Annotated in this window: 53 protein-coding genes (1 of these 53 only partly in view); 23 read left to right on the plus strand and 30 right to left on the minus strand. The window is 44.9% G+C overall.

Annotated features, from left to right (window positions below):
- Positions 1–589 precede the first annotated feature (589 nt).
- A complete protein-coding gene (locus K5Q73_RS04440) occupies positions 590–934 on the minus strand; it encodes a hypothetical protein (protein ID WP_220761880.1) in 345 nt (114 codons plus the stop codon).
- Positions 935–943: 9 nt separating this feature from the next.
- On the minus strand, positions 944–2,716 hold the full coding sequence (locus K5Q73_RS04445; RefSeq protein WP_220761882.1) for an alkyl sulfatase dimerization domain-containing protein: 1,773 nt from the start codon (positions 2,714–2,716) through the stop codon (positions 944–946).
- Positions 2,717–2,883: 167 nt separating this feature from the next.
- On the opposite strand from K5Q73_RS04445, the gene K5Q73_RS04450 reads away from it, so the two are divergent.
- Together K5Q73_RS04450 and K5Q73_RS04455 are read left to right on the plus strand one after the other, a co-directional pair.
- Complete coding sequence (locus K5Q73_RS04450) at positions 2,884–3,816, plus strand: LysR family transcriptional regulator (RefSeq protein WP_220761884.1); 933 nt, start codon at positions 2,884–2,886, stop codon at positions 3,814–3,816.
- Positions 3,817–3,980: 164 nt separating this feature from the next.
- The gene (locus K5Q73_RS04455; protein ID WP_220761886.1) at positions 3,981–5,105 is read left to right on the plus strand and encodes an alpha/beta hydrolase fold domain-containing protein; all 1,125 of its coding nucleotides are present in this window, start codon (positions 3,981–3,983) and stop codon (positions 5,103–5,105) included.
- A 305-nt stretch (positions 5,106–5,410) separates the two neighbouring features.
- Here K5Q73_RS04455 and K5Q73_RS04460 read toward each other — a convergent pair whose 3' ends face one another.
- The 8 genes from K5Q73_RS04460 to K5Q73_RS04495 all read right to left on the minus strand — a co-directional run bounded on the left by K5Q73_RS04460 (position 5,411) and on the right by K5Q73_RS04495 (position 12,401).
- Positions 5,411–5,977 carry a recombinase family protein gene (locus K5Q73_RS04460; RefSeq protein WP_220761888.1) on the minus strand — a complete coding sequence of 189 codons (567 nt, stop codon included), beginning with the start codon at positions 5,975–5,977 and terminating at the stop codon, positions 5,411–5,413.
- A 156-nt stretch (positions 5,978–6,133) separates the two neighbouring features.
- Positions 6,134–7,225, minus strand: coding sequence for a site-specific integrase (locus K5Q73_RS04465; RefSeq protein ID WP_259650763.1), 1,092 nt, complete (start codon positions 7,223–7,225; stop codon positions 6,134–6,136).
- Positions 7,212–7,703 carry a helix-turn-helix domain-containing protein gene (locus tag K5Q73_RS04470; RefSeq protein WP_220761892.1) on the minus strand — a complete coding sequence of 164 codons (492 nt, stop codon included), beginning with the start codon at positions 7,701–7,703 and terminating at the stop codon, positions 7,212–7,214. The genes K5Q73_RS04465 and K5Q73_RS04470 overlap by 14 nt, the downstream gene beginning before the upstream one ends.
- On the minus strand, positions 7,696–7,896 hold the full coding sequence (locus tag K5Q73_RS04475; protein WP_220761894.1) for an AlpA family transcriptional regulator: 201 nt from the start codon (positions 7,894–7,896) through the stop codon (positions 7,696–7,698). Before K5Q73_RS04475 ends, K5Q73_RS04470 begins: the two co-directional genes overlap by 8 nt.
- Positions 7,897–7,991: 95 nt before the next feature.
- Complete coding sequence (locus tag K5Q73_RS04480; protein WP_220761896.1) at positions 7,992–8,939, minus strand: hypothetical protein; 948 nt, start codon at positions 8,937–8,939, stop codon at positions 7,992–7,994.
- 12 nt (positions 8,940–8,951) lie between these two features.
- Positions 8,952–10,160, minus strand: a complete 1,209-nt coding sequence (locus K5Q73_RS04485; protein WP_220761898.1) for a tyrosine-type recombinase/integrase — start codon at positions 10,158–10,160, stop codon at positions 8,952–8,954.
- Between the two features lie 217 nt (positions 10,161–10,377).
- Positions 10,378–12,021: a chaperonin GroEL gene (groL, locus tag K5Q73_RS04490; RefSeq protein WP_220761900.1), complete on the minus strand. Its 1,644-nt coding sequence runs from the start codon at positions 12,019–12,021 to the stop codon at positions 10,378–10,380.
- A gap of 89 nt (positions 12,022–12,110) precedes the next feature.
- On the minus strand, positions 12,111–12,401 hold the full coding sequence (locus K5Q73_RS04495; protein WP_220761902.1) for a co-chaperone GroES: 291 nt from the start codon (positions 12,399–12,401) through the stop codon (positions 12,111–12,113).
- A gap of 249 nt (positions 12,402–12,650) precedes the next feature.
- On the opposite strand from K5Q73_RS04495, the gene K5Q73_RS04500 reads away from it, so the two are divergent.
- The 3 genes from K5Q73_RS04500 (at position 12,651) to K5Q73_RS04510 (ending at position 15,354) form a co-directional block, all read left to right on the plus strand.
- Positions 12,651–14,012, plus strand: coding sequence for an MATE family efflux transporter (locus tag K5Q73_RS04500; protein ID WP_220761904.1), 1,362 nt, complete (start codon positions 12,651–12,653; stop codon positions 14,010–14,012).
- Positions 14,013–14,072: 60 nt separating this feature from the next.
- Entirely contained in the window at positions 14,073–14,729 is a 657-nt protein-coding gene (locus K5Q73_RS04505; protein ID WP_220761906.1) for a Qnr family pentapeptide repeat protein, read from the plus strand.
- A gap of 226 nt (positions 14,730–14,955) precedes the next feature.
- Positions 14,956–15,354 (plus strand): c-type cytochrome domain-containing protein, encoded by a 399-nt coding sequence (locus K5Q73_RS04510; RefSeq protein ID WP_220761907.1) that lies wholly within the window; start codon positions 14,956–14,958, stop codon positions 15,352–15,354.
- A 165-nt stretch (positions 15,355–15,519) separates the two neighbouring features.
- On the opposite strand, the gene K5Q73_RS04515 is transcribed toward K5Q73_RS04510, so the two are convergent.
- Positions 15,520–16,464 (minus strand): LysR family transcriptional regulator, encoded by a 945-nt coding sequence (locus K5Q73_RS04515; protein ID WP_220761909.1) that lies wholly within the window; start codon positions 16,462–16,464, stop codon positions 15,520–15,522.
- 195 nt (positions 16,465–16,659) lie between these two features.
- Here K5Q73_RS04515 and K5Q73_RS04520 point away from each other — a divergent pair, with 195 nt between their 5' ends.
- From K5Q73_RS04520 to K5Q73_RS04535, 4 genes are all read left to right on the plus strand, one after another.
- A complete protein-coding gene (locus tag K5Q73_RS04520; RefSeq protein WP_220761911.1) occupies positions 16,660–17,742 on the plus strand; it encodes an efflux RND transporter periplasmic adaptor subunit in 1,083 nt (360 codons plus the stop codon).
- A gap of 109 nt (positions 17,743–17,851) precedes the next feature.
- Positions 17,852–20,932: an efflux RND transporter permease subunit gene (locus tag K5Q73_RS04525; RefSeq protein WP_220761913.1), complete on the plus strand. Its 3,081-nt coding sequence runs from the start codon at positions 17,852–17,854 to the stop codon at positions 20,930–20,932.
- Between the two features lie 238 nt (positions 20,933–21,170).
- Entirely contained in the window at positions 21,171–21,554 is a 384-nt protein-coding gene (locus K5Q73_RS04530) for a hypothetical protein (RefSeq protein WP_259650764.1), read from the plus strand.
- A gap of 41 nt (positions 21,555–21,595) precedes the next feature.
- Positions 21,596–21,955, plus strand: a complete 360-nt coding sequence (locus K5Q73_RS04535) for a DUF6677 family protein (protein WP_220761915.1) — start codon at positions 21,596–21,598, stop codon at positions 21,953–21,955.
- A 62-nt stretch (positions 21,956–22,017) separates the two neighbouring features.
- Here the strand turns inward: K5Q73_RS04535 and K5Q73_RS04540 are convergent, their stop codons facing one another.
- The 5 genes from K5Q73_RS04540 to K5Q73_RS04560 form a co-directional block, all read right to left on the minus strand.
- A complete protein-coding gene (locus tag K5Q73_RS04540; protein ID WP_220761917.1) occupies positions 22,018–22,335 on the minus strand; it encodes a hypothetical protein in 318 nt (105 codons plus the stop codon).
- Positions 22,336–22,472: 137 nt separating this feature from the next.
- Positions 22,473–22,910 (minus strand): hypothetical protein, encoded by a 438-nt coding sequence (locus tag K5Q73_RS04545; RefSeq protein ID WP_220761919.1) that lies wholly within the window; start codon positions 22,908–22,910, stop codon positions 22,473–22,475.
- 197 nt (positions 22,911–23,107) lie between these two features.
- The gene (locus K5Q73_RS04550; RefSeq protein WP_220761921.1) at positions 23,108–25,513 is read right to left on the minus strand and encodes a zinc-dependent metalloprotease; all 2,406 of its coding nucleotides are present in this window, start codon (positions 25,511–25,513) and stop codon (positions 23,108–23,110) included.
- 186 nt (positions 25,514–25,699) lie between these two features.
- Positions 25,700–29,404, minus strand: a complete 3,705-nt coding sequence (locus K5Q73_RS04555; protein ID WP_220761923.1) for a response regulator — start codon at positions 29,402–29,404, stop codon at positions 25,700–25,702.
- Positions 29,405–29,584: 180 nt separating this feature from the next.
- A complete protein-coding gene (locus K5Q73_RS04560; protein ID WP_220761925.1) occupies positions 29,585–30,979 on the minus strand; it encodes a PhoH family protein in 1,395 nt (464 codons plus the stop codon).
- A gap of 333 nt (positions 30,980–31,312) precedes the next feature.
- Between K5Q73_RS04560 and rapA the strand changes: the two genes are divergently transcribed.
- On the plus strand, positions 31,313–34,219 hold the full coding sequence (gene rapA, locus K5Q73_RS04565) for an RNA polymerase-associated protein RapA (protein ID WP_220761927.1): 2,907 nt from the start codon (positions 31,313–31,315) through the stop codon (positions 34,217–34,219).
- Between the two features lie 150 nt (positions 34,220–34,369).
- Positions 34,370–35,245 (plus strand): alpha/beta hydrolase family protein, encoded by an 876-nt coding sequence (locus tag K5Q73_RS04570; protein ID WP_259650765.1) that lies wholly within the window; start codon positions 34,370–34,372, stop codon positions 35,243–35,245.
- Between the two features lie 29 nt (positions 35,246–35,274).
- Here the strand turns inward: K5Q73_RS04570 and K5Q73_RS04575 are convergent, their stop codons facing one another.
- Together K5Q73_RS04575 and K5Q73_RS04580 are read right to left on the minus strand one after the other, a co-directional pair.
- Positions 35,275–35,766, minus strand: coding sequence for a YqhA family protein (locus tag K5Q73_RS04575; RefSeq protein ID WP_220761929.1), 492 nt, complete (start codon positions 35,764–35,766; stop codon positions 35,275–35,277).
- A gap of 171 nt (positions 35,767–35,937) precedes the next feature.
- On the minus strand, positions 35,938–36,744 hold the full coding sequence (locus tag K5Q73_RS04580) for a crotonase/enoyl-CoA hydratase family protein (RefSeq protein ID WP_220761931.1): 807 nt from the start codon (positions 36,742–36,744) through the stop codon (positions 35,938–35,940).
- Positions 36,745–37,136: 392 nt separating this feature from the next.
- Here K5Q73_RS04580 and K5Q73_RS04585 point away from each other — a divergent pair, with 392 nt between their 5' ends.
- On the plus strand, positions 37,137–38,132 hold the full coding sequence (locus K5Q73_RS04585) for a response regulator (protein ID WP_220761933.1): 996 nt from the start codon (positions 37,137–37,139) through the stop codon (positions 38,130–38,132).
- A 13-nt stretch (positions 38,133–38,145) separates the two neighbouring features.
- Positions 38,146–39,117: a sensor domain-containing diguanylate cyclase gene (locus K5Q73_RS04590; RefSeq protein ID WP_259650766.1), complete on the plus strand. Its 972-nt coding sequence runs from the start codon at positions 38,146–38,148 to the stop codon at positions 39,115–39,117.
- Between the two features lie 166 nt (positions 39,118–39,283).
- Here K5Q73_RS04590 and rraB read toward each other — a convergent pair whose 3' ends face one another.
- The 6 genes from rraB to K5Q73_RS04620 all read right to left on the minus strand — a co-directional run bounded on the left by rraB (position 39,284) and on the right by K5Q73_RS04620 (position 44,074).
- Positions 39,284–39,697: a ribonuclease E inhibitor RraB gene (gene rraB, locus K5Q73_RS04595; RefSeq protein ID WP_220761944.1), complete on the minus strand. Its 414-nt coding sequence runs from the start codon at positions 39,695–39,697 to the stop codon at positions 39,284–39,286.
- Positions 39,698–39,726: 29 nt separating this feature from the next.
- Positions 39,727–40,455 carry a 1-acylglycerol-3-phosphate O-acyltransferase gene (locus tag K5Q73_RS04600; RefSeq protein ID WP_220761946.1) on the minus strand — a complete coding sequence of 243 codons (729 nt, stop codon included), beginning with the start codon at positions 40,453–40,455 and terminating at the stop codon, positions 39,727–39,729.
- 237 nt (positions 40,456–40,692) lie between these two features.
- On the minus strand, positions 40,693–41,484 hold the full coding sequence (locus tag K5Q73_RS04605; protein WP_220761949.1) for a metal ABC transporter permease: 792 nt from the start codon (positions 41,482–41,484) through the stop codon (positions 40,693–40,695).
- A 112-nt stretch (positions 41,485–41,596) separates the two neighbouring features.
- Positions 41,597–42,523 (minus strand): metal ABC transporter solute-binding protein, Zn/Mn family, encoded by a 927-nt coding sequence (locus tag K5Q73_RS04610; protein ID WP_374706807.1) that lies wholly within the window; start codon positions 42,521–42,523, stop codon positions 41,597–41,599.
- A complete protein-coding gene (locus tag K5Q73_RS04615; RefSeq protein WP_220761951.1) occupies positions 42,507–43,712 on the minus strand; it encodes a hypothetical protein in 1,206 nt (401 codons plus the stop codon). The genes K5Q73_RS04610 and K5Q73_RS04615 overlap by 17 nt, the downstream gene beginning before the upstream one ends.
- An 80-nt stretch (positions 43,713–43,792) precedes the next feature.
- Positions 43,793–44,074 carry an ABC-type zinc uptake system zinc chaperone gene (locus K5Q73_RS04620; RefSeq protein ID WP_220761953.1) on the minus strand — a complete coding sequence of 94 codons (282 nt, stop codon included), beginning with the start codon at positions 44,072–44,074 and terminating at the stop codon, positions 43,793–43,795.
- A gap of 230 nt (positions 44,075–44,304) precedes the next feature.
- On the opposite strand from K5Q73_RS04620, the gene K5Q73_RS21565 reads away from it, so the two are divergent.
- Positions 44,305–44,430 carry a hypothetical protein gene (locus K5Q73_RS21565; RefSeq protein ID WP_259650767.1) on the plus strand — a complete coding sequence of 42 codons (126 nt, stop codon included), beginning with the start codon at positions 44,305–44,307 and terminating at the stop codon, positions 44,428–44,430.
- An 81-nt stretch (positions 44,431–44,511) separates the two neighbouring features.
- Here K5Q73_RS21565 and K5Q73_RS04625 read toward each other — a convergent pair whose 3' ends face one another.
- A complete protein-coding gene (locus K5Q73_RS04625; RefSeq protein ID WP_220761954.1) occupies positions 44,512–44,847 on the minus strand; it encodes a hypothetical protein in 336 nt (111 codons plus the stop codon).
- 179 nt (positions 44,848–45,026) lie between these two features.
- On the opposite strand from K5Q73_RS04625, the gene K5Q73_RS04630 reads away from it, so the two are divergent.
- Positions 45,027–46,643, plus strand: a complete 1,617-nt coding sequence (locus K5Q73_RS04630) for a mechanosensitive ion channel family protein (RefSeq protein WP_220761956.1) — start codon at positions 45,027–45,029, stop codon at positions 46,641–46,643.
- Between the two features lie 83 nt (positions 46,644–46,726).
- Here K5Q73_RS04630 and K5Q73_RS04635 read toward each other — a convergent pair whose 3' ends face one another.
- From K5Q73_RS04635 to K5Q73_RS04645, 3 genes are all read right to left on the minus strand, one after another.
- The gene (locus K5Q73_RS04635; protein WP_220761958.1) at positions 46,727–48,439 is read right to left on the minus strand and encodes a formate--tetrahydrofolate ligase; all 1,713 of its coding nucleotides are present in this window, start codon (positions 48,437–48,439) and stop codon (positions 46,727–46,729) included.
- A gap of 555 nt (positions 48,440–48,994) precedes the next feature.
- Positions 48,995–49,861 carry a MaoC/PaaZ C-terminal domain-containing protein gene (locus tag K5Q73_RS04640; protein WP_220761959.1) on the minus strand — a complete coding sequence of 289 codons (867 nt, stop codon included), beginning with the start codon at positions 49,859–49,861 and terminating at the stop codon, positions 48,995–48,997.
- A 104-nt stretch (positions 49,862–49,965) separates the two neighbouring features.
- Positions 49,966–50,850, minus strand: a complete 885-nt coding sequence (locus K5Q73_RS04645; RefSeq protein WP_220761961.1) for a TraB/GumN family protein — start codon at positions 50,848–50,850, stop codon at positions 49,966–49,968.
- Positions 50,851–50,894: 44 nt separating this feature from the next.
- Between K5Q73_RS04645 and K5Q73_RS04650 the strand changes: the two genes are divergently transcribed.
- Positions 50,895–51,206 (plus strand): prephenate dehydrogenase, encoded by a 312-nt coding sequence (locus K5Q73_RS04650; RefSeq protein ID WP_220761963.1) that lies wholly within the window; start codon positions 50,895–50,897, stop codon positions 51,204–51,206.
- Positions 51,207–51,310: 104 nt separating this feature from the next.
- A complete protein-coding gene (locus tag K5Q73_RS04655) occupies positions 51,311–53,053 on the plus strand; it encodes a bifunctional diguanylate cyclase/phosphodiesterase (protein ID WP_220761964.1) in 1,743 nt (580 codons plus the stop codon).
- A gap of 85 nt (positions 53,054–53,138) precedes the next feature.
- On the opposite strand, the gene K5Q73_RS04660 is transcribed toward K5Q73_RS04655, so the two are convergent.
- Complete coding sequence (locus K5Q73_RS04660) at positions 53,139–53,663, minus strand: DUF3016 domain-containing protein (RefSeq protein ID WP_220761965.1); 525 nt, start codon at positions 53,661–53,663, stop codon at positions 53,139–53,141.
- A gap of 245 nt (positions 53,664–53,908) precedes the next feature.
- On the opposite strand from K5Q73_RS04660, the gene K5Q73_RS04665 reads away from it, so the two are divergent.
- Both K5Q73_RS04665 and K5Q73_RS04670 read left to right on the plus strand, forming a co-directional pair.
- Entirely contained in the window at positions 53,909–54,214 is a 306-nt protein-coding gene (locus K5Q73_RS04665; protein WP_220761966.1) for a hypothetical protein, read from the plus strand.
- 298 nt (positions 54,215–54,512) lie between these two features.
- Positions 54,513–54,821, plus strand: a complete 309-nt coding sequence (locus K5Q73_RS04670; RefSeq protein WP_220761967.1) for a hypothetical protein — start codon at positions 54,513–54,515, stop codon at positions 54,819–54,821.
- A gap of 135 nt (positions 54,822–54,956) precedes the next feature.
- On the opposite strand, the gene K5Q73_RS04675 is transcribed toward K5Q73_RS04670, so the two are convergent.
- Positions 54,957–55,466 (minus strand): DUF4240 domain-containing protein, encoded by a 510-nt coding sequence (locus K5Q73_RS04675; RefSeq protein WP_220761968.1) that lies wholly within the window; start codon positions 55,464–55,466, stop codon positions 54,957–54,959.
- 165 nt (positions 55,467–55,631) lie between these two features.
- On the opposite strand from K5Q73_RS04675, the gene K5Q73_RS04680 reads away from it, so the two are divergent.
- From K5Q73_RS04680 to K5Q73_RS04695, 4 genes are all read left to right on the plus strand, one after another.
- On the plus strand, positions 55,632–56,027 hold the full coding sequence (locus K5Q73_RS04680) for a hypothetical protein (protein WP_220761969.1): 396 nt from the start codon (positions 55,632–55,634) through the stop codon (positions 56,025–56,027).
- Between the two features lie 93 nt (positions 56,028–56,120).
- Positions 56,121–56,918, plus strand: a complete 798-nt coding sequence (locus tag K5Q73_RS04685) for a response regulator (protein WP_220761970.1) — start codon at positions 56,121–56,123, stop codon at positions 56,916–56,918.
- 136 nt (positions 56,919–57,054) lie between these two features.
- Entirely contained in the window at positions 57,055–57,327 is a 273-nt protein-coding gene (locus tag K5Q73_RS04690; protein ID WP_012156924.1) for an HU family DNA-binding protein, read from the plus strand.
- A gap of 248 nt (positions 57,328–57,575) precedes the next feature.
- Positions 57,576–57,671 carry the beginning of a TorF family putative porin gene (locus K5Q73_RS04695; RefSeq protein WP_220761971.1) on the plus strand. Its footprint extends 597 nt past the window's final position, so only the first 96 of its 693 coding nucleotides appear in the window; it begins with the start codon at positions 57,576–57,578; the stop codon falls past the right edge of the window.

Below are 57,671 nucleotides of genomic sequence, written 5' to 3' on the forward strand. Positions count from 1 at the left end.
CGGTGCAACTAACCACTCTGATAGCCAGAAAACAGAAATCCACTCTAAGTATGTCCATATACTCCGAGGATAATCGCATCCATGTGAAAAAGCCCCGATACCGTTAGGTATCGGGGCTTTCATCTATTCACCAAGAGCTCTTTTACAAGAAGTGGCTTTAAGCTTTTAGGCTGTAGACCTGCAGAGTATTTTTACTAATTTTTCCCATTAAAAAACCCGACACTGTTACCAGTCTCGGGTTTTTCTTTTTAGGTGTTGTTCTTAGCTTTACAGTCAAGAACTCAGGCCTATGGGGTAGACGTTTTTACGTAGGATAAATCGCTTTAGAGCAAGGCTTTTTGCCGCGACGTGTAGTGTTTTTCTACACGAGCAGCAAAGTAACGCCGCTATAAACGATTTAGACCAGTAAAAAATTACATCATGCCGCCCAAGTAAGCGCTAGCCACTTGAAATAAAAGGACAAACTAATAATAAAAAATCAAAATACCCCTCTTTACACCCTATCAAATCAGATAACCTAGCCTTGACACTAATGTAAAGGAATTAGCCTTGAGATATTCGAAACTTCTTTTCTCAAGGCTAACTCTATTTACTCTAACAGCCTTTCATTCAGCAACTGTTTTAATGCTTGGTACAGCTCATTATTACTCTGAGGCTGGCAAATACGTAACCGATCCAACCAATAAACATCGATTAACAGATGAACATCCTCCACAATTTTGGCTATATGACGGCAAGGTAGTGCTGCTAAATCGCTAGCCCAAGCAAGTGAGGTATCAAGTATCACGGCTCTTCGACTCTCTGATGGGTCGAATAAACCCAGTTCATATAACGAGCCTGCCTCTTTCGCATCTACAATCATAAGCTGACACTCTCCCTCCCCCACATCCAATAGCCGATAGGGGCGATCATTAAGATATATTGTAAACTCCATATTTTTCCATCATCTCAGTTCTTTTGATTGAATGGTTAACGCCTTATCAAAGGCCTCTAGCGATGCATCAAGCTCACGGAATGTCACACTTCCAAGCAGAACACTGCTCCACTGCGAATGAGATAGGCTAAGGGTAACGGCTTCGACAGTAGGCTCTCCAACTTGAATAATCCCATTTCGTAGAGCAATACCAAACTCACCGCTGTTGTCGCTCAGTTTGAGGTTAAACTGAGCTGTTAATCCCTCTGCTTTACGGGGATCAACTAAGTAACGCAGATAGTTAACGTTATTCTTTATTGAAGATTGCGCCAACTTCTGCTTATCCATGGCACCAAGCATTTGGCTCAAGCTGGCATAGTCGGCGATAACTTGATCGCCTAAAACCAGTTTACCTTCGTGCAGTAACGCCTCTGATATGTAAAAACCACGCGCATTAGCCGATGTGGTCCGCTGGCCTAGTGCACGTGCAGCTTCAGCACGAAGTTGTTTCACTTCAGCACTATTTGGTGCTAATTCAATCAGTTGCGAGGTTAGGTAAAGTGACCATTGCCACCCCTTCACAGTCTGCTTTTCATTAGATTGTTTCACCATTTTCACTGCACTATCGATACCACCCAAACTACTAATATAGTGCTTCGAAAAATCATGGGTTCTCAGCGGGTTGATATCGTAGATATCCCATCCATTCCAGCCCATTGTACCGTTATAGACCTGCTTAACATGGCTCTCTACTTGACCATAAGTCTCTTTACCAAGCCTCATATTTTCAGGCATGTAGAGAAATTCCGCCGCACCTTGGGCATCTTTACCTAAGCTAATGGCTCGAATGGTTTGATCATGAATTAGCTGCATCGAGTCTCTAAATGCTTCGATAGAGTGTCTGGCCGCTTCAGCTGTGGTATTGGCAGGGCCATGAATATCAATATGATGTTCAAAATCATATGAGAGCACCAAATCAGCTGCTGCAACTAATCGATTAGGATCCCTGTACCTGTCTCCTCTCAAGGTGTATAGATTAAATATGGTATTGTCACCATTTAGCGCATTCGTCACCATCAGGCTTTTCTTTGGAATATAGAAGGCAACACTATCGGTAACATCGGTAGGGCTTGGCAGAACATTCACCGTTAATCCAGCAATCTTATGAGTTTCAATTTGGCCGTTTGTGAAGGTAATATCCGGTGACAAGTAGCCTTTTTCATCTGATAACTTATCTAATGAAAAACCAAGTTTATTAGGAAATGCATCCGCGCCTTGAGGTGGGTGCAACATACCAAACTGGAGCACGGCTCGTGCATTAAAATTACCAGCAAGTGGGCTCACGCCATTGTCAGCCATAAGGTGTTTCTCTAACCATTCATGGCCATATACTTTAGTACGCTCATCTTGCCAAACAGAGGCCCCCCAAACATAGTGCGAGTGGGTATATAAGATAGCTTCCACCTCAATCTGCTGTCCCAGTTTTTGCTCTAACGCAGCTCGCTGTGCTTTAGCAACGCTGACGCTATCGCCAGCATCTATGATGATCCATCCTTGTGATCCCTCAATCGCTATGATATTTCCAATCCCCCAGCCAGAAAGGCGAAACACCCCTTCTGTAACCTCTGTCACCGCCTGAGTCGCTACATCCCATGCCATATCGACATTAGCAGCGGGCTGTGTAGTGATAATGCCATTGCTGGTAGTAAGCGGCTCATAACTGAGTGAGTGGTTATACTGGTCTGCGACAGCAATATAGGACGCTGAAAGCAGTAAACTGGTGCCAAAAAATTTGTTTAGCATAGACTTAATCTCTGTGATGTTTGAGTTAATAGGTGGCTTGTTCTCACTTGCCCGATTGCTAACTATTTAACGGGCAACTTAGAAACAGATCGATGAATTAGAGAAAGTCATTTTTGCTGTTTGTGTGTAGTATTAGTTTCTAAGCAGATGCTTTTAGGCAGGACGCAATGAAAAACGAACTAAGTGAGTTAGATCTCAACCTACTGAAATTACTAAAAGCCGTTGTCGAAACCCGCAATACACACAGTGCGGCAGAGCAACTTGGGATTTCACAAACCAGTGTCAGTAGAGGTCTTGCAAAGCTACGTGAAACATTCGGCGATCAGTTGTTTATTCGTAAAGCCCACGGCGTAGAGCCCTCTGAGTTAGCCGAAAAGCTTACCGAGGCCGCAGATGAGATGTTGACGCCGCTACAAAAAGTGCTCGATTCCTATCAGCAGTTTGAGCCATTAGCATTCGATGGGGAAGTCACTGTCGCCATGAATATCTACTTTTTGGAGTTATTTGGTGATGGACTTTTCTCTGCAATAAAGCATGCACTGCCTAACGCTAGCGTGAAGATGGTTTATTGGCAGGAAGATACCTTATCTGAAGTGCTTAGTGGTCATGTCGATTATCTTATTCACTTTGCTAAGTTCCCGCTTCCTCAAGAAGTTTATCAACATAAACTCCATGAGATAACACTGGGCTTAGTCGCAAGGCGGGAGCACCCTGTGCTTTCTATCTCCAGTGACTGGGAAGCGATCCACCACCTGCCTGTGACGCGACTCATCATCGATGGTGTTAACTCCAAACACTCCCCTATTGAAGCGCTGTATCAGAGTAAAGGTTATCAAGCTCAATTTTCCCTAGTAACCCATAGTGTGCGGATACTGCTTAACCAGCTAAAACACTCAGATGCTATCATGTTTGGTAGCAGCTATATGGGCACACTCGATCCTGAAGTATCGACCTATCCTCTACCTTTACTTCCCAAAGAGCTTCGCTCACTGCAAGTTAACGGTGGCTACCTACAAACTAAGCGGGGCTTTCCCTTAAACCAGCTACTGCACCAAACAGTGCAGACATTTTTTGATGGAGTTATTCAACCCGAGCCTTAACCAGTAGCTTATCTAACCCAATCTTGACTGCAACGCTATGCAGATATGAATTTCTCCAATTCATAGGATTATTTTATAGGATCGACATAATGCCTCTATCGACGCGATAACTGATGAGTTCACTCTCCCTTATCGCAGTTTAATTTAGTCAATAGAGGCCCATTATGAAAAAGAGATCACTACTTGTAACTTTGATTGCACTGATGCCACTGTCTGTATTAGCAAGCGGTCAAAACCCATTGCTAACATCCGAAAAGTCCTTGCCAATTCCTTTCCATGCAGCGGAGTCGATTCAAAACCTATTGAAGGTTGCGCCAGCTCCCCAAAGCCGAGAAACGGCAAAACAGGTGAACCTGCCAAAGACAGAGCAAGAGTGGAAAGATTTTGTGGTTGAGTTCGATCGTAATGGAATTGAACAGGGCCGAAGTGTGGCTAAGAAGTTCAATGTAGAGTACAAAGTCACACACATTGCTGGTGTAGAGGTATACCAGTTAACTCCGTCCACTATAGCTAAGGAGAATAAAAATAACCTCTTTCTCCATATCCATGGCGGCGCGTGGTTATTCGGTGGAGGCGACTCACTCCTTCGAGAGGCGGCATTGACGGCGCACAAACTACAGATGAGCGTTATCTCAATCAATTACCGTAAGGCTCCGGCTCACCCTGCACCAGCGGCACTCAATGACATCATCACAGTTTGGGACACGTTAATTCAACAGCGTCAAGCTGACTCCATCATGATGGGAGGCACCTCAGCGGGGGGCAACTTAACCGCGGCTGCAACACTACGAATGCAAGATCTTAATATGCCGACACCAGGGGCACTATTCATCGGCACACCCTCGGTCGATCTGGTTGAGACACTCGATAGCCGTCACATTAATGATGGTGTTGACGCTATCCTTGGAAGCTGGAACGGCATCCCAGAGGCAAGTGTTGCACAGTACATTGCAGACTTAGACCCGAAAAGCCCCTACCTGTCACCGATTTATGGGGAGTTCATCGCTTTTCCGCCAACGATTTTAGTCAGCGGCACCCGCGACCTACTTCTGAGTGACACAGTGCTTCTGCACCGCGCTATCCGCGATGCGGGCTCTGAGGCGGACCTGCATATTTATGAGGGGCATTCCCATGGTTTCTACATCATCCCAGGTAAGGATAGAACAAACTTCTACGGTGAAATGAACCGCTTCTCTGATAAGCACCTTGCTCGATATTCAGCAGTTGCACCCACTGAGGTTAATGCAACTTTTAACCTTGAAAACCTAATGATTTCAGAAGGTCGCTGATACAAATTTTGCATGAAGTAGGCCTATATATGCAAGATACGTATTGCAAACAGGGACGTTTCACTTATCTTGCAAGTTAGGAAGCAGTCAATAGCGCTAAATATCTAATTTTAAATTTTGAAAGGTCAAGTGAAATATTCAGGTTCAATATAGCTATGGGGAAGTAGGGCACACACAAAAGTGGTAGTTGTATAAATCGCTAAGAGGCAGAAATGAATTACACCCGTAGCTCTTTTTTGCTAAATAGCGAGTTGACCTCAACAAAAGTCACTTAAACTAAATAAGAAGCTTTTAAAACTCGAAGTTTACTTATTCCAATGCCTTTTCACTGTCGCAATCCCCAAACCTAATGCCTCTGCGGTTTGAGACTGCGATAACCCCTCACTTTTTTTAGCTTGCACTGTTCGTGTGGTGGCATGGGCTTCAGGTCTACCCAATTTTTTACCTTCGGCTTTAGCTCGCTCTAGCCCTTCTTTTGTTCGCTCTCTAATCCGGTTTCGCTCGAATTCAGCGAAAGCGGAGAACATCTGCAACATTAATTTTCCTTCAGCACTTGATAGGTCGGCTACGGGTAGATCAAGACAAACAACCTTGATTCCTTTATCTGTAAGTAGGTTGATGGTGTTTTGTACGTCTATGTTATCTCGGCCTAAGCGATCTAGCTTTAGGACCACCAGCATATCACCACGTTCCATCTGGTGATTGATAAGCATCTTAAACTTCTCACGCTTCATCGCTTCAACAGAACCAGAGATTGTTTCACTGATAGTGCGAGCATGATTCACCTCATACCCTTTTTGTCTGATAGCAATAATTTGATTCTCTGTGGTTTGCTCTGTCGTAGAAACACGACAATAGGAAAAGATACGCATTGGTTACTCACTTTATGGAAGGTATCAAATATAGGGGTATCATATAATTAAAGCACCATAAAAGACAGACCCTAATTTTATGATACCGATATTAAATAGATAAAGCTGGTATCAATATACGAATGTTTATTGATACCAGCTTTGAGATAATAAAGTTTACTTATTTAGCATCTTCATCATGGTTTGTTGAATCAACGCTTCCATCTCTGGTGTTGTCTCAGTTCGTGGCTGAGCTAACGTCTTCAGCAGCTCAGCCTGACGGTAATCTGGCACATCACCATAACTATAAAAGCTGGTCAACACGCTTTCATGCCCTAAATTTTGGCTCCATGCTTTAAACTCTTCTGGCGTACGACAAAGGTTCTCACCAAGCCTGACCAACGTGTTCCGAAAACTGTGTGGGTTATAGTAAGGCAGACGCACTGAGTCAAAGGCTGCTCTAAAGATCTTACGAATCGGGGTTGCATTACTCCAACTCTCCTTAAGCAAGCCAACAGCTGTGAATTGTTGATTGTCGTTGTGCGCCAGCTTAGTCTTGGGAAACAAGGGATCACTTGGTTTATATCCTAGCTCTCCAGTCAAACGCTCAATCCACTCTGCCAAAATTTTTGATGGCAGCTCTCCCACGGGAAAAAAGTAAGTGATAAAGGTTTTACTGAACTTGGTCTTAACCTCCCTAGCATCTTGATAGAAGCTTTGTTCAACAAGATCAACATGCTTGATCTTAACCGAAGCAACGGCTCCGTCTCTTGCGCCAGTTAAGAGAACAAATGCGAGTAACGCTCTATCACGCATTTCTAATACTGTTTCACAAGGCATCGCTTGCAAGGTCTGCATAATTTTCTCAACCGTTGCCACATTTCTTTTACGCTTGGCATTGGCGATACGGGTATCTTTTTCGGATAGGTTGAAATACTCAATATCGCTATAGTTAATTTTTGCTCGATAGCCTTTTTGCGTTACCAGGAATTGGAAAAAACCTTTCAAGTGTCGCATGGCTGTCAGCACCGTTGCCTTACTCAATTTATCGCCTGTCACCACTGATTTACTAGAAAGAAGATGCTTCTTAAAAGCGATGGCATGCTTAGCTCTAAACTTCTTAAAGTCTAGGTAATTTGTAGCCTCATCAAACCGATTAATTGATTTCATTACGCCATCAATCGTTGAGTCATCCAGCTGCTTTGCTTCCTTCAAATACTTTGCGTACTCGTACAGGATTCGGGCGTTTTTGGTACTATTCTTTTTCATCATTAAATACCTTATCTAAAGGATAATTTAGGAGCGTTTGGTCTCTCAGGATTAAGTGCTTTTCAGCTATCGGTAATTTCCCCCCAAGATCAGTCCAAATTTGATTAACGTCACGCCAAGAAACATACTTATTTGCCCACTTACCACACTCACCACAACGACCAGTCATCTGTGCCATGCCTGCAGGCTTTGCTATAAATTTAACCGACTTGATGCTCGGCACTTTAGGTTGATTGCATTTGAAACAGTACATTTCACCAAGCTCACATCGATGCTGATATGTTTTGCGCTTCTGTTTTAAATACAGCTTCAAGTCAGTACCTTGAATTAGTAAAGGGCGGGTTTCATCGATAACTGACAAGCCAGCACGAATCCAATTACGCACAGTTTTGGGGTGAACCCCCAAAGTTGCACTAACATCCATAACTGTATAACTGCGATGAATTTTGATTCGATTCGGGTTATTACGACTACTCATTGTTAGCCGCCTTAGATGCCGCAATGCGCTCATCAAGCCACTGCTCGATGTCAGCCTCTAGCCAACCAACTGCACGTTCACCTAAAGAGATAGCCTTGGGAAAGATACCTTTAGTCATGTGCAGATAAATGGTGCTAGTGGATAAGCCTGTTCTGGTTTTAACTTCAGGTAAACGGATGATTTTGTTTGACATGGTAATAACCTCTAAACGTTAATTAATTCGATTTAGAAGTTATTGAATTTGAAGACTGGCAATCCCAATTGGGGAAATTAATCCCCAATTGGGATTTAATTTCTTTGCTTTAACTCAGCTATATCTCGTAAATGGGGCAAAAGATTGCGAATAGTTTCCCCTGATACTGGGGTATTGTTTGATTCCGTTGCTCTTCGAATCTTACCTGCAACACCTCGTTCATTAAGGTCAAAATTAGCTTTATTTAATATAGAAGCAAGTAAAACCAGCAATGTAGTGCGTTCTTTATCATGTAGCGGTTTAGCTTCTTGTGGCGTATCTTCCAGCGATTGAATAAACCTTGTGACCTCGGCGGTTCTAATCACCAATACGTTTTCTTCCTCATCTAGCCCAACAGCATAATAATTTACTGTGTCATAAACAGATTGATCATGTTCGCTATTACTGTTTCCATTCGATTCACTGATATTAGGGCGATGATTAACATAAGGCGAAGCTAAAGTTAATAAACCTCTTTTAATCTCTCGTTTTTTAGAAGTACTCTGTTCTTTGCTGCTAGGCCTTCTATTTATACTGGTATACAGTTGACACAATATATCCCCCTGCTGAAGGTATACCCCGCTTGAAAAAGCTTCTTTAACACAAATACCTGAAGTTTCTTGGTGATATCGATGCTCTATATCGAACCTTTCACTCCCTAGCATGGTTAAATCCCATACTCCTGTAATCTGGAACAACTCATCTTCTACAGTCTTAACCCGGTAGCTTCCTGATATGCCACCTTCTGCACCTTTAGGGTGGTTGACGGCTCTGACTGCGGGATTATCATTCGGAATATTTTCGAACCTCACATCTTCATTTTTAACTAACATCACCTTTTTTGCTGGTGCATAATTAACAAAGTTAGCCGATAGCTTTAAGTGACCATCGAGTGCAAACTTATATATATCGGCTAACGTAATAGGCTCACCAAGCACATTAGAAATATGATTAACGGCTTCATCAAGTGTTAACCAGTCTTTTAACCTAAATAACTTGCTCATAATTCCACCCCACTATTGGTACTCAATACCTGACAATTCATCTAGGTAATTTGCCCACTCCTGCATTAATTTTGTTCTTTCGGCCAGATAAAGCGAACGGTTATAAGCTCTTGAGGTTGCTGTCCCAGTTAGGTGAGCAAGCTGCACCTCAATCACCTCATGATTCCAACCTTTTTCATGCAAAATTGTTGATGCGGTGCTTCTAAACCCATGAGCCGACATAACATCTGCTGGGTAACCCAGCTCACGAAGGCGATTGGTTAAGATATTTTTACTCATTGGCTTACTGCTATCCCTTTGATTTGGGAATACCAGCTTCGAATAACCAGTTACCGCCTTTATCTCTTTTAGATGTTTAACCACCTGCTTAGACATAGGAACTAAATGTTCTCGGCTTCGCTTCATCTCTTCGGCGGGAATCCTAATCAAGCAATCATCAAAATCGATGTATTCCCACTTAAGATGTCTGATTTCAGTTGGTCTTAAAAAAAGCCTTGGAATCAACTTTAAGGCTTCAATAACGCAGTAGTTGCCAGATTGATTTGTATCAATGTCTTTCATCAACTCGGCAAGCTCGTTAGGCTTCACAATTGCAGCCCTATGCTTAACTGGCGGCAATGGCTTTAATATATCTTTCAGAGGTAAGCCTTGAGCTGGATTATTCCGTGTGAGGCGATGTGCCAGTGCATAACCAAATACTCGGTTTATGACAGCCAAAATGTTAGGGGCTTTTCTAGGCGTTCCTGCGGCTTCGATAGTGAGCATTAATTCGGTGATATGGCCTGCATCGATCTCCTCAATATGAAGCCCACAAATAGATTCAGAGTCCACCAGCAGCCAACGCTTAACTTTAGATACATGATCTTCAGACCAAGAATCTCTTTGCTGCTCCCACCACTTAATAGCAATAGTTGAAAACAGCTTGTCTTTGGAAGTAGTTTTAGCGCGCTTTCTTTCTCTGCGCTCATCCATCGGGTTAATACCATGAATTAAGGAAGCTCTAGCTTCATCAGCTAACCTTCGGGCTTCAGCTAGGGATATAGAGGGGTACTTCCCTAAAGCCATCTCTTGATACTTACCAGCATGCCTAAACCGGAGTCTCCATAGTTTCGAACCGCTAGCTTTAACCAATAAAAACAGATTATTACCATCAGATCTTTTAACCTGAGACTTGTCTTCAGGACAGGATATGTTTTTGACTTCTTGCGCTGTTAAGGGCATCAACAACTCCCAAAGAGGGGTACAAAATGAGGGGTATAGGATTTTTAAGTCCTACAACTTGGGTTGCAAGAAATTGCAATACCCCTCATTAACACCTACAAATGTTAAGAACCTGTGAAATATCATAGGGACCTACAGGAAGTGAAGTCAATAAAAAAGCCCGTAAACTATAAGCTTACGGGCTTTCTTAGGAAGAGCTAGTATTTGGGCAATACGTTTACATCATGCCGCCCATACCGCCCATACCACCCATACCGCCCATGCCACCCATATCAGGTGCATCTTCTTTAACTTCAGCTACCATGCACTCAGTCGTGATCATTAGACCTGCTACTGATGCTGCGAACTGTAGTGCGCTACGAGTTACTTTAGTTGGGTCTAGGATACCCATCTCTAGCATGTCGCCGTAGGTGTCGTTACCTGCGTTGTAACCGTAGTTACCAGTGCCGTTCTTAACGTTGTTAGCAACAACTGAACCTTCTTCACCGGCGTTGGTAGCGATTTGACGTAGTGGCGCTTCCATTGCACGTAGTGCAATTACAACACCGTGCTTTTGGTCTTCGTTGATCACTTCAACTTCGCCAATTTTGCTTGCTACGCGTACTAGTGCAACACCACCACCAGCAACCACACCTTCTTCAACCGCTGCGCGAGTTGCGTGTAGTGCGTCTTCTACGCGTAACTTTTTCTCTTTCATTTCGATTTCAGTCGCTGCGCCAACCTTGATTACGGCTACGCCGCCAGCAAGTTTAGCCATACGCTCTTGAAGCTTCTCTTTGTCGTAGTCTGAAGTTGATTCTTCAGCTTGGATCTTGATCTGGGCAACACGTGCTTTGATCTGAGTCTCTTCACCAGTACCGTCGATGATAGTTGTGTCATCTTTAGTGATAACAACGCGCTTAGCTGTACCTAGATCTTCTAGAGTCGCTTTTTCTAGCTCTAGACCAATCTCTTCAGCAATAACAGTACCGCCAGTTAGGATAGCGATATCTTGTAGCATTGCCTTACGACGGTCACCAAAGCCTGGCGCCTTAACAGCAGCAACTTTAACGATACCGCGCATGTTGTTCACCACTAGTGTTGCTAGTGCTTCACCTTCAACGTCTTCTGCAACGATAAGCAGTGGCTTACCTGTTTTAGCTAGACCTTCAAGAATTGGTAGCAATTCACGGATGTTTGATACTTTCTTGTCTACTAGAAGGATGAATGGGCTTTCTAATTCAACGCTGCCAGTTTCTGGCTTGTTGATGAAGTATGGAGATAGGTAACCGCGGTCGAACTGCATACCTTCAACTACGTCTAGCTCGTTTTCTAGTGCTTGACCTTCTTCAACTGTGATAACGCCTTCTTTACCCACGCGCTCCATCGCAGTTGCGATGATTTCACCAATTGACTCGTCAGAGTTTGCAGAGATTGTACCTACTTGAGCGATAGCTTTAGTGTCGGCACAGTCTTGAGACAGGTTTTTAAGCTCAGCAACTGCAGCAATAACCGCTTTGTCGATACCGCGCTTAAGATCCATTGGGTTCATGCCAGCTGCAACGGCTTTTAGGCCTTCAGTTACGATTGCTTGCGCAAGAACTGTTGCTGTAGTGGTACCGTCACCGGCTGCATCGTTGGCTTTAGAAGCAACTTCTTTCACCATTTGTGCGCCCATGTTTTCGAACTTGTCTTCTAGTTCGATCTCTTTCGCTACTGACACACCATCTTTAGTGATTAGTGGAGCACCGAAGCTCTTGTCTAGTACTACGTTACGACCTTTAGGGCCTAGGGTTACTTTTACTGCGTTTGCTAGGATGTTTACGCCTGCTAGCATTTTTACGCGAGCGTCATTACCAAATAATACTTCTTTAGCTGCCATCTTTAATATCCTTTCAATTCTTTTTAGCCGTGGTTACACAGTTGCGCCAACAACGGCATTAATGATTTGTATGTTGCAAGAGTTAGGGATTAACCTACTACAGCCATTAGATCTGATTCAGATAGGATCAGAACTTCTTCACCATCAATCTTCTCTTTCTTCACGCCGTAACCTTCGTTGAAGATGACGATGTCGCCAACTTTAACGTCTAAAGGCATTAGGCTACCGTTTTCAAGAATGCGTCCATTGCCTACAGCAAGAACTTCACCACGGCTAGATTGTTCAGCAGCACTACCTGTTAGTACGATGCCACCAGCTGACTTTGATTCAACTTCTGAACGCTTAACAATGACACGATCATGTAATGGACGAATGTTCATCGATGGATGCTCCTATTATTTTTGTGTGCCTGAACAGTGTGTCAGGCGAGTAAAGTTAGTAACGACTCGGCTTGAATTCACTTTAGTGAAAGCAAAACTATCGCTTGATGTTCGATACATGGGGGTGAATGTGCTCGGTTCCAAGCCCCATTTACAAAATAAATCCGTTTTTTTTGACCCAGCCGGATAAAATTTGTGGCAATCCTGATAGAATTCGCCCTCCGAGTAAAGACTAGGCAAGACTTCCCTATGCGAGACAGACACGGGCTGCTAACTCAGCCAATTGGTCGTGTACTGCTAAATATGAGCCTTCCAAACCTGATTGGTATTTTAACCATTCTCGGGTTCAGCCTCGTTGACACTTTTTTTATTAGCCAGTTAGGCACCGAGTCCCTAGCGGCCATCAGCTTTACCTTCCCTGTCACCTTAATCATTACTAGCATAGCTATTGGCATTGGTGCGGGTGTGTCGACCAACCTAGGGCGTTTAATTGGTGGCGGCCACGCCGATAAAGCCAAGGTGTTTTTGCACGATGCCTTAATGCTGACCTTCTTACTTATCGCCTTTATCGCCCTGCTCGGCAGCTTGTGTATCGACCCGCTATTTAGTCTGCTTGGGGCTAATGATTCTAGCTTACCGCTTATTCATGACTATATGTTTATCTGGTATCTAGGGGCACCACTACTGGTGCTGTTGATGGTGGGAAATCAGGGCCTGCGCGCCACGGGTGATACTAAGTCTCCGGCCAAGATCATGATGCTTGCCGCACTCATAAACCTGATCCTCGACCCCTTGCTGATCTTTGGTATCGGTCCATTTCCGCGCTTAGAAATTGAGGGCGCGGCGATTGCCACTGTGATCTCTTGGGTGTTAGCGCTGTCGCTATCGACCCATCTACTGATCTTTAAGCGTCACCTAGTTGATTTTGTTGAGCCCAATATTGAGCGCCTAAAATGCAACTGGAAGCAACTGGCGCATATTGCTCAACCCGCAGCGATGATGAACTTATTAAACCCACTGGCAAACGCAATTATTATGGCTATGCTGGCGCGTATCGATCATAGCGCGGTAGCCGCTTTTGGCGCGGGAACGCGGCTTGAATCTGTGATGCTGATTGCGGTGATGGCACTGTCATCAAGCTTAGTGCCGTTTGTGGCGCAAAACTTAGGTGCGGGGCAAACCTTGCGAGCCCGTAATGCACTATTGCTATCGCTTAAGTTTGTGTTGGTATTCCAGACCTTAATCTATCTGCCGCTGCTGTTTTTAGCCCAGCCGCTAGCCCAACTGTTTAGTAGCGACCCACAAGTGGTGGAGTGGCTTAGCTTTTATATCTTAGTGATGCCTGCGGCCTATGGCCCGCTAGGCATTGTGATTTTAGTGGCCACCTCGCTTAACGCTTACCACAGGCCTATGAGCTCGCTGATCCTCAACGTGTGTCGCTTGTTCTTAATCATGCTACCGCTGGCTGCTTTAGGCTCATACTTAGGTGGCGTTAAAGGCTTGCTCTTGGCATTACCTATTACTAACGCCATCATGGGCATCGCCTGTTATGTGTTGGCAACGCGGATCTCTGAGCCTGAAAAAACCGATATCACGGTGAGCCAAGCCTAGCAAAAACACATAGTTGCAATAAATCACCTTAAGGCTGATACAAACGCTAAGGAACAGCTTATGCACGCCGTTGACCAAATCTTTAATGAGCAAGACTTCTCTGATCAAGACTTGCAAGATGGCTACTTTGAGCGCTGCAGTTTTTATCATTGCCGCTTTAATCATGCCGACTTAACTGACGCCCAGTTTATTCAGTGTAAGTTTATCGTCCCAGGTGACGACAGCGGCTGTGACTTTAGCTACGCCACCTTAACCAGTGCCAGCTTTAAGCACTGCAATCTGAGTATGGCCTTGTTTAAGGGCGCTCGTTGTTATGGCCTAGAGATGAGTGAATGTAACTTACAAGGCAGTGACTTTAGCCGTGCCAGTTTTGCCAATTATATTACCCCTAAAAGCTATTTCTGCTCGGCGTACATCACTGCCTGTAACTTGGCCTATGCCGATTTAAGTGAATTATTACTGGAAGAGTGTGAACTGTTCGATAACCGCTGGCGCGGCGCGAATCTGATTGGCGCGTCGATGAAGGGCAGTGACTTAAGCGGCGGCGAGTTCTCCCCTGAGCAATGGGGCAGTTTCGAGCTTAAAGGCGCGAATCTAACTCGGGTAGAACTCGAGGGCTTAGATCCCCGCATCGTTGAGCTTGATGGAGTGATGATAAACCAGTGGCAGCAAGAACAACTACTGGCGCCGCTAGGGCTGATAGTAACGGCTGATTAAGCGATTAATCGAGCCTCTTTCCGTTCTAGTTCTAGCGCTAATTCAACTTTAGTTTTCGCTCAAGTTTCAGTGCAAAAATTGTCCAATATCAAACTTTGGCTTATCTGCCGCTTTTGAAGCCGCCCATACTGCTGACTCAGCCACAGTAATTAGCAGGCGCGACTATACTTAAATAAACGATAAACCTAGGCATAGCTAATGCATTGCCTTGCCAAAGGAGGTCCCTATGACCGCCCTCAAAATCGTATTATTGACCGCAATAATATTTCTGGTATTTTTCCTCGGTTTTAAACCTAACATCAGCTTTAAACATCAAGTGCAGCCCATATTTCAAACTGCTTGTATCGAGTGCCACTCGGCAGATGGTGAAGGCACACAACGCAGCGGCTTACTACTCGATAGTTATGCCAATGTCATGCGCGGTACCAAGAATGGCCCAGTGATTGTTGCTGGTAGCCCTGCGTCGAGTACTCTGTATCTGGCTATCGACCACCAGCTAGACTCCTCTATTCAGATGCCGCCCCATCATGATGACCATCTAAGCTTGGGCGCAAGTAAGCCATTAACCAGTGAGCAGATAACAGTGATTAAAGAGTGGATTGAGGAAGGCGCTCAAGACAATTAGACAAAAGCCAATGTCACAGATAAGTGGTATTGGCTTGTTTTACTCGATACGTAATTAACGCTTATTTCAGTGCTTCATACTTAGTAATTAATACATAGTGCTTAGTGCTTAGTCGTTAGTGCTGGACTCGTAGCAGATACAAAGTTAAGAGCTAAGAGTTAAGCCTTAAATCATTGACTTGATCACTCCGCGGATCTTCACTTCTCTGTCACATCGACCAGTGCCTTTGCACTCTTCCATCGCCGTCATCATGTAGTCGATAAAGCGTTGGCTGGCCAAGCTAATAAAGCGTCTCGATGGATATACTAAATAACATTTCCCCTCATAAGGTTCAACGTCTGCAAACAACATCTCTAGCTCACCACTCGCGACATGCTCTTTAGCAAAAGGCAGCGGCATCATAGAGATCCCCCGCCCCATCAGGGTCGCCTCTAAACAGGTCGCTAAGCTATTAACACATAGATTGCCTTTCACCGACAGGGTTCTGTCTTTACCAAAAGGTACCTCATTAAAAATCCGCCCATTGGGGTAACGAAACAGAATCGAATTATGCTGTGGCAGCTCATCAGGGGTGGTGGGACGCCCCGCCTTTGCTAAATAATCAGGACTGGCAAAAAAGTGCACCATTTCAGTGATGATATGCCGCGCCACCATCTCATTTTCATTAAAAGCATCTTCGAGCATAAAAGCGATATCGATATTATTACGGATCATATCTTGTGGCTCAGTGCTGACAATAATCTCGACCGTTAGCTCAGGATGCAGGTCCATAAACTCAAAAATAGCATGAGTAATATGGATAAGCTCTGGCACAGGAAAAATCAAGATCCTCAAATGTCCCGAGACTTCAGACTCTTCACCGCTAAGTTCTGATAACGTCTGCCCCAATATTGCCAGCATGGCAGTACTTTTATCATAAAAATGGCTGCCAGATGCTGTTAGGGTCATCGCCCTACTTTGACGATGAAACAGCTTCACATTAAGCTCGTCTTCGAGTGCCTGCAAGCGACGGCTTAAGGTGGATTTAGGCAGATTTAGTATGTCTGCCGCCTCCACTAAACTGCCGGTTTCGACAATTCGGTGGAACAGGGTTATGTCTTCAGTTTTCATCTACAACATCTCTAGCATTTAACGGGCTGAATACGGGCAGTTATCACTTTGCTCACACTCAATAGTCTAAAGCAAGCTTAAATAGTCTCATTATATGGAACTCATGATTCCACATAATTCCATTTTACTCAACGCTAATGCCTGATATCTTTGCGTTCCGAAACATTAGCCACACGTAATATGGATATTTGCACTATGAATAAGCTGACGACTTCTCTTTCATTTCTTCTCTTCACTGTAATCGTTAGCGGATGTAGCGCAGAGTCTACCGAAGTTGCGCCGACGAGTATTCGTCCGGTTAAATTGCTGGAAGTTACCGACGTTAATGCCGGATCATTACGAACCTTCCCCGCCAAAGTTGCAGCGACGAAGCAAGCCGAATTGTCGTTTAGACTGTCTGGCCATTTAGTTGAATTTAACTTAGTTGAAGGGCAACAGGTTAAAAAAGGCGCTGTACTCGCACGCCTAGATGATCGCGATGCCCGCAATACTTTGCTTAACCGCGAAGCTGACTATGAACTGGCTAAAGCAGACTTTAAACGTAAAGGTGAGTTGCTGCGCCGTGAGCTTATTTCGCAGTCTGACTATGATCTTGCTAGCGCACAATTAAAGTCAGCCAAAGCCAATCTTGCTAGCGCGCAAGATCAGCTAAGTTACACCGAACTAACCGCACCATACGCTGGCACTGTGGCAAAAATCGCTACCGATAACTATCAGATGATCCAAGCAAACCAGTCGGTATTGGTGCTGCAAAAAGACAGCAATATTGATGTAGTGATCCAAGTGCCTGAATCATTAGCGGGTAACATCAGTCAGTTTAATCCTAATGCCATCACTCAGCCGATAGTGCGATTCGCCAACAACCCTAACAGCAGTTATGCAGCTTTATTGAAAGAGCACGCGACCCAAGTGACTCCGGGCACCCAAAGCTATGAAGTGGTATTTACCCTGCCACGCCCAAGCAATATGACGGTATTACCAGGCATGAGCGCCGAGCTAACCATGGATGTGACGCAAAATCTGCTACGCACGGTGACTGCAGTATTGCCTGCCAGTGCGATTACTAAGCGCGATAGCGACGGCCAACATATCGTTTGGGCCTATAACCCAGAGCTTGGCAAGGTGAACCAACACCAAGTGACCTTAGGTAAAGTCACTAGCGATGGCATTGAAATTGTTAACGGTATCAATGTTGGTGATCAAGTTGTTGTGGCCGGTGTGCAGTATCTATCGGAAGACCTACAGGTTAAGCCGCTGCGCTGGCAGCGCGGCGTATAAGCTGACGCCCTAGCGCAAAGATATTCCCCGTTTTATCGCCTGCTTTATCGTCTTAATTTTGTGTCAAAGCGCACTCGCGCTTTGACCTTGCTTTACAAGAGATTTACGAATGAATTTTGCTGAATACTCGATTACCCACAAAGTCATTAGCTGGATGTTTGCCTTGCTGCTCCTCGTTGGCGGTAGCATCTCATTCTTCAGCTTAGGTCAGCTGGAGTTTCCTGAATTTACTATCAAACAAGCTTTGGTGGTTACCGCTTATCCGGGCGCGTCACCTGAGCAGGTAGAAGAAGAAGTCACACTGCCGCTTGAAGATGCCTTGCAGCAGCTTGATGGCATTAAGCACATTACCTCAGTTAACAGCGCTGGCCTGTCGCAGATTGAAATCGAGATAAAAGACAATTATGGCGCAGAAGAATTGCCACAAGTGTGGGATGAAGTTCGCCGTAAAATCAACGATAAGGCCGTTGAACTGCCACCCGGGGTAATGGCGCCATCAGTTATCGATGACTTTGGCGATGTATACGGCATCTTGCTCAACGTTAGCGGTGACGGCTATAGCGACCGTGAGCTGCAAAACTACGCCGACTTTTTACGCCGTGAACTGGTACTGGTTGATGGCATTAAGAAAGTCACCATTGCCGGTATTGTTAACGAGCAAGTCGTGGTTGAGATCTCACAGCAAAAGCTTAATGCATTAGGTTTAGATCAAAACTACATCTATGGTCTGATCAACAGTCAAAACGTGGTATCTAACGCAGGTAGCATGTTAGTTGGCGATAACCGTATTCGTATTCACCCAACGGGCGAGTTTAATAATGTTAGCCAGATGGAGCGTTTGGTTATTAGCCCGCCGGGCAGTGCCAAGCTTATCTACTTAGGCGATATTGCCAAGATTTACAAAGACACTGAAGAGTCACCAAGCAGCATTTATCATGCCGATGGCAAGCAAGCGCTGTCGATTGGTATCGCATTCTCTAGCGGCGTTAACGTAGTTAAAGTCGGTGAAGCGGTAAACGCGCGTATGGCGGAGCTTAATAGCGAGCTACCGATTGGCATGTCACTGGATACGGTTTATGACCAAAGCAAGATGGTGGACCAGACGGTCAATGGCTTTCTGGTTAACTTGGCCGAGTCAATTGCGATCGTTATTGGCGTACTACTTATCTTTATGGGTGTTCGTTCTGGCCTATTAATGGGCTTGGTATTGCTGCTGACTATTTTAGGTACCTTTGTGGTGATGAATGTGCTCAATATTGAGCTGCAGATCATCTCGCTGGGCGCACTAATTATCGCGCTAGGTATGTTAGTTGATAACGCGATTGTAGTTACCGAAGGCATATTAATTGGCATTAAGCGTGGTCAAACTCGACTAGAAACCGCTAAGCAAGTGATTTCGCAAACTCAGTGGCCGCTACTTGGTGCCACCATTATTGCCATTATCGCGTTTGCGCCGATTGGTTTGTCTGACAACTCTACTGGTGAGTTCTGTGCCTCATTATTCCAAGTCTTGTTGATCTCGCTGTTTATCAGCTGGATCACCGCCATGACCCTAACGCCGTTCTTCTGCAACTTAATGTTTAAAGACGGTGTGGCCAGCGAAGAGGAGAATGATGATCCATACAAAGGTTGGTTATTTGGTTTATATCGCCAAACGTTAAACCTAGCGATGCGCTTTAGAGCGGTAACATTAATACTGGTGATTGCTGCACTTATCTCATCTGTATTTGGTTTTGCTCATGTAAAGAACGTGTTCTTCCCAGCGTCAAACACGCCGATGTTTTTTGTTGATGTGTGGATGCCAGAAGGCTCAGATATTAAAGCTACTGAACGCTTATTAAGCCGCATTGAAACCGACTTAATGGCACAGCAACAAGCCGAAGATATTGGCTTAGTCAACCTCACCACGGTTGTAGGCCAAGGTGCGCAGCGCTTTGTACTGTCTTACGTACCAGAGAAAGGCTACAAAGCTTATGGTCAGATCTTACTGGAAATGACCGATCTTGAGACGCTAAATAAATATATGCGGGTACTGGAACGTGAGCTGAGCCTTAAGTATCCAGAAGCGCAATATCGCTTTAAGTATATGGAAAATGGTCCAAGCCCTGCGGCTAAGATTGAAGCGCGCTTTTATGGTGAAGATCCACAGGTATTGCGCCAACTTGCCGCCCAAGCTGAAGCTGTATTAAAAGCTGAACCAACAGCTGTAGGCGTACGTCATAACTGGCGTAACCAAGTGACTTTAGTGCGTCCACAGCTAGCACTAGCACAGGCGCGTGAAACCGGTATTAGTAAGCAAGATCTCGATAACGCCCTACTGACTAACTTTAGTGGCCAGCAAGTGGGCACCTATCGTGAAAACAGCCATCTACTGCCTATTATTGCTCGTGCCCCTGCTGAAGAACGTCTGGATGCACAAAGTATTTGGAAGCTGCAAATTTGGAGCAGTGAAAACAATACTTTCGTGCCAGTAACTCAGGTGGTATCTGACTTTGCCACTGAGTGGGAAGATCCGCTGATCATGCGCCGCGATCGTAAACGGGTGATTTCAGTGCTGGCCGATCCGATTAACGGCACAGACGAAACCGCCGACTCGGTATTTAGAAAGATCAGAGCCGATATCGAAGCGATCTCATTGCCCGCTGGTTATGAGCTTGAATGGGGCGGTGAATATGAAACCTCGCTTGAAGCGCAGGAATCAGTATTTAGCTCAATTCCGCTAGGTTATTTGGCAATGTTTTTAATCACGGTACTGCTATTTAACTCTGTCAGACAGCCACTGGTGATTTGGTTTACGGTGCCATTATCTTTAATTGGTGTGGTGTCAGGTTTACTGTTATTTGATGCACCATTTAGCTTTATGGCGCTACTGGGCTTACTGAGTTTAACCGGCATGATCATTAAAAATGGCATTGTATTGGTTGATCAAATTAACCTTGAGTTATCGCAAGGAAAAGAGGCTTACCAAGCGGTTGTCGACTCGGCTTTGAGCCGCGTCAGGCCCGTATTGATGGCGGCAATTACCACTATGCTGGGGATGATCCCACTGCTATCTGATGCTTTCTTTGGCTCGATGGCTATCACGATTATCTTCGGCCTTGGTTTTGCGTCAGTACTGACATTAATCGTTTTGCCGGTGACCTACACCTTAGCATTCAGAATTCCTTGTCCACGCAAACAGACCGCATAAGCGGATCTCAATCTGTAAGCCAGATAAGGACACTGAGTATGCGTTCTCAATAAGGAGGTCAACACTCAAGTAATCGTCAACCCCGAAAATTTGCTTCCCGGCGCCCCTGATTAAGCCAACTGGCTTAATCAGGTTTTTTCATATTGATAGTATCAATATTAGATAAACAAAAATTTAAGAGTATTTGCCCTTTCTGGCTGCTAATCTAGCCTAATCAATTTGCTGATTGGGGGCGTAAATGAAGTTTAACTACCACAATAAACTGACCACTAGCGCACAGCTATTAAGTACAAGGCTATTAAGCACTGGGTTATTAAGCGCAGTGCTGACCATGCCAGTTCAGGCGAATACACCTGAGCAGTCTGAAGAATATAATATTGGCGTGATGGTTAAATCAGTTGATAACGCCATAAAAACCCCCTCTAAAAATTCGCTAGAATTGATTAGCCATTATGGTACTGATTCGCGCTATTACGTGATGATCCGCGGCTGGTTAGTACAAGAACTCCAAGGCGTAAACAGCCAACTAAGTGCCTATCGAAGTGATGATGAGATAAAATCTCGCCTCCAAGCTAAGAGTGACTTTCTCACACAAGCGATCCGCCGTATCGATTTAGAGTGATCTCCAATTAGCCTATTCATCAAGGTACTGATAAACACACCATGAAAACATCTATAAAAGCAGCTCTGCTATCAGCCTTTGTCTGCCCCGGTAGTGGCCATTTTTATCTGAAAAAGCGCACCATGGGTAACATCTTATTAGTTAGCACCCTTGCCGCTCTGTCTTTTCTGCTGTGGCATGCTTATGAGCGCGCGCAAGAGATCTCGCAGCAAATCTTAAATGGAGAGCTACCGCTACAACTCGACGCCATCTATAGCGCAGTGACTCAAGCACCAGTGGGTAACGAGGCGCTGTATATTAATATCGCCACTTTCGGCTTTATTCTGGCTTGGGGTTTTGGCGTCATTGACTCTTATAGGCTAGGTAAAAAACAAGATGATGCAGAGGTTAGCCACCACTAAGATTAAATTGCAGCCATAAAAAAGGGCTACTCGTCAGTAGCCCTTTCACTCACATCTAACCCTTACATACTTGCATCGAGCAGTGCTTCTGTCTTAGAGAAATCGTGCTGGCTTGAAGGATGTGCGTGTTTCACTGGCTCAACATGTGGATTCTTAGCAAAGCTATAACCACTGGTTGCGGCTAATGTCTTTGAGAAATCATGTCGAGTTGAAATGCGTTCGACTTTATTTAGTTGCTGTGATGCAGCTGATAGGTTTTTAGAAAAATCGTAATCAGCACGTGCTGCTGATGTCTTCGAAAAATCTGGTCGTTCTGCCATTGCAGAACTAGAGATACAGCCAATTGCTAGTGTTAAGGCTACGCTGGTTAACTTATTCATATACAACTCCAATCTTATTTGCCTACATTCGCTTAACAAACAGCCTACATGATCTATCTGTTTTAGAGAATGAAAAAGACACAAATATTGCATTTTGATACAATTTGAACCCAAAAATATCGGTTTAAGATGACTCTTTATGCAATTGGAGGGGGGGTAACAATATGAAGTTTAACGGTTTTAACCGGCCAGCTAGGTCCATCTATCCCGCCTCGGCTAATGTTCTGTTTTAGCGACAAAACACAAATTGAACCTAGCCCGGGACCACAAGTACTGTGATTCATGCAGTGTCCTGAAGCCAACATCTGACAACTTGCTTCACAAATCGAGTTGTTAACTTGGTCGCCAATTTCTGCAATTAAGCTAAATAGATTCGAGGCCTTATTGGTGGTACTCACATCATTATGCGCAAGCTCGTTCTTAACAAAGTTTGCCTCAATATCGGACAGAACAATGGATTGGGGCAGGTGATCTTCAAGCTGATGTAACTGATCGGGCAACGCCATTGCAGGAGTCAGCAGAAACTGTCCCAACAAGGAGATAAGTAATACCCAATGAGTTAACGCTTTTATCATCAGCAATAATAAATAAACAAGGACTGCGATAATAGACTGATAAAATTCAAAATAGTTTCGTATCAAGGAAACTATTATTAACAAACGGCAATAAAAAAGGCGCGATAGTCGCGCCAGTTATTCTTATGCTGATGGCGATTAACCGACTTAAGCTTAACTCAGCGAGCCCGTTAGCTTAAATCGGTAAGCCCATTAGCTTAAATCGGTGATCCGGGCGGCAGTGCCAACGGCTTAGTAATCAGCTGGTACTTCGCATCCTTAAGCCCCTTTTCAATGCCTTGTTGTAACCAGGCATAATGAGCGGCTTCATAGGCACTCACTCGCTTAACCTTACGCTTTAGCTGCTTTACCGTATACGCTAAACGCTCGGCTAATTGCGCCTTCACTTCAGGTCTTGTCTTAGGATTATGCAAAGCCGCTAACAAGCTATCTATGGTCACGGTATTGACTCGCATCCACACACCAAGCTCAGGCCCGGTAGGGATGTCGCTAAACACTGTGCTTGCGAGTACCTTATCGGTTAGCTTAGAAACAGATAACTGCTCCTTATCGCTTAGATAAGCCTGATTAACGCGATTCATGCGCTCAGCGGTATAGATTTGCGACAGGGTTAAACGGCTCAACACTTCCGCCATACCTAAGGGATCGGTAATCACACCTAAACCGGAATCGAAGCTCTCACGAGTTTTATAGTAGTTACCCGCCTTAGGCACCAACACTTGCTCAAGCGTCTCCTCAATGGCGAGCTCATCTGGTGATAAGGTCGCTAACAAGGCCTCAAGTGCCTGCAACTGCACAGCTGGAGCAACATAGTGCCAGCTTTTACTATCCACTCCATCACCATAGTCATAGGTGGTACCACCAATCATCTTGGCCGCCGCAGCAATTTGAAAGCGTGTCAGCAAGTAGATAGGCACAAACGCATCTTGTAGCTCACCTTGTGGCTGCTCTGCAAGTAACGCCTCAGCAGAAAAATCGGCGATTGCCTTAGCGCGCACTTCGCCGAGTCGGCTAAGCTCTGCTACCGGATCGTTGCCGTTATCCCAAAGACTAGCATAGGCATTACTCGCGCCTGCGGAGCGAGAGTCTGCCTCGCCAATATATCTAAGCCCTTGCTTAGCCACATCGTCTCTGAGCTTAGCAAGCCCCTGCGCTTCCTCTTCTGGCGCGCCATATTCACCATAACCATAGGCCACGGTGTATTTATCCCAAGCGCCAATGCCTTCATCGTAAGGCTTACTGATATCAATTTTATCGCCGTTGATGGTTACCATAGGATGCGGATAATCCATCACAGAGGCGTTGCTATTGCTCGATGCAGAGAAGTTATGATCTAAGCCTAATGTGTGCCCCACCTCATGGGCGGATAACTGACGAATACGCGCCAGCGCTAGAGCCATAGAGGCATCATCGGCAGCGGCTCTGTCTTGCCAGCCTGCAGTTAAGCCACGGGCGATTAGGTGATCTTGGCGTACGCGTTGGCTACCAAGAGTGACATGGCCTTTGATAATTTCACCTGTGCGTGGATCTGTTACTGCAGAGCCATAAGACCAGCCACGAGTAGCGCGGTGCACCCACTGGATCATGTTGTAGCGTACATCCTGTGGATCGGCATCTTCGGGTAACAGCTCGACCTTAAAACCGTTAATAAAGCCGGCATGGGTGAAGGCATCTTCCCACCATCTTGCTCCCTCTAATAATGCAGTCCTAATTGGCTCTGGAACGCCAGGATCAAGATAATAGGTAATCGGCTTAACCACTTGGCTTGGCGCTGAGCCTGGGGTTACTTTCTCAAGTCGGTGGCGCAATAAAAAACGCTGACGAATATCTTCATCGACACGGGTAGCGTAATCGAGGTATTCATCCGACAAATAGCCGCTTAGTGGGTGATAAGCACGAGCCTGATACCCCTCTTCAGGCAAGGCAATAAATGAGTAACGCAGACGCACAGATAGATGCTTAGCATCAGGGGTTACCTGAGCAACATAATTGCCTTCTTTAGCGGCATCAAAGGTAAGCAGTACATCGATGTCGCTATTGCGTTCAAAAGACTTCACCCCTTCAGGTAAGATCAGCGACTTAGATTGATCTAACTGGTAGCTCCCCTGCTTTGTTTGCTCTAACACATCGCTGATACCGTGCAGATCCTTAACGACCAGATCGTTAAGAGCAACCAGATTACGCTTGCCTGTAATCAGTTTTCCACGCCATAAAACAGACTCAGCAAAGGCTTCTTTTACCGCTCTTTGCTCGGCAGCATTTTCAGTATTGGCACGATAGTAAGTATTAAGCTGCTTTAAAATCAGATATGGGCCATGACGCTCAAACTGCACCATGCGAGTACGACCTAACTGACCTCTGTCGAGTCCGATATCATTGGAGCCGACACCATGAGGTAAGCTGGTTAACATTAAGAAAGGTTGATCTAGCTTATTGGCTTCGAGGTAAAGATCCCCCGAGGTTTTGTCATAAAACAGATTAATGAAACCTGTCGCAGCCTGACTGTTTTTAATCAGAGTCGCTGTGTTTGTGGTGGCAGCCACAGCACTGGTCATAGGCACAACGGCGAGTGCAATTGCCAGCGCGAGCTTATAAGGTCTCATTCGATCTCCTTGATCTTTGTTGGTCGCTATCGTATTGGCTCACTAACGATAGCCTTTATTATTAATGAGTAGCTTGGATTGATTCGGCATTTAGCTTAATAAATAGGCTTGCACTTTAGCAAGCCTATCTTTTCTATTTGAACAAGTATCACTTAAATTTGGCTCAAGCCGCAGTTAAGCGGCTATTTAAGACTTCCTGCCACACTCGCCAATCCAGTGACTCAAGGTGTCAAACAACTCGCTGAGCACGATCGGCTTGGTAATATGGGCGTTCATTCCTGCTGCCAGACTCTTTTCTCTGTCGCCAGACATGGCGTGAGCCGTCATTGCTATTACAGGCAGTTCATCGACGGAGTAGCGTTTTCTAAGCTCCTTAGTCGCGGTAAGACCATCCATCACCGGCATCTGAATATCCATCAGTACAGCGTCATATTTGGCTTTATCGAGCATATCCAGCGCAATTTGGCCGTTTTCAGCAACATCGACTGTGTAACCCGCACTCTTAAGCAGTTCAGTCGCCACCTGTTGGTTGATGAAGTTATCTTCAACGAGTAAGACGTAACCAGAGTCTTTATCTGATTCTTCTTCATTCACTTCAGGCAACGGATTTAAACTCGGCTCATCAGCAAATGCGGAAATAATTTGATCGAACAAAGAAGAAGCCTTGAACGGTTTCTGCAATAGGGCGAAGACGTTAGCCGCCTCCACATCTTTTTGCATCGGCTCGGCAGTGTAAGCTGTCATCATAATGATAATAGGACGCTTCTCTAATCGGCCATCTGCCACCATGTCATCGATCTCTTTGATCACTTCGATGCCGTCCATCTCTGGCATCATCCAGTCGAGCAGTAGCAGATCTACTGGGCCCTTACTGAGCTTATACAAGCCCTCTGGTCCACTAGCGGCGGTATCAACATTAAAGTGGAAGTCTCGCATCACACTCGAATAGATCTGCAGCGCCGTAGGGTTATCGTCGATAACCAAGGTCTTTAAATTACCTACGGTCTCTGGCACGACTAGAGGTAACACATGACCCTCTTCGGCAATTTCGAAGCTAATGGTGAAACTAAAGGTACTGCCGACACTCATCTCACTCTCGACCTGCATAGTGCCGCCCATGAGAGACACTAAGTGCTTACTGATAGATAAGCCTAAGCCGGTGCCGCCATATTTACGTGTGGTAGAGCCATCGGCCTGGGCAAAGGCATCGAACAGCGTTGCTTGCTGCTCTTTACTGATCCCGATCCCGGTATCGCGGATCCAGAACTTAAGCGTAATACGATGATCGCGTTCACCCACATCTTCACAACCAAGCTCAATTTCACCGGACTGAGTGAACTTCACCGCATTCGACAGCAAGTTAATCAGTACCTGACCGAGACGCAGCGGATCGCCTTCTAAAATCAAGCCAGCGGTAACAGGTGCATAAAGTAGTAATTCTACGCCCTTCTCTTGCGCCTTCAGCGCGTTAAGATCCAGCGCATGATCTAACACCTTATCCAGTGGGAAGGCGACACGCTCAAGCTCTAACTTACCGGCTTCGATCTTAGAGAAATCCAAGATGTCGTTGATGATCCGCAGTAGTGAGTGCGCCGAGAAACCCGCTTTCTCTAGGTAATCTTTCTGCTGCGGCGTGAGCGAAGTGCGCTGCGCTAGCTGCAACATACCGATAATGGCGTTCATCGGCGTGCGAATTTCATGACTCATATTGGCCAAAAATTCGCTCTTATATAGGTTCGCCATCTCAGCGTCCTGCTTAGCCTCGAGCATGGCGACTTCGTTGCGTTTATGACGAGTAATATCCTTGTGAGTACCCAACATACGTTTAGGCTGGTTATTAGGGGTATATTCCACTACACGACCACGGGAAAGTAACCAGTGATACTCACCGTTCTTGCCTAGCATTCTAAATTCGATATCGTAGGCACCTACTGGGTTAGCAAGATACTGCTCGCGATATTCTTCCACTCTCATGCGGTCATCGGGATGAATAAGCTCATCGATAGTCGACACTAAGGCTGGGAACTCATTAACCTTATAGCCCAGCATCGAATAGTAAGCCGGATTACAAATGATCTGCTCTGAGTCTAAATACCAGTCCCATAGACCGTCTTCTACCGCGTCCATGGCAAGGTGATAACGCTCTTCCGACAAACGTAACTGCTCTGCCGACTCGTACTCACGAGTCACATCGCGCCATACTGCAATCAAACCCAGTAGCTCGCCACGACGGTTGTAGAATGGGATCTTCAAGGTGTCGAGCAGCACAGGCTTACCGGCAAGCTCCACCTTTTCTTGGTAACGTAGCGGCGCTCTCTCGGTCAATACCCGCTCATCTTCGGCGCGAATACGGGCCGACTGTTCGTCGGCCGTCAAGGCATCGGAGAACTGGCCGATCATTTCACTTTCGCTAAAGCCCAACATTCGCTCTGCCGACTTGTTACAACCTAGATAGCGGCCCTCTTTATCTTTAAACACAATCGCTTCAGGGATCGAATCCAGTAGTGATCGTAGCAAGGCATATTCCTGCTCACGCCGCTCGGTGGTGTCTTTTAGCCTTTCGGTACGTTGGGCCACCAGCTTATCGAGTCGCCTGTTTTGCTCGGCAAGGTGACGAGTATATTGCTTGTTTTCTTCAAAAATCCGGCTCACCAGTTGGAACCAGGGAGCCCAACCTACGGTGATCTTTTCTGGCGGCTTAATGGGCTCAGCCGAGCACTCCTCTAGATAGGTCAATAGTCTGGAGGCGGGATTAACGAACGATCGACGAGTCAACCAGTGAACAATCGTCACCAGCACAGATAGCGCCATGACTACCAGCACGAAGGTTAGCTCCAATTTTTCCCATGAATCTTTAAATAGCTCATCGACATCTTGCAGATAGAGCAAGCGCCATGGCGCGTTATGCAGCGCCACAGAGTGGATATAATAACCGTTACGGATAATGCCTTCGTGGGCATCGAATAGCTCAGACTCTGGGATCGAATGCAGCTCAGATGGGATCTTCTGGCTGATGTGATAGACGCGATTAACATCTGAAGTATCGATATCACTATGGGTCAGAATATTGTTGTTCTGATCTAGCAAAATCACTGTGCCGGGCATTTTAAAATACAGGCGAATTTGCTTACGTAACGAAGCCAAGGTCATATCTAAGTTAATCGAGCCTATAAACTCGTCTTCTAGATAGATGGGGATCCCTAGGGTGGTCAGCAACCCTTTGCCCGTGGCTTCAACGTAAGCTGGGCTCCAGGCAACACTGCGCTGAGGGTTATTTGATGGCGTGACTAACTGGAACTGCTTCTTATTAAGCAGCTCATCGCGAAAACGCTGCTCATCTGCCGGCCACGGAAAATATGACATGATGCGGCGCTTGGAGATGTAATAAATCGATGAGGCTTTAGGTGCGGCTTCATTCGCTACAGGGAATGACAGAGATAGCTCAAACAGCATCTCAAGTTCTTGATAGAACTTGTCGCTACGACCATTTAGCGAGCCTGAACCTGTAATGCGGCCCATGTTGGTAAACGGCTCACCACTCTTGGCGTAGGCAGGCTCCAAGGTAAAGAACTGACCACTTTCATTAAACTTTTCATATTGCGGCAGTCGGTCTTTACGCACCAATTCGCCTAAACGTAAATGGTCGACGGCAACGTTACGCAAACTGGTAACGGCTTTCATACTCGACTCAAGCAGCAAGTCTACTTGTAGTACATGGCGCTCAACCATCTCTTCAGTCTGCTCGATCAGCTGAGCTTTTTGGCGGTCGAATGACACCCAAGCCGTTGCCAAAGCCATGATGATTACGCCTATATAGGTGTAAAAAACCGCTCTGTTATAGTTCTTTTGAATCGTTGACTTTAGCTGAAGAGTCGGCTCAATCCGTTTCATTTACAACCCTTGGTATGCTCTGTTGAGCTTAATCTCAATATGCCATGCGAGTACAGGACTTCTGAGTTAATAATATCAGTAAGATAGCTTTCAATAATAGCTTAAAAATGTAACTTAAAAGTTAAAAAGGGCCTCAACGAGTGTGAGGCCCCAATCATTAGCCAAATAAAACAATATTAGCTAGAGGTTTTCTTCTGCAAACTCGGCTAAACGCGAACGTACCACGCCATTGAGGTAGATGTTGGCACTGCCATCAAAGTCTTTAAAACGCTCGACAATATAGGTGAGTCCCGAAGTGACTGCGGTTAAATAATTTGAGTCGATCTGCGCTAGGTTACCACTACAGATTAGCTTGGTTCCCTCGCCCATTCGGGTGATCATGGTTTTAATTTGTGACGCGGTTAAGTTTTGACACTCATCCAGGATCACCACAGAGTTTTGAATAGAACGCCCCCGCATAAAGTTAATCGATTTAAACTGGATATTGGCCTTATCCATAATATAATTCATGCTGCCACTGGGATTTACATCATGCTTGTGCAATACCTCTAGAGTATCGGTAATTGCCGCCAGCCAAGGGGCCATTTTCTCTTCCTCAGTGCCGGGGAGAAAACCGATAGACTCGGCAATCTCTGGCGTATTACGGGTCACAATCACCTTTTCATACTGACCACGCTCAACCACCAACTCCAATGCGGCGGCCAAGGCCAGCAAGGTTTTACCACAACCTGCGGGACCAGTTAAAATCACTAAGTCGATATCGGGATCCATCAGCGCTTGCATCGCCATGCCTTGATAGACGTTTTTAGGTCTTATTCCCCAAGCTTCAAGGTTTAGCAACCTTTCCTGACCAAGATCTAAAAACTTAAGCTCAGTAGGTGTCTTTTCGACGATACGACCACAAAACTCACCGCTGTCGTCCAATAGGTACTGATTGGTGTAGAACATATCGTCGCCGAGCTTATCGAGTGGCACGCTATGCACTGTATGGCGACCGTCACTTTCTGTGGTGACATCGTCGGTACGCTCCCAGAAGTTGCCATCGAAACGGTGGAAACCTTTAGTCAGGAAACGAATATCATCGATCAACTGATCGGTACGATAATCTTCTACCTGCTGAATACCCGCACCTTTGGCCTTAAGACGCATATTGATGTCTTTAGTAACCAGAACCACTTTACGAGGTTGATGTAACTCTTGCAGATGCAGCGCGGTATTAATGATGCGGTTATCGTTATTGTCACCAGGCATACTGCCGATGGTGAACTCTATCTGATGGTCGGGGAAAATTGATAGGGTGCCGGAAACGTCACCGTGGTCCTCTCGTCTTGGTAGCGGAACGCCCTTAACAATCTGCTCAGGTGTCGTCTGTCCTCCCAAAATATCTTCTAATGCTCTAATCGCAACTCTCGCATCGCGACTGACGTCTCGTTTTCTATCCTTAATCAAATCCAGTTCTTCTAGAACTGTCATCGGCACGACTACATCATGTTCCTTAAACGAGTATATAGCTAAAGGTTCATGCAGTAATACGTTGGTATCCAGTACAAACAACTTTCTGTCGTCTTGTTCCATGGCGCCTCCAATTGTGCATTCATTTTTTGATTACGAGATCGGTGTAGCTCCCTTTTTATTGTAAAAAAATTGTTAACCCTAATCTCATATTGCCACCAATATTGCCCAGCTTCAATGCCGCCGCCTTCTTTTTGCAGGCGGCAAAGCTTGATTCATTAATATCGACACAATGTGACAGCACTGTGAAACAAAAAAAACCTCCAGTGCAACTGATTATTTTGTACACTATTATCTCAGATTGGGGTGAATATTAGTGGGTTCAATTTTCAATATGCTCACGATTGGTATAACATACGCGCCCCTTGTGATTCACCCAGTATATGAGAGTTTTAAATGCCGTTTTCCTTAGGTCAACGTTGGATCAGTGACACCGAATCAGAATTAGGTTTAGGTACCGTAGTTGGAGTAGAGGGTCGCATGGTGACCGTTCTTTTCCCTGCAACAGGCGAAAACAGATTGTTTTCCCGTACAGAAGCCCCACTCACTCGTGTTATTTACAACCCAGGTGATACCGTAGAAAGCCACGAAGAGTGGAAGTTGACGGTAACTGAAGTTGAAGAAAAAGATTCACTGATTATTTACCACGGCACCCATAGCGAAACTGGTGAACAAGTTAGCCTGCGCGAAACCTTGTTGAATCACAATATCCGCTTTAATAAGCCACAAGATCGTCTGTTTGCAGGTCAAATCGACCGCTTAGATAGATTCAATGTGCGCTACCAGTGCCAACTGCTACGAAATAAATTAGCGACATCCGATCTACTGGGACTGCAAGGGCCACGTGTTGGATTGATCCCGCATCAGCAGTGGATTGCACACGAAGTCGGTCAACGTTTTGCGCCGCGCGTATTGCTTGCCGATGAAGTAGGTCTAGGTAAGACCATCGAAGCTGGTTTGATTATCCACCAGCAACTACTGACTGGCCGCGCCGAGCGTATCTTAGTGATCGTGCCTGACACACTGCGTCATCAGTGGTTAGTAGAGATGCTGCGCCGCTTTAACCTACGCTTCTCAGTATTTGATGAAGACCGTTGTGTTGAAGCCTATGCCGATCACGACAACCCTTTCTATACCGAGCAGCTAGTGATCTGTTCACTGGATCTATTGCGTAAGAAGCGTCGTTTAGATCAAGCCCTAGATGCCGACTGGGATCTAATGGTTGTCGATGAAGCCCATCACTTAGAGTGGTCGGAAGAAGCGCCTAGCCGTGCTTACCAAATTGTTGAAGCCTTGAGTGAAGAGATCCCTGGCGTTCTACTGCTTACCGCAACCCCCGATCAGCTAGGTCACCAGAGCCACTTTGCGCGTCTACGCCTACTAGATCCGGATCGTTTTTACGACTATGAAGCTTTCTTAAAAGAAGAAGACAGCTACAAAGACGTTGCTACAGCTGCCGACGCCCTTGCCTCTGGTGAGTCGCTATCAAGCGAATCGATTGCTAGCTTAACTGAGCTTCTGTCTGAAAAAGATATCGGTGCGTCAATCGCGCTAATTCAAGACGATGCAGCCGATGCTGATAGTCGCTTCCAAGCTCGTGACGAACTGCTACAAGATCTACTCGATCGCCACGGTACAGGTCGCGTACTTTACCGTAACAGCCGTGCATCGGTGAAAGGCTTCCCTGTGCGTAACTTGCATGTACATCCACAGAAGATGCCTGAGCAGTATGTTACTGCTTATCGCGTTAGCTCTATGATGAACAAGCACTTAGACACTAATGCTAAAGTTCGCCAAGTATTAAGCCCTGAGAAGATCTACCAAGACTTCGACAGTGGCAGTGCGGCATGGTGGAAGTTCGATCCACGTGTGGACTGGCTAATTGACTTCCTAAAGACCAACCGCAGCAAGAAAGTGCTAATTATCGCTAGCCAAGCCGAAACCGCTTTGAGCCTAGAAGAAGCCTTGCGTACTCGTGAAGGTATTCAAGCGACTGTCTTCCATGAAGGCATGTCGATCATCGAGCGCGATAAGGCCGGTGCCTACTTTGCGCAAGAGTCAGGTGGTGCACAGGCGCTTATCTGTAGTGAAATCGGTTCTGAAGGTCGTAACTTCCAGTTCGCCAGCAATCTAGTATTGTTCGATCTGCCGTTAAACCCAGATCTGCTAGAACAGCGTATCGGTCGTCTTGATCGTATTGGTCAGAAAAACGATGTTGAGATCCACTTACCTTTCTTAGCCAATACAGCGCAAGAAAGATTGATGCAGTGGTATCACCAGGGGCTAAATGCCTTTGAGTGCACCTGTCCAAGTGGTCACATTCTGTTTAATGAATTCTCTGCTGAGCTATTAGAGACCCTGCTTAATAACGATGAAGCAGTGCTTGAAAGTCTACTAGATGGCACTAAGGCGCGTTATCAAGAACTAAAAGTGGCAATGGAACAGGGCCGCGATAAACTGCTTGAGATTAACTCTCACGGCGGCGAGCGAGCAAACCAGCTAGTGAAAACTCTGGCAGATAAAGATGAAGATACTCAGCTTATTGGCTCTGTGATCCGTCTTTGGGACATTATCGGTGTCGAGCAAGAAGATAGCGGCGAGAACGCCATTGTATTGCACCCTAGTGAGCACATGATGTTCCCTACTTATCCTGGCTTACCAGAAGATGGTATTACCGTGACCTTCGATCGTGAGATGGCATTGTCTCGTGATGATATTGCGCTAATCACCCAGGAGCATCCGCTAGTACAGACTGGTCTGGACTTAATCACCTCATCAGAAACTGGTACTACTAGCGTGGCAGTATTGAAGAACAAGGCGCTACCTGCGGGTACTGTGTTCCTTGAGCTTATCTATTTAGCCGATGCCTCTGCACCTAAGTCGAGCCAGCTTTACCGTTATTTACCGCCAACACCTATCCGTGTGTTGCTGGATAAGAACGGCAACAACCTGTCTGACAATGTGACGTACGAGAGCTTCAACAAGCAACTCAGTGCGGTTAATCGTCATATCGCCAGCAAGTTGGTTAATGCATCACAAGCTATCTTGCACCCACTATTTGCTAAGGCTGAGAGCTTTGCTACGACCCAGCTTGAAACTCTTACTCAGTGTGCTCGTGAGAAGATGACCAGCCAGCTATCTGGTGAGCTCGAACGTTTGAAGGTGCTAAAAGCGGTTAACCCTAACATCCGTGATGAAGAGCTAAGTCACTTAAGCGAACAGATGGCTGAGTTAAACCGCTACTTAGACAGCAGCCAACTACAACTCGATGCCATTAGACTCGTGTTAGTTAGCCACGCTTAAGTCGCGCTGACATTAGCATTGAGCTAACAGATACTTTTCCAATCCAAAAAGCCCTGATCATTCAGGGCTTTTTAATAAGCCGGTTTTTATAAACACAGTGTAAAGGTTATACTGCTGGGCCTTCCTATCTCAGTGGATATGATCACCAGTATGAAGTTCTCAGCTATTTTAGTTAAACCTCTTACTCTTATCAGCCTTATTTGTGGCGCTATAACTTACACTGGCTCATTTATAGCATCGGCATCTAACGCCGATTACAGCTACCTTCCCGCTAGCGAGGTCAAGCAACTACAGGTCGAGAACCAAAGCGTTCCGGCTCTATTGCGGCCTTGGTTAGGCCACAAACAACTCGGCTTAGCCATTATCGTGCCTGCCCTAGGGGAACGCGCCGATGCTCCTGGCTTAGCGAGTTATCTAAGACGTGAGCTAAACGATGCGGGGTGGGCAACCTTAGCCCTGACACCGCCAGAGCCTGCCGACACAAGCACTGAAATAAACACAGCAATTGAAACTGGCAATCAGCTTACTAAGCAGCCAGAGCAAGCCAGTGATAGTCAACTCACCGCAGAGCAAGTAGCTAAGACCAAACTACAGCAAGATTTTATGCTCGCCTCCATGGCGCAGCTCGATGCGCTAGGTAAACATTTTTCAGGTAAAAGAATGCTGGTGACCATGGGAGATAGTGCCAACCTAATCATAGAGCTATTAGCAAGCAAACGTCTGCCTATGCCCGATTTGTTGGTGATAGTGAATCCCTATAGCGAGCTGGAGTCGGTCAACAATGCTCTGCCTGAAAAGCTAGCCTCACTAGCCATTCCTGTATTGGATATTCAATCTAAAGATGGCACAGCGGCATCAATTTCCACTCAGCTGAAGAGGAGAAGCTTGGCGCCTGCTAATGCGCCGACTCGCTACAGTCAGCAAGTCTTAGCGCTAGACTTAACACTTGAGATGGCGTGGGATAATAGCCTCGAGTTAATTGAAGGATTTGCCAGCAGGATCAATAAAGCCTATCCAAATGGATAGGCTTTATTCTATTAAAACCGAGTATCAAGTTAGTCTTTACTCAGCTTTAAGGCTCCAGCAATCAAGACTACGGTAATGCCCATATAGAGTAGATCCAACATAGAGGTAGGCTTCATATCGGTAAAGAAAGAAAACACCTTAATAATCAACATCATTAAGATCACTTTACCCAACTTACTCTTTAATGAATCTATGCTGCTGATAATCAAAATCTTACCACCAGCGTCACTCTTACTGGCATCTTTAAGATTACTGATAAACAACTCATATAGACCGAAAGCAAAAATAAGCAATACTGCGCCGAGTAGGAAGGTATCTAAGATCTCCACCACAACCATCACCAGATCGTTGCGCACTGCGTGGCTGCCACTGAATACATAACCAAGAATAAGCTCAATCATGTGTACAACATCTCTGAGGCCCATAGCAAAGACCACAAACGCAGCCATAATACATGACAAGACACCAAACATAACCGACAAGCGGCTGCTCCAGAGAAAACGTTCAAAAAGTTCACGCATGAGTAATAAGCTTCCAATGATTTTTAGTTGGTATACCAATAAACAATAGTAGAATTAATGTCCTACTACCGGAATCGATAAGGAATGCGAGTGTAAAAGAAGCCATTCATCACCACACTTAAAACATAAGCTTTCGTGAAGCCGATCACATTTCATATTCTCAATTAAAAATTACCAGCCAGATTGCCTGTTTTGGTAGGTTTTATCCGGCTTCTTAGTCTGCCTTAGTGCTGCAATCACTCGGTTTTTTCCCAGCAATAAGCGCACCTGATACCAAGACTCTCGGCCTAATAGCTGACGAATAGGAGCTGACCAACTTTTACTAATGCTGCGCTTAATGGCCGCATTAGCATCGGGGGATGTTTGTGCTAGCTTGCTTGCTAAAGCCGTAGCGGCTGCCATAGGGTTCTCTGCCACTTTCGTCACCAAATTCATCGATAAGGCCTGCTCAGCAGAAATAACATCTGCTGACATTGTAAGCATAAGCGCCTGATCTCTTGGCATTAACTCTCTCAGTCCTGCAAGGCCAGCCATGTCTGGTACTAGCCCCCATTTCGCTTCCATTATCGACATCTTGCAATCTGGTGCCGCGATTCTAAAATCTGCACCTAAGACTATTTGCATACCGCCGCCGTAACATATCCCTTCCAGCACCGCGATAACCGGAACGGGTAATCGCCTCCAGCCGATAGAAACCCGCTGAGCAAGATTGGTGTTACCGGGAAGCAGCTTAAACAGTAATTTAACCGCATCTAACGGCGAACTCATTACACTTTTTACATCTAAGCCTGAGCTAAAATTACCACCTTCACCAAACAACACTACCGCTGTCAGGGTTTTGTCTCGTGCTAATTTTTTTATACAGAGATCAATTTCATGAAACAGCTCATAATTCAATGCATTATACTTATCCGGCCGATTCAGGCTCACAAAAGCAATGCCGTTATTTTTGCTGATACGTACTAAATCATGAGTCATGTTGCTGCCCTTCCTTGCCAAGTGGTCTGTCCAGAAAGCAAAGTTAACACATTTGGAATATTTGGTTAATAGCTATAACATACATAGGGAATATGACATTCGTCATTTTTTTGTCATCAAATAAGACTTTCTATTGGTAAGTTGATATTTAATAATCGGGTCGTAGCGCATCCCCTTCTCATAAGGGATAATGTCATGGAAGCTACCCCGTAAGATTTCATTTCGAAGGCATAAGCCAAGGATTTAAAACTGAAATACAATTTTTGTATTTCAGCGGCAAGTTATTGCTTCGAAAATGTGACAAGGACTTCAAACTGCGGCAACCAACGAGCATTTTAAGCTAGCCGTGAGTAACTAAGCTGTAAATGGATAAATAGGAAACAATAATAACAATGTCGCTGCCGATATTAATTTGTGATGATTCAGCGTTAGCCAGAAAACAGATGGCACGCACGCTTCCTAAAGATTGGGATGTCGAAATCACCTATGCTACTAATGGCTTAGAAGGCATTGAGGCGATCCGTGAAGGCAAAGGCGAAGTGGTCTTTCTCGATTTAAACATGCCTGTAATGGATGGCTACCAAGTCTTAGAAGCTATTCAAAAAGAAGATCTGCCCGCACTGGTTATTGTGGTTTCTGGTGATATTCAGATTAAAGCTCATGAGCGAGTCAGAAATCTAGGCGCCCTCGACTTTATTCAAAAACCTGTTAGTGCCGATGCTATTAGCCATATTCTACAAGAATACGGTATTTTAGAGTTAGCTCAGGGTATTGAACATAACCAAGGCCCCATGATCCAAGTCGATCTCCGTGACGCCTGCCAAGAGGTTGCTAACGTCGCTATGGGCCGCGCCGCAGATCTACTATCTAAGTTGTTAAATGTCTTTGTAAAACTCCCTATTCCAAACGTTAACGTACTTGAAGTCAGCGAACTTACCATGACGCTGAAGGCCACCGAGGAGCAGAGTACCGTATCGGCGCTATGCCAGGGGTTCATTGGTGCCGGTGTAGCCGGAGAAGCATTATTACTGTTCCATGATTCTTCATTTCAAGATATGGCCAAGCTAATGAAGCTTGAAAACCCAGAAGATGAAGAAACTGAAATTGAAGTCATGATAGACACGGCGAATGTGCTGATTGGCGCCTTCCTTAATGGAATATCAGAACAGTTACATATGAAGTTTAGCCAGAGCCACCCCGTTGTGCTTGGTAGACACTGTAGCGTCAATAACCTGATCAGCGAGAATTCCGATAAGTGGAGCCGCACATTGGCGATGGAAATTAATTATCGCATCGAAGATCATGATATTCAGTGTGATTTATTACTGCTGTTTACCGAAGACTCACTGCCAACGCTAAACTATAAGCTTGGCTACTTGCTAGATTAAAATGGATATTAGGATGGCAACAGATCAGAAAGCTGTAGACAACAGCGCGATGAACGAACTCCACTGGCTAATCGATATGGTGCAAACCATAGAGGTAGGCTTAGTCGTACTTGATCGTGATTACAACATCCAGCTGTGGAACGGTTTTATGGAAAACCACAGCGGTGTAGCGCCTAATTCAATTAAAGACAAAAATCTGTTTAAACAGTTTGATTATCTACCCGCTACTTGGCTCAAGCAGAAGATGGAATCGGTTTTTCTGCTTAAGAATCGAGCATTTATCAGCTGGGAACAGAGACCCTTTGTGTTTCAGTTCAAGAACTATCGGCCGATTACTGGTAGAGCGGACTTCATGTATCAGAACGTCACCCTGTTACCTCTGTCATCACTCACAGGTGAAGTGACCCATATCAGTATGATCGTCTATGACGTCACCGACGTGGCGATCAATAAATTACAGCTAAAGTCAGCCAATGAACGCTTTGAACATTTAAGCCAGATAGATGGACTGACTCAGCTATTTAATCGTCGTCATTGGGAATTGTGCTTACAGAAGGAGTTCGATCGTCATGCTCGCTATGGCAATGATACTAGCTTAGTAATGCTCGATATCGATCACTTCAAGTCGATCAATGACACCTACGGTCATCAAGCTGGCGATAGGGTACTGCAGAATGTGTCTCACACCATTAAAAAATCGCTACGGGAAACCGATTGCGCCGGGCGTTATGGCGGTGAAGAGTTTGGCGTAGTGCTGGCGAATACCCCGGCAGCAAATGCGCGATTCTTTGCCGAACGTTTGCGAAAGAAGCTCGAACAATTAGAGATCTGCTATGAAGATCACACCATTAAGATCACAGTGAGCTTAGGCATTTGCGAAATCAAGCCTGAAATCATCGATAGTGATACTTGGTTGTCATTAGCCGATCAAGCGCTTTACCAGGCAAAAGAAGCCGGCCGCAACTGCACTATCGCTCACGAGTAACGCTGCGAGAAATAGACGCTAAAAGTCAGAGTCCAATTAACATGAGTAGATCTTCAGGCAAAGCCTAATTGATGATAACCACCTGCTGAAGTAGATGGTTTAGCGCTGAAAACAAAAATGCCCATCATCAGATGGGCATTTTTGTTGGTAAGCTTATGGGCGAAAACTAGTGTAGTTCTTCGTCTTCATAATCATCTTCGTCTTCGTCTCTGACTTCTTCGCCATTTTCGTCGATGAAATAGGTACCCCAACCGTCATAATCAATTTTCTGCTTAGCCGCTAAAGTGATCATTTTCTCGCAAGCTTCATCTAGAAGATCTGTCTCTAGCTCATGGCTCGCAACGGCATCGAAGCAATAAATCACAGAGCCATCATCTAACTCCATCTCTTCGGCGTCATTGACTTCATAGCCTAGCTTGAATGCGTCAACAGCCGCCTTCTCTAAACGATCGAAGTTAGTCGATGAAAAATGATGCTCAATAGTGTACTCGGCATCGGGTAATGAACCATCGGCAAGAATCGCTTCAACGATCTCGCGGTTTTCTTGTTTCTGTTCGTTTAACTGGCGTTCAATAGACATCGATGACTCCTCAAAAATTTGGCGATCGATTATACCGCTTTAGTCATTAATGCAGAAGCTTCTTGATTCAACTGTGACAACTTTTCCGACATCAAAGCGTGAATGCGCTTAGAAAGCTCTTTCACTTGTGTCTTGTCGATCCCCGTCGTTTCAATCGGTTCCATCATTTCGATGATCACCACACCATTGTTCCAACGATTTAGCTTGATATGACACTGGTTTGAAGCCAATACAGGCACCATAGGCACACCGGCTGCAATTGCGGTATAGAATGCTCCTGCTTTAAAAGGCAGCAAGCCTTGACCGCGTGATCGTGTTCCCTCTGGGAAAATCCACACAGACAGGCACTTATCTTTGATCTTACGTGCAGTCGCAGCCATGGTATCGAATGCCTTACTACGGTTTTTACGATCGATCAAAATGTTACCCGATAGCCAGTAGATCTGCCCAAATAACGGCATCCAGGCTAGGCTCTTTTTACCTAAGCTCACCGTGCCTTTTGGCACAACAGCGGTATGGGTAAACATATCGAAGTTATTCTGATGGTTTGCAAGGAAAATACATGGCTTATCGCCCTGCTGCTGACTGTTACGCACAATGACTTTGATACCGAGTACAGGTGCAGCCCAAGAAAACACTTTGGCGAACATGTGTACGTTATCTCGATGACGAGGACGCAAAATACAAGCTAAGCCACCGATAATAAAGGCTAATAGCAGCATGATAGACAAGATCAAACATCTAAGGATTAACAGCACTATAATCTCCCGCGATTTAATTGGCGCCAGTATATCACCAACTAAGTGCGACTCAATATAAATACGACTTCATTCAAATGAACATAAGTTTACACGTGTAGCCTGAAGACAGGCTAACCTTGATAAAAACCGAGCGACTCTAGCTGACATAGCTTAAGTGAACTTTAATTTCGCTCGGATTTAGCCGCAGATTTTAGCTTAGTTCCTTTATCGATAAGGTCTGACCTGACTTTAATGCTAGTTCATCAGCTCATTTTCTAAAGCCGAATTCCTGCTTTTTATATAAAGCATCAATCTAAATAATATTGCCGTCACAGCTAAGGTTGCCACAATGGCAGCACCGCTAGGAAGATCTAAACTCGCAGACAAGACTAAGCCAGCTACATAGCCGACTAAACCGACTAAATAGGCCCAGCCCAACTTAAATCGTCCGCTGAAATGATTCACCGCAAGCGCTGGTAAGATCAAGCTACTAAACACTAAGTACACACCTACAAGCTCAACCGATAACGTAATCACGATGGCAAAAAGCAGATAAAAAGCTCGGCCTTCGAGTAAAGCGGGTCGATAAATCAAAGCTAGCAATATCGCTGAATAGATACCGGCTGGCAGGATTAACTGACTCCAGCTCACCCACAAAATTTGGCCAGACATTAACTGTTTCAACATTTCTGCGCCATGGGGATCGTTCGACAGTAGTAACATGGCCGCTACGGCAGCAAGCACATAGAAACAGCCGATGATAGCTTCGAGTTCATCTGCCATCCGCTTTGACAACCAAGCGATAAAGCCTGCCCCGGCGATAGCAAATAGCGCTGGCATCCACACATTGGAAAATGGCAGGGCCTCTATGTCGTGATTTAAATGGCCGACAATTGCGCCTAAAGCTGCAACTTGGGCTATCGCCAGATCGATAAAAATAATCCCGCGCTTTAATACTTGTTGACCTAAAACAACATGGGTAGATAACACCAAGATCCCCGCTGCGAAAGCAGGTAGCAAGATAGAGAGTAGATCGAGATCAAACATAGGTAGTGACTCTTATCATAATTGATAAAACTAGAACGGATCCCTAAACCGCGATCCGTCCTATTAATGCCTAATCTTGACTGATTAGGCTAGATAGCATTGCAACTTACGATTACTGCTTCGCACTCAACAACAGAGCGATAGCACTATCGAATAGCGTAAACAGATCCACGCTTTGCTCGTTACCACCAACCGACATTGGCAATACTAGCACCGGCAGATCCGAACGCTCAGCTAACCACTCGGCGCCACGCTCACTCTGATATGAGGCGATAACGATCGCCAATATATCGCCCTGCTTAGCACGGTTTAGCAAGCTTGCTAAATGGGAGCTACTCGGTGGGATCCCTGGCTTTGGCTCAAGATCCGCAACCTGCTCTAGCCCAAGCCAGTTAAACAAGTATTTAAAGCTAGAGTGATAGGCGATCACTTTACTGCCCTGTAAAGCTTGCGCTTTTGCCTCCCAGTTAGGGATCGCAGCCTGCCAACGCTCGCTAAAGTTTATCAATGCAGCTTGGTAAGCCTCCTCCGATTCTGGATCGAGTTGAATAAGCTTGTTAGTTAAACTTGCAGCCACCAACAACAAACGATTGGGATCGAAATGAAGATGCGGGTTGCCTTGTGCGTGTACATCACCCATAGAGCGATCTACCGAGGCGAGCTGATCCAGTGTGTCTATCTGCTCTGCCGCAAAGAACAAGCCTTGATCCGTTGATCTTACTTTAGCGTTTGCTGACTTCATCTGCAGCATAGGTAGCCAACCGATCTCTAGATCTGCGCCAGCGCAGATAGCCAAATCGGCCTGACGCATTTTAGCGATCAAACTTGGGCGAGCCTGAACCTGATGTGGATCTTGCATCGCCGTCGTGGCTGAGTAGATCTTAGCGTCCGGCGCCAGCTCTTTCGCTAATGCGGCATACTCAGGCTCACAAGCAAAAATATTTAAGGCTGCAACAGCGTTGTTGGTCATACCGAGTGCTAAGGCAAGTGTTAGGGCTTTTGCCCCTCTAGTTAATGACTGCTTAGAATTGATGCGCACCGTGAGCCCCCAGAGTCATGACATATTGTAGAGTAATGATGTTGTCATCTTCGAAACCATCAAAATTGGTGCCTTGCTGATTGGTATACTGCAAACGCACTGTAGAGAAGTGACTATGGTGCCAAGCAAGGCTCACCTCTGTCTCTTTTAGCTTCTGTGGATCGAAATGGTCACCATGCATCATTTGGGTATCGACTTGACCGTAACGAACACCTGCAGACCAATGAGGTGAGAACTGATAAACACTGCTTAGATACCAACCTTCTTGATAGTCTTTGCCTTCATCACCATGTTCTTCATGCTCATCGTGATCATCATGGTGCTCATCAAGCGGTTTAAAGTCGGTAACACGGAAGTATTCACCACTCAAGGTTAAGTGCTGATACTTGTAGTTACCGTTAGGCGCCCACTTATAGACGAAATCGGCGACATAGGTATTTTCACCCGTATACTGCGCACTATGACTATGGTCATGATCGTGACCATCGTCCGCAACGGCTTCAATATGTTCATGCTCATCCGCGGTCATACGGCCATTCTCGTTACGCAAGTAACTCAAGCCTGCTTGCCAAGAACCATTAGCGCCAACGTCACCGCCAAGCTTAGTAAATGCGGTATACACGCCTAAGTTTTCAAAATCACGCTCACCAAGTTCATCTGCGGCGCGCATGTTGTCACCCTTAAACACTTCAGCACCCATGGTCCAATACAGATCCGTTGGTGCCACATAGCTTAAACGCACACCATCATCGAAATAGTGACTGCCTAAAAATGCTCGGTAAGCCGCAGGTCTATCAGAAAACGAATCCGTATGTACATGTTGATTATTTAGGTAACCAATATCTGACAAAAAGCGACCAGCACGGATAGATAAACCGCCTGGCATGGCTAAGGTCTGAATGAAAGCTTCTTCTAAACCAAGCTCAGTTTCACCATCATGCATCTCGACAACCGCGGTTAACTTACCGTAAAACATATCATCGATATTGGCACTCATTGCCAACTCAGTATGGCCTAAACCAAAGCCTTCGACACGTTCTGACATCGGTCGCTCGCCGCTTTGGTAATATCCATCTAGCACCGCACTAATGGCTGGATTTGTCAGGCTAGGATCGCTTGCTAGCGCTTGAGTCGAAATAAGTGCGCATGCAGCGGCTACGCCTGTTAGGCGCATAGTTGAAATAGTCATTTTATTCTCCGAAATACAGCTAAGCCTTCCCTGTGGGAATACTTAAAAAATTCTAGTTATTTATTGTTTAATATGAAGAATTACGCTGAAACTGGAGGGGCGCGGCTATTAAAGAAACTCACATGACGCGAGTTGGATTGTGGAAGGATGTACTCTTGGCTTTCAACTCCCTGAAGCTCAACATTGATATGAAGCTCACAACTAGGCAACAGGTTATTGACCTGGTGTTGGTGATAACACAGAGTACAATGGTTTGTAGCGCCATCGTCCAAATGACTCAGACTATGAGCGGACGCTGCAAATGACAGGCACAGGAATACGGCAACAAGCCCCATTACCAGTTTCTGCTTTACATTACTCATTCGAATCACAGTGTTAACCTTGTGTGTTAAAACATGACAAGTTTATGTGGATGAAAGTTGAAGTCAAGCTTTGAAGTGGACGAAGGTTACAAACTGTTTGTGAAGTAGATCACCTAAACTTGAATAGCATTTAATACTGTCTTAAGCTCTAACCTCTAATATTGCTAGCGTAAAATGATATCCATAGTGATATTAAACAAGAGTTTATATTTTATTAAGGCGCAAATATCATGCTTGAAGTAATTCGTAAGAACTTAAAGTTTATCATCATGACAACGCTATTTTTTGTTGCGATACTCGGCGGTATTTACTACGTGGAAGCTGCACTTGAAGCACAAGTTCAAGTTATTGACTAAATTTAAGCAGTTCACAAAGTAGCCACACAGCTCTACTCTGATGGCCTAATGTCATCAGAGTGTATGTAGGAGCATGCACTGCTAACGATATTTTTTTAGATGCTCACTGTTATCAACAATCTCAACTTCAGGCGCTTGCCTTACTTTCAGGTTGTCCATGATATGACTCAGCAACATCAGTAAAATAGAGAAAATGGCGACGGGTATGCCAATACTTCTTACCTCAGTATCAAAGTAACTCCACGCAAAAAGCACTGCACCGGTATAAAAGCTGATAATTTTAGTCCAAGATAAAATCACACTTTTACCTAACCAGGCCTGACAAAATGGGCATTGGATCTCAGTACTTAATCCCTTTCCTCTTTGGTTTTCAATTTTATCTATCGCAAATGACTTAGAACAATGGGCGCATATCACTAAAAGTATCTCTCTTAAGCTGCATATTGGCTCACTTTTCGTCCAATATTAAGGCCGCAAAGTTTAACAGATTTAGCTGTGTATTCGCTATTTTGCTTATCGCTATTTCAATAACAAATCGACAGTTCTGCAAAGGCGTAATATTATTACTAGATTCAGGGAACTATCGGACACAGCAAATGCATAAAATGCTCCCCCCAATTTTAATGCTTATTCTAAGCTTATGCTCATTTACAGCAGCAGCAGAGAATACAGAATTAACCAACAATTTAAATAAAATACAAAGCCTTATTGATAGTGATGTTAAAGCACTACCAAGTACTAAAGGCGAAATCAAAAACTTTCTTGAGTACCGTATTGGTCGTAATGCGACCTTGCTGCAAGAAACCCTAAAGGAACAAATGGATAAAACAAATCCAGATGTTGCTTTTTTAAAGCCATATATTGTTAAACAACTTGCCTTTACTAATGCTGTAGAAGCTTATTTTGCCAAACAAAAAGCTGAGCTAATGGGTGAAGCGGGTCCAGGCAGCGATCGTAAGATCATGCTTGGTCTAATGCAGATCCAGCGTGAACAAGATAAGTTATTCACCTCAGAACACGAACTTCTATCTTGGGCTAAAACAGCTGGGATAAATGTTGATGCTGAAGGCAAAGCCTTTGTTGCAGCACTAATTTCTCGTGCTGATGATTTAAATAGCTTTGTTTACTACAACCAAGAGCGCCTGAATCAAGCTGTTGCCGATGTGCAAATTGCTGGCGCAGATGTTAGCGCAGATCAAAAGTCATTAGTTGTTGAGTTAAAAGAGCGTTTGGATCAAAGCTCAAGCAGCCTAAATTCAACGATTGAGATCTTAGATGCTTACGGTCAAAACACTGCACTTTACAAACAAACACTATTTAGTGTGTCTGGTGACATCACCCAAGACGTATTGAACTTTGACGTAGCGAGTAACTTGTTATCTGAGTGGATGACAATTGCTAAGAACCAAGCGATGGAAAATGGCGCGGGCATCATGTTCAAGCTAATTATCTTCTGCTTAATCTTATTCCTATCTAGCCTTGTAGGCAGAGTGGCTAAAAGTGTTGTTCAAAAAGCAGTAAGTAACTCCAAGCTTAAATTTAGCATGCTGCTACAAGACTTCTTTATCTCGCTATCGGGTAAAGTGGTGTTTGCACTGGGTCTACTTATCGCGTTATCACAGCTTGGTTTTGAACTTGCGCCACTACTAGCTGGTTTTGGTATCGCGGGTGTGATCATTGGTTTTGCATTGCAAGATACGCTATCTAACTTCGCATCTGGCATGATGATTTTAGTCTACCGTCCATTCGACGTAGGTGACCTAATCAACGCAGGCGGTGTAACCGGTCGTGTAAGCCATATGAGCTTAGTTTCAACCACAATTAAGACCTTAGACAACCAAAGACTGATTGTGCCAAACAACAAGATTTGGGGCGATACTATCAACAACATCACTGTTGAGCATCAACGCCGTGTGGATCTGACTTTTGGTATTGGTTATGGCGATGATATTGAGCATGCTGAAAAAGTGTTACGCGATATCGTTATGGCACATCCTTTAGTGCTCAAAGATCCAGAGCCTATGATCAAGCTACATACCTTAGGTGAGTCTTCAGTAGACTTTATCGTTCGTCCTTGGACTAAGCCTGAAGATTACTGGGATGTTTACTGGGATATCACTCGTACGGTTAAAATGCGCTTCGATGCAGAAGGCATTAGCATTCCGTTCCCACAGCGCGATGTGCATATCTACCAAACGGCTATAGAGAAGTAACTCTAGTCGTGCTAAAGATAAAATGAAAAAAGCCCCGACAACCTATGGTTGTCGGGGCTTTTCATTATCTATCACTGTTGCCCTTAAGCTAAGCCAACAATCTCACCATCATCGTTGATATCGACATTAAGATAACCAGGCTTAATTCCCAGCCCAGGCATGGTCATCACCTGTCCCACCAGCGCCGTGACAAAGCCTGCACCAGCATTCAGTCTTAACTCGGTAATCGGCAATTCAAAGCCTTTAGGGATCCCTTTGATATTCGGATCATGGCTTATCGACATCGGCGTCTTAGCGACACAGATAGGCAGCTCGCCATAGTTATGTTTAGCCAACCAACTAAGTTGTGATTTGGCTTTATCTGATAGAGTTACGCTCGATGCGCCATAGCCCACCTCAGCAAGCGTCATTAACTTAGACTCAAGACTGCTGTTGCTCTCGTACAGTAAGTTAAACTCAGATGGTGTCTGTGTTGCACGGTAGACCATATCCGCAAGTTTAGTTGCCCCTTCGGCACCTTTACCAAAGGCTTCACTAATCTCGCTACCAAAAGCCTTAGTTTGCTCAATAGCTTCCTTAAGCCACTCAAGCTCTTCATCGGTATCTGTTGGGAAACGGTTGATTGCAACCACCACAGGCACGCCATATTGACTGACGTTGTTGATATGCCATTCAAGGTTAGCAAAACCAACTTTAAGACGCGCCATATCAGGCAAATTAATGTCTTGGTTAGACTCAATACCACTGTTGGCTTTAAGCGCTTTTAGTGTCACGACCACTACAGATGCGCTTGGCGCATAGCCTGACTCTCTCACCTTGATATTACTAAATTTTTCAAAGCCCATATCTGAGCCAAATCCCGCTTCTGTCACCACAACATCGGCAAGCTTAGCCGCGATGGTATCAGCAATAATCGAAGAGTTACCATGAGCAATATTGGCAAAGGGTCCAGCGTGAATAAAGCATGGATCACCTGACAATGTCTGCATCAAGGTTGGCTCTATCGCATCGGCCATTATCACTGTCATCGCACCGGCAACGCCTAGCGTTTCCGCTGTGATAGGCTCACCTTGGGTATTAAGTGCCAATACGAGGCGACCAATACGTTGTCTGAGATCTTTTAAATCTTGGCTCAGTGCCAAAATTGCCATCAGCTCTGACGCAGCAGTGATATCGAAACCTGAGTCATGAACAGGGCCGTTAAACGCACCATAGCCAACTTTAATTTCTCTAAGGCTACGTTCGTTATGATCAACGACTCGGCGCCAAAGGATATTTTCTGCATCGATATTCAGCGCAGTTAAACCAGACTCTTGTGTAAAGGCTTCGGCGCCTAAACGTGTTTCATGGAACAAACGCGCATCGATAGCCGCTGCCGCTAAATTATGGGCACTGCTAACCGCGTGAATATCGCCGGTCAAGTGCAGATTTAACTCTTCCATCGGCACGACTTGCGCGTATCCGCCACCCGCAGCGCCGCCCTTAGTGCCAAATACAGGCCCCATACTAGGCTGGCGAATACAAGCGCAGGTTTTAATGCCGTTAAGATTCATGGCTTGGGTTAAGCCGATAGTTGTTACGGTTTTGCCTTCACCAAAAGGAGTTGGCGTAACTGCAGTAACAATCACCAATTTGGCATTGGCTCTGTCTGCGAGTCGTTTAGCGACCGACAGTGACACCTTAGCCTTATTGGCACCACAAAGAGAGAGTTCATCGGGCTCAAGGCCTAAATTATTAGCAATCTCTGTGATAGGTAAACAGGTATGTTGGCGCGAAATTTCAATATCTGAATGCATTCGGATTTTCCACGTTTTATTTTTTTGTAGGGTAGTTACCGCTGCAATATAGGTGATCTCAGATAGCTAGAAAACACAAATGCATTGTTATTTTAGCTTTTTGTAATCTACGTCAACAAACTGGTTATTTTTTTGCCGCTTTTACGTGCAACTTGACTAGATGAGACATTTTCATGATGTAATACCAATCAGTATAAGAAGTTGATCTACTCAGAACGTTTTTTGGCAAACTAATTCAAGGCAAATAGCTGAAAGAATGGTTGCTCCCTTGTGAAGTTGTTTAACGCAGAAGCAGGCAGTCAAAAACGTTCCAGAATGGCGAGTTTTAGCGGCTCTGATACTGCGACTCTTAATAAACAAAGAGGGAGCTTAACCCTAGTTTAACTATGCTCTTCACTCGTTGCAAACCACATGGATGTGGTGAATGTCATTAATGCAGGAGCATTTAATGACCTTGTCTCAGTGCCGCTAAACTCTCGCTGAGCGACCAAATCTTGATACTGATTGGTATAAAAAAAGGCGCTCTAAGCGCCTCTCATTTAGCGATAACAAAGCTTATAAGAAAGTGATTTCGCCACTGAGATGTGGACGACGCCCTTTTTGGTCTCTAAGCTCAAATACAGTTTTACCGTCAAGTTGCTCGGCGGCAAAACTAACGTTACTCGGCATAAATAGTGGCAGCTTAAAGGCGACATCTATCTGGCAGGCACGATCGCCGATACTTGGCATAAGCTGAGCGATACAACGTCCTTTCGACCACATACCGTGCGCTAAAACACGATCGAAGCCAAAGCGCTTCGACATCACTGGATGAAGGTGAATAAGATTATAGTCACCCGACGCCTTGGCATAACGACGACCTAAATCTTCGGCTAGGCTCCAACTCACGGGCTCTTGCCACTCCATGTTGTTAGCCTTAGGTGGACGAACTCGCTTTGCCTTACCTTCTATGCGATATAGATAAGTCGACTCTGACTCCCACACTAACTCGTCGCTAACGTAGGCTTTAGATACCAAGTCAAACTCGAGACCAGAATCTGTCATACGGCTACTGGTCAGCGCGCATTGAATATTATACTTTTCATCGACGCGAGCACTTCGGTGCAAGGTAATGCTATTTTTAAGATGGATCATTCCCAGCAGCGGGAAGGTTATTGCATCATGGGTAAAGATAACCGCATGCAGTCTAAACGCCATCACATACAGGTAAGTCGGTGGCAATGTCTTACCATCAAAATCGAAGCCACAAACCTTAGCGTACTGCGCCACCTTGTCCTGAGACAAAGCCACGTTTTCGCTGGTCACTTTGATCATAGGCAGCGGCTGCTCGTCCCAACCGGGCTTGCGTCCAAAAAATATCTTGCGATAAAGAGTGAATAGCGACGGCAACGCCTTTAAATCGATACAGTATTCTTTATTCAAACCGATAAAACCTTTCAAAATGACAGGAAAACCAAAATAGGCGGCGTATTATACCTCAAAACTGTCAAACTCGATAATCGCCACCAGACTGAAGAAAACTCATCTTATAAACACTGCTGTTTCCAACAATTTTTAGCCTCTGCCCCCAAAGGCAGTAAATAAGATTGAACACTCTTCTGACCAACCAAGTGTCCCGCCCCCACAACAACAAATAGAGGCTGGGCGGTATCCGGTGACTGCATCAGTTTAATGATCCCTTGAGCCATTGTTTGGTTGCGCCCCCAGAGCATTTTCTCAACCATTTCAGTTTCGCCTTCGCGAAGCATCTCCCCCTCCATCAAGTCGGCTAACTCAGTTTCATCACCACTACGCCAAGCTGAAATTAACTTGAGCATATCGGCATCTGGTGCCTCTATCGCTTCGCGTACCATACTCCATTGTGTATCGGCATCGAATGATGATAAAAGCTCAAATTGAAACTCTGCACTTTCTAACTCATATATTGGCTTAGCTCCCGCTTGTTCTACCAGCACGGCGTCCACCCCATAAGCCCCGCTATATCCTAATGCTGCATAACGCCCTATGCTGACCTGCATCGACTGTAACCAGGGCGCATAACTTTGAATTGCAGCGCAGAAGCTCAGTTTGTCTTGGCAATATTGCGTTAGTACCGCCTGAGTTTCGGCATCGATAGGTATTTGCTTTGAGCCATATTTAGTTAATAGGGCAGGTACATTTACATCTCTTATATCTGCCTCAACGACCAATGCTGCGGACGCTTGATATGCCTGCTCGACCTGCTCAGGCAAAGGGAAGAAGTTAGCCTCGCCAATATGGATTGAGCCCAATAGATAGGCAATCTGTCCTTGATATGATATTTGATAAAATGGCGGTTTATCACTGGGTGCAGCTTTAGTGGCCAATGACACAAACAGCATTACTAACCCTACTGATGTGAATAAACGCCTAACGACACTTGTTGCTATCATCCTTGCCCCTTATAATTCAGCAAATTTCTAATTGAGAGGCTGTTATGCCACACACTCAGGTTATCGAGCAACTTAAAGCCAGTTTGCAAACCGCCTACCGCCAAGCAATCGATGCAGACGCGAGATTGGACGAGCTAAAAAAAGCAGGCCACGTAAAATTTGATACTATTTTCAGTGCCTCTGAAGGCTTTACCACCAAAAGCAACCGCTTTACACCTTACGTGCAAGAGCTTGCTGCCGAAATGGAAGGTTTTATTCAAGATCCAGAGTCAATGACCAAGGGCCTTGAAAACCATATTCCTAAGCTTGGTTTATTACTACAAACCATGCAGGCTTTTAAATCCAACGCAAAGTAAGTCTAGCCAATATCAATCCGTTATTAACGGATTGATATCTGTCATCTAACTGTCATACCTGCGTCATACACTTTGCTGCCTAACACTATATTAGGTAGGAAAGGATGTCCGCAATCGATCTGCAACTAGAACTCTCGAAGATCATCGATAAAGAAAAAATCAAAGCGGTCTTTCAACCTATTTGTAATATCTCTACCCATAAAGTTCATGGCTTTGAAGCATTAAGCCGCGGACCTGAGCATAGTCCACTATTTTCACCTGTACCACTATTTAAAACCGCGGCTTACGAAGGTCGATTATCAGAGCTTGAAACCCTTTGTCGACGGATCTCCATTCAGCAGTTTAAAAATATTCAGCTGCCCGGCAAGCTATTCATAAATATTTCACCTAAAGCGCTATTAGAGCCTAATCACGCTAAAGGACTCACCCTCAGCTTAGTACAAGAGCTTGGCCTGCATCCATCTCAGGTCGTCATAGAACTATCAGAGCAATACCCCGCCGACGATATCGATCTACTAAAGTCCTGTCTCAATCACTACCGTAGCCAAGGGTTTTTAACGGCGATCGATGACTTAGGCGCGGGGTATTCAGGACTAAGACTGTGGTCGGAGCTGGCACCTGATTATGTAAAGATTGATCGCCACTTTATCGAGTCGATAGATAGCTCATCGGTCAAACAAGAATTTGTTCGCTCTATCATCAACCTGTGCCAAAACCTCAGCTGTAAAGTGATAGCCGAAGGAATTGAAACTCAAGCGGAATTAGCAGTGTTAAAACAGCTAGGCATAGTCTATTGCCAGGGCTTTCTACTCGGCCGCCCAACTGACTATCCCAATCGCTGCATTCCATTTGAGCCCACATTGGAGCCGACAACATTAAAGGTTCGATTTGCCGAATCGGCAGAAAGCCTTTGTTGCAGAGCCACCACCTGTCAGTTTACTAGTAAGCTTAAACAAATTGGTGAGACATTTAATCAGCAAGCCAACCTTCAAGCCATAGTGGTAATGCAAGATGAATTGGTGATTGGATTAGTACTAAGAAGCCAGGTGATAGAGCTATTTAGTACTCCCTACGGCCGCGCACTCCACGAAAACAGAGCCGTCGATGAAGTACTGACTACAGAGCTTATCCGTATCGAAGCCAATATGCCTATATCTCAAGTCAGCCAGCGCCTAACCAAAGAGTCCACCGATCTTGTTGTGCAGCAATTTATTATTCTCAAACAAGGAAAATTGCTGGGCATTGGCCACACTAAAGATCTGTTAGCTAAAATCACCGATCAGAAAATTGCTATGGCGAGGCATGCTAACCCGCTAACAGGGCTTCCGGGCAATATCCCCATTCAAGAAGAGCTACTGAGATTACGCCAACAGAAAAAGCCTTTCTATCTGGCATACTTTGACCTATCTCATTTCAAACCCTATAACGATATCTACGGATTCTGTCGAGGCGATGAAGTGATTATGGAGGTCTCACGTCTACTCTTATGTCAGCAAACTAGTAGTAACTTTATCGGCCATGTAGGAGGGGATGATTTCGTCATAATTAGTACTTGCGAGGATATTGAACATCAAGCAATGACAATTATTGATGACTTCGAAACCGCAAAGTCATCGTTTTATTCTAAGCAGCATTGGCAAGATCAGCAGATGTTAGCGGAAGATAGAAATGGCCGACAGTGCTACCACGACCTGATCTCTCTCAGCGTAGGAATACTTCCGCCCTCAATTACCATCCAGTGTAATGAACACCAGCTGTCTCTCTATAGTGCACAGGCAAAAAAACAGGCCAAACAAGCCAAAAACTCACTGAGTATTTTCTCACTAGAAGCAAACATTAGCGCATAAACCACCTAAGGTGGGTTATGCACCAATAAACACTTAAGCAACTGACATAACCTAAATAACTTAGGCTATAAAAAGTCTAAGTTAACTACAGGTTAGGCTTAACCGTTTTTTTAAGCCATGATGCTAGCAGCTCGTTTTCGTATCGATATGGCTTGTTATTCATCTTGTTAATTGAATACATAAAATTCATATCTGTCAGTTTCTCATCACCAGCCATAACCACTTGATCACCTTCAAGTATTTTATAGCTAAAGGTAATACGTGGTGGATAGATATCTTTAACGACCCTGAGATCATTGGTCGTGGCACCAAATGTCGGCCTCACGTCTCCCGCTAGATCCAGATCGGTAACCACCATCTCAAGCTTTTGATCCGGTTTCAGGATCTTGCTTGCCTCTTTATTTAAACTCTTGGTCATTTGGTCGAAGGTACGCTGCTCAAAACGAGACTGAATGTCACCACTTGAGCGGATATCACGAAAGCTATCCGGGTCTTGCCACTCAACTTTTACGACTCCGTCTTCAGTCACTGGGTTTTCAACCGCTTCATCTGTCGCCCAAGCTGAGCTAGATGCGAGTATGCCCGCTACTAGTATATGTTTAACATTCATATGTGCCTCCACGGTTGAACATAAGCTAACCATTAATAACTTAACTATATAATACAAAAGCTGAATCGCAGCTTACTCGATATTTTTCGAGTGTAGTTAATATAGTCATATTAGTAGACCATATTATAAACGAACTAGTTGCATCAAAATGCATCGAAATTTAACAGCGCCAGCCAAACAGTCCTATCGATTTACTTGCTTAGCCGTTAAGCTAAGATCACGTCGTCAGAATAGTAGTCAAAGTCATGCAAAAATTAACCCCTATCATCTTTGTCATCGTTTTGTTTAGTGGGCTGGCAGCAGCCATTTTCACTATCAACCACTCTGAAACAGCATCACAATCTGAAAGCTGGTCAGCTTTTATCTATAAAAATGGTTACAACTCTGGTCGATATGATAAGAAAGACGATTTTGACAACTACCCAAGCTGTAAGGCTTATTCAAAGCAAGAATCCGACAAGCTTAACGGAGTCGCCTGGGAATGCGGCTTAAACTGTGGTTTTGATTCTATGCGCCAGGGTTTTCACTGTGAAACCATGACTAATGAATAGCGAATAGTTCACAATCGCTAATTAAGTCTCTTACTCTTACTGCACATTAATTTTGCGCTGACATTCCTCATTATTATTTGCTATTAGTCCCGCTTCTTAGCTTTGCCAAATCAATCGCCATATCCCTACTCACGAACCTGTTCACTTTTCGTTCAGCTCGGGTACATGTTACATCCGCTAACATTCGTATCAAGTTAAAGCGTACCACCGAGGAAAGCTCTTAAGTCTGCCGATATTTATCCAGCTAAGAGTAAGGATTTCTGAAGCGGGTTCCCCATTTTATTATTTGGAGTCAAATATGAATTACTCGAATACTAGCAAAATCCCTTTTTCTGGCCGTATGGCATTTATCGCCGCACTACTAATGACATTTAGCTTTATCGGCCAGGCTAATGCCAATGAATTTACCCCGAAAGAGCAAGCCGCCATTGCTGAGCATTACGAAATTCTGGCCGACCATCAAGCTGAGTCAGACCAAGCACTTGAGTCAAAGATGCAGGCTGAATTTGATGAGCAGATGCAAGATTCTGAGCAAGAATATATGGAGCTCGCTTGTGCCACTCACGGGCTAGAATTCGATAGCGAATCTACAGTCTGTCACGAATAGCGCTAACGAGAGCTCATAACTGATAGCTAAAGCGATTGTGATGAAAGCCATCGGTAAATACCACCAGTGAACACGCAATAAAAAACGAGGCCATTTGGCCTCGTTTTTTATTGTTCTCAAAGCTGACTATCTACCTTAAAAAGGAAATGCCGCACTTAATTGTGGGTAAGCAGCCTTTAGCTGCTTCTTCTTATGCGAGAACTTTTTACCCGCAGGGTTTGCCTGACCCGATGGCACATAAGGTAGCTCATCATCGGCACGCTCTTCATAAAGTTGGCCAGCAATCAGATCGTATTCATCTACGAAAGGATAGGCAGAGCCGTCTTTCTCTGGCCATTGTGGCAAATTGCCCAGTTCATCTGGCGACTCAACCACTTTGTCGTACCACTCCTCGCCCAGAGAGATTAAGAAACAACGAAACTCAGCAAAGGCATATTCAGAATCACAGCCTGTAATAATATAAGCTGCGCCCCAAACTGCCCAAGAATAAGAACGACGCATCTGCTGACCAAATATCTTGTCAAAATCTCGCAGGTCGTCATTACTCAAGGGGCTCAATTTCTGTTTGAGTGCCTCGGCAAGCTCTGTTTGATCTTGTTGTGGTGATGTTCGGGTCACTAACGCCCAAAACTCAGATTCAGTCATCGGATTCTCTAATAGTACGGTGTAATGCCGGCTATTCTAGCGCATTCCCCACCAGCTTAGCTAAACAATCTCACTGCTGAGCAAGTTGGGTTATAGACGCGACCCGCCGTTTTTTTTAAACTCATGACAACAACTAAATAAAAAATATGAGGCTTTAGGCACTCAATGACAAAACCACATCCACTTTTAGCGATTTTGATGTTCCTCTACACACTACTCGCAGTAGCAGCCCTTTGGCGCACCTTTACCACTCAAGCTTTCGATCTATTAACGCTGGGGGTGTTTCCAGTACTTTACGGCCTTTTTATGCGCCGATTTTGGGCAGGGGTAGTGCTAAAGATCTATCTGACAATTCAAACTGTTGCTCTACTCGCATTGGCGACTGCTGCCGTTATCGCTTACCAGATCACTCCGGAAGACGTCAAAGTCATCGTTAATGGGCAGAATATCCCTATCGGCGCCATTGTAGTGGTAGCACTTATTGCGATGACCTTTCAGTTCTGGGTCGCATTTAGCCCCAAGACTCGTCACTACTTAAAGCCAGAAGACGTCGCCTCATAAGCATTTACGGGCAACCGCTCTCCTTTACGTTTGCCCTGCTTCATTAGCGCCAAACTTTATTATAGAAATACAATTAAATCGGTACCTTAATTTATGCGCCACTTACAGCCAAGCGAACTATCAATCTTGCTGGTCGAGCCGTCTGATACTCAAAGAAAAATCATTAGTCAGCGCCTTCAAAGCGAAGGGGTTAAACAGATCCAAGCCGCCACCAACCTTGCTCAGGCGTTGCAGATCATCAATCGCCACCAGCCCGACCTTGTTGCCAGTGCTATGCACTTTGAAGATGGCACCGCTTTGGAGTTGCTGCAACAGATCAAGTCATCGCAGCATTTTAGTGACATTCAATTTATGCTGGTATCTAGCGAGTGTCGCCGCGAACAACTTGAGGACTATCGTCAATCCGGTGTTGTCGCAATATTGCCTAAACCTTTTACCGCGGAACACTTAGGCAAGGCATTAAATGCCACTATCGACTTTCTTAGCCATGATGAATTAGATTTGACCCACTTTGATGTACAGGATTTACGTGTACTAGTAGTCGATGATAGCAAGATGGCACGTAACGTCATTAAACGCACCATTACCAATCTCGGCTTAAGACTTATCACCGAGGCGCAAGATGGCCAAGAAGCCATTGAACTGATGCAACAACAGATGTTTGACTTAGTGATCACCGACTACAACATGCCAAGTGTCGATGGTTTAGCGCTGACTCAGTTTATTCGTAACGATAGCCAACAATCCCATATTCCTATCTTAATGGTGTCTTCCGAAGCCAATGAAACCCATTTAAATAACGTTTCTCAGGCCGGAGTCAATGCGCTGTGCGATAAACCTTTTGAGCCAAATACCGTGAAACAGATCCTTTATCAGCTGTTAGAAGAGTAAAAAACTGAGAAATCGCCCCTGTTTTTGACTTTAATGCCTATTTCATAGGGTTAAAGCGCTTTTAAAATGCAGAGGCTTGTGGCATGTTACATAATGCTACTAACAAATAAATCTACGGAAAGAAGAGACTATTCAAATGAATAAGACTGAACTTGTTGCAAAAATGGCTGAATCTGCAGAACTAACTAAAGCTGAAGCCGCTCGCGCCTTAAAATCTTTTGAAGAGACAGTTGCAGAAGCAATGAAGAATGGAGATAAAATCTCTATCGTTGGTTTTGGCTCTTTCGAAACTACGCAGCGTGCAGCGCGTACAGGTCGTAACCCACAGACTGGTAAAGAAATCCAGATCCCTGCGGCTACCGTACCTAAGTTCAAAGCAGGTAAGACGCTTAAAGATAGCGTTAACTAAATCACTGTTTCCGCAGTTAATAACTAAACCTCCCTTAGGAGGTTTTTTTATATCTATAATTTATAGAACTAGTCTCTTCCCTCTGCCCTATCACAGTGCTTGCTGCCCTAGTATGAATCATTCCTGCTTTACCTCTAAGACCAAAAACACCTAAGCAACTGTTTTAATTCTATTAATATTTTGGCTTAGAGTTTGCTAATCCTAATACGAATCAAAAACACAATAATGTTTCTGTAAAGGGGAATAGAATGAACAAGCTACTCATAAACAGCACCGCAATCCTGATTACATCGCTAGTCGGTGCATCAGCACAAGCCAGTGTTGAGGCTAATATCGGCGCGACC

Source organism: Shewanella sp. MBTL60-112-B2 (genome assembly GCF_019655055.1).
Classification (GTDB): domain Bacteria; phylum Pseudomonadota; class Gammaproteobacteria; order Enterobacterales; family Shewanellaceae; genus Shewanella.

Coding starts and splice junctions, on each gene's coding strand:
- K5Q73_RS04440 (WP_220761880.1), bottom strand. CDS start 934: ATGGAGTTTACAATATATCTTAATGATCGCCCCTATCGGCTATTGGAT.
- K5Q73_RS04445 (WP_220761882.1), bottom strand. CDS start 2,716: ATGCTAAACAAATTTTTTGGCACCAGTTTACTGCTTTCAGCGTCCTAT.
- K5Q73_RS04450 (WP_220761884.1), top strand. CDS start 2,884: ATGAAAAACGAACTAAGTGAGTTAGATCTCAACCTACTGAAATTACTA.
- K5Q73_RS04455 (WP_220761886.1), top strand. CDS start 3,981: ATGAAAAAGAGATCACTACTTGTAACTTTGATTGCACTGATGCCACTG.
- K5Q73_RS04460 (WP_220761888.1), bottom strand. CDS start 5,977: ATGCGTATCTTTTCCTATTGTCGTGTTTCTACGACAGAGCAAACCACA.
- K5Q73_RS04465 (WP_259650763.1), bottom strand. CDS start 7,225: ATGAAAAAGAATAGTACCAAAAACGCCCGAATCCTGTACGAGTACGCA.
- K5Q73_RS04470 (WP_220761892.1), bottom strand. CDS start 7,703: ATGAGTAGTCGTAATAACCCGAATCGAATCAAAATTCATCGCAGTTAT.
- K5Q73_RS04475 (WP_220761894.1), bottom strand. CDS start 7,896: ATGTCAAACAAAATCATCCGTTTACCTGAAGTTAAAACCAGAACAGGC.
- K5Q73_RS04480 (WP_220761896.1), bottom strand. CDS start 8,939: ATGAGCAAGTTATTTAGGTTAAAAGACTGGTTAACACTTGATGAAGCC.
- K5Q73_RS04485 (WP_220761898.1), bottom strand. CDS start 10,160: ATGCCCTTAACAGCGCAAGAAGTCAAAAACATATCCTGTCCTGAAGAC.
- groL (WP_220761900.1), bottom strand. CDS start 12,021: ATGGCAGCTAAAGAAGTATTATTTGGTAATGACGCTCGCGTAAAAATG.
- K5Q73_RS04495 (WP_220761902.1), bottom strand. CDS start 12,401: ATGAACATTCGTCCATTACATGATCGTGTCATTGTTAAGCGTTCAGAA.
- K5Q73_RS04500 (WP_220761904.1), top strand. CDS start 12,651: ATGCGAGACAGACACGGGCTGCTAACTCAGCCAATTGGTCGTGTACTG.
- K5Q73_RS04505 (WP_220761906.1), top strand. CDS start 14,073: ATGCACGCCGTTGACCAAATCTTTAATGAGCAAGACTTCTCTGATCAA.
- K5Q73_RS04510 (WP_220761907.1), top strand. CDS start 14,956: ATGACCGCCCTCAAAATCGTATTATTGACCGCAATAATATTTCTGGTA.
- K5Q73_RS04515 (WP_220761909.1), bottom strand. CDS start 16,464: ATGAAAACTGAAGACATAACCCTGTTCCACCGAATTGTCGAAACCGGC.
- K5Q73_RS04520 (WP_220761911.1), top strand. CDS start 16,660: ATGAATAAGCTGACGACTTCTCTTTCATTTCTTCTCTTCACTGTAATC.
- K5Q73_RS04525 (WP_220761913.1), top strand. CDS start 17,852: ATGAATTTTGCTGAATACTCGATTACCCACAAAGTCATTAGCTGGATG.
- K5Q73_RS04530 (WP_259650764.1), top strand. CDS start 21,171: ATGAAGTTTAACTACCACAATAAACTGACCACTAGCGCACAGCTATTA.
- K5Q73_RS04535 (WP_220761915.1), top strand. CDS start 21,596: ATGAAAACATCTATAAAAGCAGCTCTGCTATCAGCCTTTGTCTGCCCC.
- K5Q73_RS04540 (WP_220761917.1), bottom strand. CDS start 22,335: ATGAATAAGTTAACCAGCGTAGCCTTAACACTAGCAATTGGCTGTATC.
- K5Q73_RS04545 (WP_220761919.1), bottom strand. CDS start 22,910: ATGATAAAAGCGTTAACTCATTGGGTATTACTTATCTCCTTGTTGGGA.
- K5Q73_RS04550 (WP_220761921.1), bottom strand. CDS start 25,513: ATGAGACCTTATAAGCTCGCGCTGGCAATTGCACTCGCCGTTGTGCCT.
- K5Q73_RS04555 (WP_220761923.1), bottom strand. CDS start 29,404: ATGAAACGGATTGAGCCGACTCTTCAGCTAAAGTCAACGATTCAAAAG.
- K5Q73_RS04560 (WP_220761925.1), bottom strand. CDS start 30,979: ATGGAACAAGACGACAGAAAGTTGTTTGTACTGGATACCAACGTATTA.
- rapA (WP_220761927.1), top strand. CDS start 31,313: ATGCCGTTTTCCTTAGGTCAACGTTGGATCAGTGACACCGAATCAGAA.
- K5Q73_RS04570 (WP_259650765.1), top strand. CDS start 34,370: ATGAAGTTCTCAGCTATTTTAGTTAAACCTCTTACTCTTATCAGCCTT.
- K5Q73_RS04575 (WP_220761929.1), bottom strand. CDS start 35,766: ATGCGTGAACTTTTTGAACGTTTTCTCTGGAGCAGCCGCTTGTCGGTT.
- K5Q73_RS04580 (WP_220761931.1), bottom strand. CDS start 36,744: ATGACTCATGATTTAGTACGTATCAGCAAAAATAACGGCATTGCTTTT.
- K5Q73_RS04585 (WP_220761933.1), top strand. CDS start 37,137: ATGTCGCTGCCGATATTAATTTGTGATGATTCAGCGTTAGCCAGAAAA.
- K5Q73_RS04590 (WP_259650766.1), top strand. CDS start 38,146: ATGGCAACAGATCAGAAAGCTGTAGACAACAGCGCGATGAACGAACTC.
- rraB (WP_220761944.1), bottom strand. CDS start 39,697: ATGTCTATTGAACGCCAGTTAAACGAACAGAAACAAGAAAACCGCGAG.
- K5Q73_RS04605 (WP_220761949.1), bottom strand. CDS start 41,484: ATGTTTGATCTCGATCTACTCTCTATCTTGCTACCTGCTTTCGCAGCG.
- K5Q73_RS04615 (WP_220761951.1), bottom strand. CDS start 43,712: ATGACTATTTCAACTATGCGCCTAACAGGCGTAGCCGCTGCATGCGCA.
- K5Q73_RS04620 (WP_220761953.1), bottom strand. CDS start 44,074: ATGAGTAATGTAAAGCAGAAACTGGTAATGGGGCTTGTTGCCGTATTC.
- K5Q73_RS21565 (WP_259650767.1), top strand. CDS start 44,305: ATGCTTGAAGTAATTCGTAAGAACTTAAAGTTTATCATCATGACAACG.
- K5Q73_RS04630 (WP_220761956.1), top strand. CDS start 45,027: ATGCATAAAATGCTCCCCCCAATTTTAATGCTTATTCTAAGCTTATGC.
- K5Q73_RS04635 (WP_220761958.1), bottom strand. CDS start 48,439: ATGCATTCAGATATTGAAATTTCGCGCCAACATACCTGTTTACCTATC.
- K5Q73_RS04645 (WP_220761961.1), bottom strand. CDS start 50,850: ATGATAGCAACAAGTGTCGTTAGGCGTTTATTCACATCAGTAGGGTTA.
- K5Q73_RS04650 (WP_220761963.1), top strand. CDS start 50,895: ATGCCACACACTCAGGTTATCGAGCAACTTAAAGCCAGTTTGCAAACC.
- K5Q73_RS04655 (WP_220761964.1), top strand. CDS start 51,311: ATGTCCGCAATCGATCTGCAACTAGAACTCTCGAAGATCATCGATAAA.
- K5Q73_RS04660 (WP_220761965.1), bottom strand. CDS start 53,663: ATGAATGTTAAACATATACTAGTAGCGGGCATACTCGCATCTAGCTCA.
- K5Q73_RS04665 (WP_220761966.1), top strand. CDS start 53,909: ATGCAAAAATTAACCCCTATCATCTTTGTCATCGTTTTGTTTAGTGGG.
- K5Q73_RS04670 (WP_220761967.1), top strand. CDS start 54,513: ATGAATTACTCGAATACTAGCAAAATCCCTTTTTCTGGCCGTATGGCA.
- K5Q73_RS04675 (WP_220761968.1), bottom strand. CDS start 55,466: ATGACTGAATCTGAGTTTTGGGCGTTAGTGACCCGAACATCACCACAA.
- K5Q73_RS04680 (WP_220761969.1), top strand. CDS start 55,632: ATGACAAAACCACATCCACTTTTAGCGATTTTGATGTTCCTCTACACA.
- K5Q73_RS04685 (WP_220761970.1), top strand. CDS start 56,121: ATGCGCCACTTACAGCCAAGCGAACTATCAATCTTGCTGGTCGAGCCG.
- K5Q73_RS04690 (WP_012156924.1), top strand. CDS start 57,055: ATGAATAAGACTGAACTTGTTGCAAAAATGGCTGAATCTGCAGAACTA.